This is a genomic window from Dermacoccus sp. Tok2021 (assembly GCF_019895135.1).
GTDB classification, from domain to species: Bacteria; Actinomycetota; Actinomycetes; order Actinomycetales; family Dermatophilaceae; genus Dermacoccus; species Dermacoccus abyssi.
The window spans coordinates 1-56,848 of record NZ_JAGTHU010000004.1; the positions used below are offsets into that span (position 1 = coordinate 1).

Annotated in this window: 49 protein-coding genes, 7 tRNA genes and 4 pseudogenes (1 of these 60 cut by a window edge); 20 read left to right on the top strand and 40 right to left on the bottom strand. The window is 67.6% G+C overall.

Annotated features, from left to right (window positions below; all coding sequences use genetic code 11):
- Window positions 1-35: 35 nt before the first annotated feature.
- From ndk to ileS, 5 genes are read right to left on the bottom strand one after another with little or no spacing between them, the layout of a single operon-like run.
- Complete coding sequence (gene ndk / locus K9D12_RS03630; protein ID WP_047311371.1) at window positions 36-464, bottom strand: nucleoside-diphosphate kinase; 429 nt, start codon at window positions 462-464, stop codon at window positions 36-38.
- A 47-nt stretch (window positions 465-511) separates the two neighbouring features.
- A complete protein-coding gene (locus K9D12_RS03635) occupies window positions 512-1,378 on the bottom strand; it encodes an undecaprenyl-diphosphate phosphatase (protein WP_223059513.1) in 867 nt (288 codons plus the stop codon).
- Complete coding sequence (locus K9D12_RS03640; protein ID WP_223059514.1) at window positions 1,375-1,785, bottom strand: DUF4233 domain-containing protein; 411 nt, start codon at window positions 1,783-1,785, stop codon at window positions 1,375-1,377. Before K9D12_RS03640 ends, K9D12_RS03635 begins: the two co-directional genes overlap by 4 nt.
- Window positions 1,782-3,185, bottom strand: coding sequence for a glutamate ligase domain-containing protein (locus K9D12_RS03645; RefSeq protein WP_223059515.1), 1,404 nt, complete (start codon window positions 3,183-3,185; stop codon window positions 1,782-1,784). Before K9D12_RS03645 ends, K9D12_RS03640 begins: the two co-directional genes overlap by 4 nt.
- The gene (gene ileS, locus K9D12_RS03650) at window positions 3,182-6,562 is read right to left on the bottom strand and encodes an isoleucine--tRNA ligase (protein ID WP_223059516.1); all 3,381 of its coding nucleotides are present in this window, start codon (window positions 6,560-6,562) and stop codon (window positions 3,182-3,184) included. Before ileS ends, K9D12_RS03645 begins: the two co-directional genes overlap by 4 nt.
- 329 nt (window positions 6,563-6,891) lie before the next feature.
- On the opposite strand from ileS, the gene K9D12_RS03655 reads away from it, so the two are divergent.
- Window positions 6,892-8,169 carry an alpha-hydroxy acid oxidase gene (locus tag K9D12_RS03655; protein WP_223059517.1) on the top strand — a complete coding sequence of 426 codons (1,278 nt, stop codon included), beginning with the start codon at window positions 6,892-6,894 and terminating at the stop codon, window positions 8,167-8,169.
- Between the two features lie 125 nt (window positions 8,170-8,294).
- Here the strand turns inward: K9D12_RS03655 and K9D12_RS03660 are convergent, their stop codons facing one another.
- Window positions 8,295-8,675 (bottom strand): hypothetical protein, encoded by a 381-nt coding sequence (locus tag K9D12_RS03660; RefSeq protein ID WP_223059518.1) that lies wholly within the window; start codon window positions 8,673-8,675, stop codon window positions 8,295-8,297.
- Between the two features lie 206 nt (window positions 8,676-8,881).
- Here K9D12_RS03660 and K9D12_RS03665 point away from each other — a divergent pair, with 206 nt between their 5' ends.
- Window positions 8,882-9,592: an SDR family oxidoreductase gene (locus K9D12_RS03665; protein ID WP_223059519.1), complete on the top strand. Its 711-nt coding sequence runs from the start codon at window positions 8,882-8,884 to the stop codon at window positions 9,590-9,592.
- Between the two features lie 439 nt (window positions 9,593-10,031).
- On the opposite strand, the gene K9D12_RS15055 is transcribed toward K9D12_RS03665, so the two are convergent.
- A complete protein-coding gene (locus K9D12_RS15055) occupies window positions 10,032-10,166 on the bottom strand; it encodes a hypothetical protein (RefSeq protein ID WP_255573063.1) in 135 nt (44 codons plus the stop codon).
- A 58-nt stretch (window positions 10,167-10,224) separates the two neighbouring features.
- A pseudogene (locus K9D12_RS14790) lies at window positions 10,225-10,431 on the bottom strand (ATP-binding protein); the annotation flags it as partial.
- Between the two features lie 88 nt (window positions 10,432-10,519).
- Between K9D12_RS14790 and K9D12_RS03670 the strand changes: the two are divergent.
- Window positions 10,520-10,792 carry a hypothetical protein gene (locus K9D12_RS03670; RefSeq protein ID WP_370633447.1) on the top strand — a complete coding sequence of 91 codons (273 nt, stop codon included), beginning with the start codon at window positions 10,520-10,522 and terminating at the stop codon, window positions 10,790-10,792.
- Between the two features lie 165 nt (window positions 10,793-10,957).
- On the opposite strand, the pseudogene K9D12_RS03675 reads toward K9D12_RS03670, so the two are convergent.
- The 3 genes and pseudogenes from K9D12_RS03675 to K9D12_RS03685 form a co-directional block, all read right to left on the bottom strand.
- Window positions 10,958-12,088 (bottom strand): annotated as a pseudogene (locus tag K9D12_RS03675) (NAD(P)/FAD-dependent oxidoreductase).
- A 451-nt stretch (window positions 12,089-12,539) separates the two neighbouring features.
- Complete coding sequence (locus K9D12_RS03680; protein WP_223059520.1) at window positions 12,540-12,806, bottom strand: DUF2500 family protein; 267 nt, start codon at window positions 12,804-12,806, stop codon at window positions 12,540-12,542.
- A 159-nt stretch (window positions 12,807-12,965) separates the two neighbouring features.
- Window positions 12,966-13,553: a T6SS immunity protein Tdi1 domain-containing protein gene (locus tag K9D12_RS03685; RefSeq protein WP_223059521.1), complete on the bottom strand. Its 588-nt coding sequence runs from the start codon at window positions 13,551-13,553 to the stop codon at window positions 12,966-12,968.
- Between the two features lie 164 nt (window positions 13,554-13,717).
- Between K9D12_RS03685 and valS the strand changes: the two genes are divergently transcribed.
- Window positions 13,718-16,399, top strand: a complete 2,682-nt coding sequence (gene valS / locus K9D12_RS03690; RefSeq protein ID WP_223059522.1) for a valine--tRNA ligase — start codon at window positions 13,718-13,720, stop codon at window positions 16,397-16,399.
- A gap of 90 nt (window positions 16,400-16,489) precedes the next feature.
- On the opposite strand, the gene clpX is transcribed toward valS, so the two are convergent.
- The 6 genes from clpX to K9D12_RS03720 all read right to left on the bottom strand — a co-directional run bounded on the left by clpX (window position 16,490) and on the right by K9D12_RS03720 (window position 21,442).
- Entirely contained in the window at window positions 16,490-17,728 is a 1,239-nt protein-coding gene (clpX, locus tag K9D12_RS03695; RefSeq protein ID WP_223059523.1) for an ATP-dependent Clp protease ATP-binding subunit ClpX, read from the bottom strand.
- 233 nt (window positions 17,729-17,961) lie between these two features.
- Entirely contained in the window at window positions 17,962-18,624 is a 663-nt protein-coding gene (locus K9D12_RS03700) for an ATP-dependent Clp protease proteolytic subunit (RefSeq protein ID WP_118914032.1), read from the bottom strand.
- A gap of 32 nt (window positions 18,625-18,656) precedes the next feature.
- Entirely contained in the window at window positions 18,657-19,244 is a 588-nt protein-coding gene (locus K9D12_RS03705; RefSeq protein ID WP_129663224.1) for an ATP-dependent Clp protease proteolytic subunit, read from the bottom strand.
- Window positions 19,245-19,528: 284 nt separating this feature from the next.
- Complete coding sequence (tig, locus tag K9D12_RS03710) at window positions 19,529-21,052, bottom strand: trigger factor (RefSeq protein WP_223059524.1); 1,524 nt, start codon at window positions 21,050-21,052, stop codon at window positions 19,529-19,531.
- Between the two features lie 128 nt (window positions 21,053-21,180).
- Window positions 21,181-21,254 (bottom strand) — tRNA-Pro (locus K9D12_RS03715).
- A gap of 114 nt (window positions 21,255-21,368) precedes the next feature.
- A tRNA-Gly gene (locus K9D12_RS03720) sits at window positions 21,369-21,442 on the bottom strand.
- 187 nt (window positions 21,443-21,629) lie between these two features.
- Here K9D12_RS03720 and K9D12_RS03725 point away from each other — a divergent pair.
- Window positions 21,630-21,821, top strand: a complete 192-nt coding sequence (locus K9D12_RS03725; protein ID WP_047311360.1) for an antitoxin — start codon at window positions 21,630-21,632, stop codon at window positions 21,819-21,821.
- Window positions 21,822-21,945: 124 nt separating this feature from the next.
- On the opposite strand, the gene K9D12_RS15220 is transcribed toward K9D12_RS03725, so the two are convergent.
- On the bottom strand, window positions 21,946-23,076 hold the full coding sequence (locus K9D12_RS15220; protein WP_223059525.1) for a PP2C family protein-serine/threonine phosphatase: 1,131 nt from the start codon (window positions 23,074-23,076) through the stop codon (window positions 21,946-21,948).
- A gap of 108 nt (window positions 23,077-23,184) precedes the next feature.
- Window positions 23,185-23,649, bottom strand: a complete 465-nt coding sequence (locus K9D12_RS03735) for a ribose-5-phosphate isomerase (protein ID WP_223059572.1) — start codon at window positions 23,647-23,649, stop codon at window positions 23,185-23,187.
- A 215-nt stretch (window positions 23,650-23,864) separates the two neighbouring features.
- Between K9D12_RS03735 and pepN the strand changes: the two genes are divergently transcribed.
- The gene (gene pepN / locus K9D12_RS03740) at window positions 23,865-26,435 is read left to right on the top strand and encodes an aminopeptidase N (RefSeq protein ID WP_223059526.1); all 2,571 of its coding nucleotides are present in this window, start codon (window positions 23,865-23,867) and stop codon (window positions 26,433-26,435) included.
- A gap of 75 nt (window positions 26,436-26,510) precedes the next feature.
- On the opposite strand, the gene malQ is transcribed toward pepN, so the two are convergent.
- On the bottom strand, window positions 26,511-28,694 hold the full coding sequence (gene malQ / locus K9D12_RS03745; RefSeq protein ID WP_223059527.1) for a 4-alpha-glucanotransferase: 2,184 nt from the start codon (window positions 28,692-28,694) through the stop codon (window positions 26,511-26,513).
- Window positions 28,695-28,758: 64 nt separating this feature from the next.
- Here malQ and K9D12_RS03750 point away from each other — a divergent pair, with 64 nt between their 5' ends.
- From K9D12_RS03750 to K9D12_RS03760, 3 genes are all read left to right on the top strand, one after another.
- Window positions 28,759-29,712 carry a mechanosensitive ion channel family protein gene (locus K9D12_RS03750; RefSeq protein ID WP_223059528.1) on the top strand — a complete coding sequence of 318 codons (954 nt, stop codon included), beginning with the start codon at window positions 28,759-28,761 and terminating at the stop codon, window positions 29,710-29,712.
- A 26-nt stretch (window positions 29,713-29,738) separates the two neighbouring features.
- Complete coding sequence (locus tag K9D12_RS03755) at window positions 29,739-30,143, top strand: globin (protein WP_223059529.1); 405 nt, start codon at window positions 29,739-29,741, stop codon at window positions 30,141-30,143.
- Between the two features lie 68 nt (window positions 30,144-30,211).
- A complete protein-coding gene (locus K9D12_RS03760) occupies window positions 30,212-31,945 on the top strand; it encodes a glycoside hydrolase family 13 protein (protein ID WP_223059530.1) in 1,734 nt (577 codons plus the stop codon).
- 100 nt (window positions 31,946-32,045) lie between these two features.
- On the opposite strand, the gene K9D12_RS03765 is transcribed toward K9D12_RS03760, so the two are convergent.
- The 3 genes from K9D12_RS03765 to K9D12_RS03775 are packed head-to-tail and all read right to left on the bottom strand — an operon-like array spanning window position 32,046 to window position 34,234.
- Window positions 32,046-33,092 (bottom strand): Gfo/Idh/MocA family protein, encoded by a 1,047-nt coding sequence (locus K9D12_RS03765; protein WP_223059531.1) that lies wholly within the window; start codon window positions 33,090-33,092, stop codon window positions 32,046-32,048.
- Window positions 33,093-33,113: 21 nt separating this feature from the next.
- Window positions 33,114-33,767: a hypothetical protein gene (locus tag K9D12_RS03770; protein WP_129662860.1), complete on the bottom strand. Its 654-nt coding sequence runs from the start codon at window positions 33,765-33,767 to the stop codon at window positions 33,114-33,116.
- Window positions 33,764-34,234, bottom strand: coding sequence for a thioesterase family protein (locus K9D12_RS03775; protein ID WP_047311653.1), 471 nt, complete (start codon window positions 34,232-34,234; stop codon window positions 33,764-33,766). The genes K9D12_RS03770 and K9D12_RS03775 overlap by 4 nt, the downstream gene beginning before the upstream one ends.
- Window positions 34,235-34,325: 91 nt before the next feature.
- Between K9D12_RS03775 and K9D12_RS03780 the strand changes: the two genes are divergently transcribed.
- Both K9D12_RS03780 and K9D12_RS03785 read left to right on the top strand, forming a co-directional pair.
- Window positions 34,326-35,300 carry an acyl-CoA thioesterase gene (locus K9D12_RS03780; protein WP_370448505.1) on the top strand — a complete coding sequence of 325 codons (975 nt, stop codon included), beginning with the start codon at window positions 34,326-34,328 and terminating at the stop codon, window positions 35,298-35,300.
- 76 nt (window positions 35,301-35,376) lie between these two features.
- Window positions 35,377-35,976, top strand: coding sequence for a GNAT family N-acetyltransferase (locus K9D12_RS03785; RefSeq protein ID WP_129662855.1), 600 nt, complete (start codon window positions 35,377-35,379; stop codon window positions 35,974-35,976).
- Between the two features lies 1 nt (window position 35,977).
- On the opposite strand, the gene K9D12_RS03790 is transcribed toward K9D12_RS03785, so the two are convergent.
- The 12 genes from K9D12_RS03790 to K9D12_RS03845 all read right to left on the bottom strand — a co-directional run bounded on the left by K9D12_RS03790 (window position 35,978) and on the right by K9D12_RS03845 (window position 49,252).
- A complete protein-coding gene (locus K9D12_RS03790; protein ID WP_047311351.1) occupies window positions 35,978-36,700 on the bottom strand; it encodes a siderophore-interacting protein in 723 nt (240 codons plus the stop codon).
- Between the two features lie 376 nt (window positions 36,701-37,076).
- A complete protein-coding gene (ettA, locus tag K9D12_RS03795; protein ID WP_187035570.1) occupies window positions 37,077-38,759 on the bottom strand; it encodes an energy-dependent translational throttle protein EttA in 1,683 nt (560 codons plus the stop codon).
- A gap of 122 nt (window positions 38,760-38,881) precedes the next feature.
- Complete coding sequence (ssb, locus tag K9D12_RS03800; protein ID WP_223059532.1) at window positions 38,882-39,454, bottom strand: single-stranded DNA-binding protein; 573 nt, start codon at window positions 39,452-39,454, stop codon at window positions 38,882-38,884.
- Between the two features lie 163 nt (window positions 39,455-39,617).
- On the bottom strand, window positions 39,618-41,291 hold the full coding sequence (locus K9D12_RS03805; RefSeq protein ID WP_223059533.1) for a GTPase family protein: 1,674 nt from the start codon (window positions 41,289-41,291) through the stop codon (window positions 39,618-39,620).
- On the bottom strand, window positions 41,288-43,003 hold the full coding sequence (locus K9D12_RS03810; RefSeq protein ID WP_047311349.1) for a dynamin family protein: 1,716 nt from the start codon (window positions 43,001-43,003) through the stop codon (window positions 41,288-41,290). Before K9D12_RS03810 ends, K9D12_RS03805 begins: the two co-directional genes overlap by 4 nt.
- 46 nt (window positions 43,004-43,049) lie before the next feature.
- Entirely contained in the window at window positions 43,050-44,312 is a 1,263-nt protein-coding gene (gene efeB / locus K9D12_RS03815; RefSeq protein ID WP_223059534.1) for an iron uptake transporter deferrochelatase/peroxidase subunit, read from the bottom strand.
- 79 nt (window positions 44,313-44,391) lie between these two features.
- Entirely contained in the window at window positions 44,392-45,579 is a 1,188-nt protein-coding gene (gene efeO / locus K9D12_RS03820; RefSeq protein ID WP_047311347.1) for an iron uptake system protein EfeO, read from the bottom strand.
- Window positions 45,576-46,445, bottom strand: coding sequence for an iron uptake transporter permease EfeU (gene efeU, locus K9D12_RS03825; protein WP_223059535.1), 870 nt, complete (start codon window positions 46,443-46,445; stop codon window positions 45,576-45,578). Before efeU ends, efeO begins: the two co-directional genes overlap by 4 nt.
- Window positions 46,446-46,626: 181 nt before the next feature.
- Window positions 46,627-46,700 (bottom strand) — tRNA-Arg (locus K9D12_RS03830).
- A 79-nt stretch (window positions 46,701-46,779) separates the two neighbouring features.
- Window positions 46,780-46,855 (bottom strand) — tRNA-His (locus tag K9D12_RS03835).
- A gap of 90 nt (window positions 46,856-46,945) precedes the next feature.
- Window positions 46,946-47,575, bottom strand: a complete 630-nt coding sequence (gene orn / locus K9D12_RS03840) for an oligoribonuclease (RefSeq protein ID WP_223059536.1) — start codon at window positions 47,573-47,575, stop codon at window positions 46,946-46,948.
- Window positions 47,576-47,656: 81 nt separating this feature from the next.
- Complete coding sequence (locus K9D12_RS03845; RefSeq protein ID WP_129662837.1) at window positions 47,657-49,252, bottom strand: YihY/virulence factor BrkB family protein; 1,596 nt, start codon at window positions 49,250-49,252, stop codon at window positions 47,657-47,659.
- Between the two features lie 211 nt (window positions 49,253-49,463).
- On the opposite strand from K9D12_RS03845, the gene K9D12_RS03850 reads away from it, so the two are divergent.
- The 4 genes and pseudogenes from K9D12_RS03850 to K9D12_RS03860 all read left to right on the top strand — a co-directional run bounded on the left by K9D12_RS03850 (window position 49,464) and on the right by K9D12_RS03860 (window position 51,477).
- A tRNA-Lys gene (locus K9D12_RS03850) sits at window positions 49,464-49,536 on the top strand.
- Between the two features lie 616 nt (window positions 49,537-50,152).
- Window positions 50,153-50,560, top strand: a pseudogene (locus tag K9D12_RS15060) (tyrosine-type recombinase/integrase); the annotation flags it as partial.
- Window positions 50,561-50,744: 184 nt separating this feature from the next.
- Window positions 50,745-50,903, top strand: a pseudogene (locus K9D12_RS15065) (hypothetical protein); the annotation flags it as partial.
- A gap of 82 nt (window positions 50,904-50,985) precedes the next feature.
- Window positions 50,986-51,477, top strand: a complete 492-nt coding sequence (locus K9D12_RS03860; protein WP_223059537.1) for a hypothetical protein — start codon at window positions 50,986-50,988, stop codon at window positions 51,475-51,477.
- Here the strand turns inward: K9D12_RS03860 and K9D12_RS03865 are convergent, their stop codons facing one another.
- From K9D12_RS03865 to K9D12_RS03880, 4 genes are read right to left on the bottom strand one after another with little or no spacing between them, the layout of a single operon-like run.
- Complete coding sequence (locus K9D12_RS03865) at window positions 51,478-51,897, bottom strand: ImmA/IrrE family metallo-endopeptidase (RefSeq protein ID WP_223059538.1); 420 nt, start codon at window positions 51,895-51,897, stop codon at window positions 51,478-51,480.
- 35 nt (window positions 51,898-51,932) lie between these two features.
- Window positions 51,933-52,883 (bottom strand): hypothetical protein, encoded by a 951-nt coding sequence (locus tag K9D12_RS03870; protein WP_223059539.1) that lies wholly within the window; start codon window positions 52,881-52,883, stop codon window positions 51,933-51,935.
- On the bottom strand, window positions 52,884-53,366 hold the full coding sequence (locus K9D12_RS03875) for a hypothetical protein (protein WP_223059540.1): 483 nt from the start codon (window positions 53,364-53,366) through the stop codon (window positions 52,884-52,886).
- 18 nt (window positions 53,367-53,384) lie between these two features.
- Window positions 53,385-53,930: a hypothetical protein gene (locus K9D12_RS03880; protein WP_223059541.1), complete on the bottom strand. Its 546-nt coding sequence runs from the start codon at window positions 53,928-53,930 to the stop codon at window positions 53,385-53,387.
- Window positions 53,931-54,146: 216 nt separating this feature from the next.
- Between K9D12_RS03880 and K9D12_RS15225 the strand changes: the two genes are divergently transcribed.
- Together K9D12_RS15225 and K9D12_RS03890 are read left to right on the top strand one after the other, a co-directional pair.
- Complete coding sequence (locus K9D12_RS15225) at window positions 54,147-54,320, top strand: helix-turn-helix transcriptional regulator (RefSeq protein ID WP_223059542.1); 174 nt, start codon at window positions 54,147-54,149, stop codon at window positions 54,318-54,320.
- Between the two features lie 453 nt (window positions 54,321-54,773).
- Window positions 54,774-54,846: transfer RNA gene (locus K9D12_RS03890), tRNA-Lys, on the top strand.
- Between the two features lie 122 nt (window positions 54,847-54,968).
- Here the strand turns inward: K9D12_RS03890 and K9D12_RS03895 are convergent.
- A complete protein-coding gene (locus tag K9D12_RS03895; RefSeq protein WP_047311345.1) occupies window positions 54,969-55,229 on the bottom strand; it encodes a DUF3618 domain-containing protein in 261 nt (86 codons plus the stop codon).
- A gap of 87 nt (window positions 55,230-55,316) precedes the next feature.
- On the opposite strand from K9D12_RS03895, the gene bcp reads away from it, so the two are divergent.
- The 3 genes from bcp to K9D12_RS03910 all read left to right on the top strand — a co-directional run.
- Window positions 55,317-55,787, top strand: coding sequence for a thioredoxin-dependent thiol peroxidase (bcp, locus tag K9D12_RS03900; protein WP_223059543.1), 471 nt, complete (start codon window positions 55,317-55,319; stop codon window positions 55,785-55,787).
- A gap of 64 nt (window positions 55,788-55,851) precedes the next feature.
- A tRNA-Leu gene (locus K9D12_RS03905) sits at window positions 55,852-55,933 on the top strand.
- 174 nt (window positions 55,934-56,107) lie between these two features.
- Window positions 56,108-56,848 carry the 5' portion of a hypothetical protein gene (locus K9D12_RS03910; RefSeq protein ID WP_223059544.1) on the top strand. The gene runs 201 nt beyond the window's last position, so only the first 741 of its 942 coding nucleotides appear in the window; its start codon is at window positions 56,108-56,110; its stop codon lies off the right edge, out of view.

Sequence of the window (56,848 nt, forward strand, 5' to 3'; positions counted from 1 at the left end):
GCCCGGGTCGGCGATGAGTGAGTCGCGCACCTCGATCAGAGGTTGGGGAACCAGATGCCGATCTCGCGCTCGGCCGACTCCGTGGAGTCGGAGCCGTGGACGATGTTCTGCTGCACCTTGAGGCCCCAGTCGCGGCCGAGGTCGCCGCGGATCGAACCGGGGGCGGCCTCCGTCGGGTTGGTGGCGCCGGCGAGCGAACGGAAGCCCTTGATGCAGTCGTTGCCCTCGATGACGGCGACGACGACGGGGCCGGAGCTCATGAACTCCACGAGCGGCTCGTAGAACGGCTTGCCCTCGTGCTCGGCGTAGTGCTCGGCGAGCTGCTCACGCGTGGCCTCGGTGACCTGCAGCGCGGCGAGGCTGTAACCCTTCGCCTCGATGCGGCGCAGGACCTCGCCGGTGAGGCCGCGACGGTAGCCGTCGGGCTTGACGATGACGAGCGAACGCTCGGTCTGTGCGGTCATGACGGGTTCCTCCAGAGGAAGTTTTCGAGTGCTTGCTTCGGATGATGTCAGGCGTGCACGGCGGTGTCGACGACGCCGGTGGCGAGCAGCACGTAGATGACGAGCGCGAGCCCGATGCGGTAGATGACGAACGGTCGGAAGTTGTGGGTCGAGATGTACTTCATCAGCCACGAGATGACGGCGTAGCCGACACCGAAGGCGATGACGGTGGCGATACCGATCATGCCCCAACTGCCCGAGTCGGCGTCCTTACCGGCCGAGGCGACCTCGACGACCTGCAACGCGCCCGAGGCGAGCACGGCCGGGATGGCGAGGAGGAATGCGTAGCGCGTTGCCGCCGGACGCGAGTAGCCCATGAACAGACCACCGGCGATCGTGCCGCCCGAACGCGAGACACCCGGGATGAGCGCGAGCGCCTGGAAGAGACCGAACTTGAGGCCGTCGGCCCACGACAGGTGCTCGAGGTCCTTCTCCGTCTGCTTGTTCTCGAGGCGCTTGTCGGACTGGATGTCGGCCACCATGATGACGAGCGCGAAGACGAGCAGCATCGTCGCGGTGATCCACAGGTTGCGCAGCGTGCCCTCGATCGCATCCTTGAACAGGATGCCGAGCAGGGCGATCGGGATGGTGCCGGTGATGACGAGCCAACCCATGCGAGCGTCCGGGTCGTTCTTCTCGACCTTGCCGGTCAGCGACCCGAACCACTGCTTGACGATGTGGACGATGTCCTTCCAGAAGTACACGAGGACGGCTGCCTCGGTGCCCAGCTGGTTGATCGCCGTGAAGGCCGCGCCACCACCGTCGTTGCCGAAGAAGATGCGCCCGACGAGGAGCTGGTGCGCCGATGACGAGATCGGCAGGAACTCGGTGAGCCCCTGCACCACGCCGAGGACGATCGCCTCGAGCCAGTTCATGTACTACTCCCAACGAAGTTGCGCGTCAGTTCGTCCATCTTGTCGCCCTGCACGAGCGCGGTGATCCACAGCGCGAGGAAGAGCAACCCGGCGATGAGCATCAGTGGTGCGATGAACGCGGTGAGCAACGTAGCCACCTGAAGCACCCACCCTAGGGGGATGCCGATCGACTTCCGCATCGACGCGGAGGCGTACAGACAAAGCACAGCCAGACCGAGGCCACCCCAGAGGTAGAGGCTCTGGTTGCCGCCGCCGTCGGGGTGCTCGGCGTTCTCCAGACCCCACGCCGTGAGGGCGAAGAAGAACAGGATGAACGCCTGGCAGCCGATCGTCGCGCCGGCGAGCTGTCGCGTCTTGCGCTCACCGATGCCGGTGAAACGCAGGCGCCGGATCCATTCGGCGGTCACGAGTTCGTCACCCCCAGGAGCATGCGCACCTCGGCGGCCGTGATGACCGACCCGGTGGCGAGCACACCACCGCCGACGCCCTCTTCGTCGGCCAGCTGTGCGGCGTGGTCGAGCGCGTCCGGCAGGTTCTCGATGACGGTGACACGGTCGTCGCCGTACAGCTCGGCCGCCAGCGTGCCCAGCTCCCGCGGCGCCATCGAGCGCGGCGAGGTGTTGCGCGTGACGACGACGTGGTCGAGCGTCGGCTCGAGGGCCGTGAGGATGGCCTCGGCGTCCTTGTCCGCGAGCACGGCGACGAGACCCACGAGGCGGTTGAACTGGAACGAGTCGGCGAGCGCCTCACGCAACGCGGCCGCACCGGCCGGGTTGTGCGCGGCGTCCACGACGACCGTGGGTGAACGGCGAACGATCTCGAGACGACCGGGCGACGTCACGCCTTCGAGCGCTGCGCGCAGGACGTCGTCGTCGATCTTCTGCTCGCCCCCGCCGAGGAACGCCTCGACAGCCGCGATCGCGAGCGCCGTGTTGTGCGCCTGGTGCTCGCCGAAGAGCGGCAGGAACAGATCGGCGTACTCGGCGGCGAGGCCACGCACGGAGATCATCTGTCCGCCGACGGCAGGTTCGCGGGCTGTCACGCCGAAGGCGTCGTCCTCGCGCAGCATCGTGGCGTTGACCTCGAGGCAGTACTCGCGCACGATCTCGTCGACCTCGGGGGCCTGTTCGGCGACGACGGCGATGCCGCCCGGTTTGATGATGCCCTTCTTCTCCCCCGCGATGTCCTCGAGGGTGTCGCCGAGCAGGCGCGTGTGGTCGATGGCCACGGGTGCGATGACGGAGACGACGCCGTCAGCCACGTTCGTGGCGTCCCACACGCCGCCGAGGCCGACCTCGACGACGGCGACGTCGACGGGCGCGTCCGCGAACACGGCGTAGGCGAGGACGACGAGGACCTCGAAGTAGGTCATCGTCGGCTCGTCGGCGGCGAGGCATTCGGCGTCGACCATCGCGATGAACGGCTCCACGTCCGCCCAGACCGCGACGAAGCGCTCCGGGTCGACCGGCTCCCCGTTGAGCGCGATGCGCTCACGGAAGTCGTGCAGGTGCGGCGAGGTGAACCGGCCTGTCTTGAGGCCGTGCTCGCGCAGCACCCGCTCGACGATGCGCGTCGTCGTCGTCTTCCCGTTCGTGCCCGTGAGGTGGATCATCGGGAACGTCTTCTGCGGGTCGCCGAGCAGTTCCATCGCCCGGCGCACGCGCTCGAGCGACGGCTCCGGGTTGTTCTCCGGGGTGCGCGCGAGGATCGAGTCCTCGATCTCGCGCACCCGCAGGCGCAGCGCGGCCTGGTGCTCGGCCTCGCGGGCCTCGGCGTCAGGAGCGCCGCTTCGCTTCGTGGGCGTCACTTGCCCTCCACCTTCTTCACGACGATGCGAACCTTCTGCTTGTCGCCGACCTCGGCCTCGGTGCCGACGCCCTCGGGCAGCTGGTGCGCGGCACCGGCCGAACCGAACTGGACGGCGAGCGTCTCGCGCATGATGAGGTCCTGGTGCGCGACGGTGGCGCCCCAGACCTCGTCGTCACCGGTGACGGTGAGCGAGATGCGGTCGGAGATGTCGAGTCCGGCGTCGCGGCGGGCCTGCTGGACGGCGCGCACGACGTCACGGGCGAGCCCCTCGGCGGCGAGCTCCGGGCTCACTTCGGTGTCGAGGACGACGAAACCGCCGCTCGGCAGCATCGCTGCCGCCGTGTTGGCGCCGGCCTTGTCGGCGTCGACAGCCATGTCGAGCGTGTACTCGCCCTCGACGAGTTCGAGCCCGCCGGCGGTGACGACGCCGTTCGCGTCGACCGACCAGTCACCCGACTTGCTGCCCTTGATGGCCTGCTGGACGTTCTTGCCCAGGCGCGGGCCGGCAGCGCGAGCGTTGACCGACAGGCGCTGGCTCACACCGAAGCGGTCGGCGTCGGCGCTCGCCGAGTCGGCCAGGACGAGGTGACGCACGTTGACCTCGTCGGAGACGAGGCTCGCGAACTCCTCGAGCTGGTGCGGGTTCTCACCGACCACCGTGACGCTCGCGAGCGGCAGACGCACACGCAGGCGCTCCGCCTTGCGCAGGCCGAGCGTCACCGAGCAGACCTCACGGGCACGATCCATGGCGGCGACGAGCTCGTCGTTCGCCGGCAGGTCGTCGGCGACCGGCCAGTCGCTGAGGTGCACGGAGCGGCCACCCGTGAGACCGCGCCAGATCTGCTCCGTCTCGAAGGGCAGCAGCGGTGCGGCGACGCGCGTCACGACCTCGAGGGCCGTGTAGAGCGTGTCGAAGGCCTCGGCCGACAGGGACTCGTGCGACTCACCGGTCTGCGCCGAGGCGCCCGTGCCCCAGAAGCGCTCGCGGCTGCGGCGGATGTACCAGTTCGTCAGGACGTCGAGGAAGCCGCGCACGCTCTCGCAGGCACCGGCGATGTCGTAGGCGTCCAGCTGCGCCTGCATCGTCTCGACGAGGTCACGCAGCTTGGCGAGCAGGTACCGGTCGAGAACGTCGGTCGAGCTCGTCGTCCACTTGGCCTCGTATCCCTCGCCGCCGTTGGCCGCGTTGGCGTACAGCGCGAAGAACGACCAGGCGTTCCACAGCGGCATCATGACCTGACGCACGCCGTCGCGGATGCCCTGCTCGGTGACAGAGAGGTTGCCGCCGCGCAGGATCGGGCTCGACATGAGGAACCAGCGCATCGCGTCGGCGCCGTCACGGTCGAACACCTCGGACACGTCCGGGTAGTTGCGCAGCGACTTGCTCATCTTCTGCCCGTCGCTGCCGAGCACGATGCCGTGGCAGATGACGGAGGAGAACGCGGGCTTGTCGAACAGCGCCGTCGCGAGGATGTGGAGCGTGTAGAACCAACCGCGCGTCTGACCGATGTACTCGACGATGAAGTCGGCCGGGAAGTGGTTCTCGAACCAGGCCTCGTTCTCCATCGGGTAGTGCACCTGCGCGTAGCTCATCGAGCCGGAGTCGAACCAGACGTCGAGCACGTCGCTGACACGGCGCATCGTGGACTGGCCGCTCGGGTCGTCCGGGTTGGGGCGCGTGAGTTCGTCGATGAACGGACGGTGCAGGTCGGGTTCGCCGGCGGCGTTCACCGGCAGCGTGCCGAAGTCGCGCTCGAGGTCGGCGAAGGAGCCGTACACATCGACACGCGGGTAGGCGGGGTTGTCCGACTTCCACACCGGAACGGGGCTGCCCCAGAAGCGGTTACGGGTGATCGACCAGTCGCGTGCGTTCTCCAGCCACTTACCGAACTGGCCGTGCTTGACGTTGCCGGGCACCCAGGTGATCTCGTCGTTGTGCGCGAGCATGCGCTCCTTGATCTTCGTCACCTCGACGAACCAGGAGCTCACCGCCATGTAGATGAGCGGCTGACGGCAGCGCCAGCAGTGCGGGTAGGAGTGGTCGTAGCTCTCGCGGCGCACGAGAAGCGTGCCGTCGCTGACGTGGCCCTTCTCCCCCGCACCCTTCGTCGCCGCCTTGAGGTGGTCGATGATGTGCGGGCTCGCGTCGAAGACCTGCATGCCTTCGTAGTCGCTCACCGGGTAGGTGAAGCGGCCGTCGGGGCCCACGGGAACGACCGGTGGGATGCCCGCGGCGTCCGTGGCGGCCTTGTCCTCCTCACCGAAGGCGGGGGCCATGTGGACGAGGCCCGTACCGTCGTCGGTCGTGACGTAGTCGGCCGAGAGGATGCTCCACGCCGCGCTGCCCGCGAGCTTCTCCTCGTCCGCGAAGTAGGTGAAGGGTGCGGTGTAGCGGCGTCCGACGAGGTCGCGGCCCTTCAACCGCTCGACGACTTTCCCGGCGAGCGCGTCGGCGTCCAGCTTCTCGCCGAACAGGTCCTTGGCGTAGGCCGCGAGGCGCGCTTCGGCGATGACGTAGCGCTCGCTCGAGCCGGTGGGGGCGTCAGCCTCGACGACGACGTAGTCGATGTCGGGGCCGACGGAAACGGCGAGGTTGCTCGGCAGCGTCCAGGGCGTCGTCGTCCAGATGAGGGCCTTCTCGCCCGTCTCCAGGGTGAAGCCGACCGTCACGGCCGGGTCCTGACGGTTCTGGTAGACGTCCTCGTCCATGCGCAGTTCGTGGTTGGACAGCGGCGTCTCGTCGTTCCAGCAGTACGGCAGCACGCGCAGGCCTTCGTAGATGAGGCCCTTCTCGTACAGCGACTTGAACGCCCAGATGACCGACTCCATGTAGCCGGCGTTGTACGTGCGGTAGCCGCGCTCGAAGTCGACCCAGCGGCCCATGCGGCCCACGTAGTCGACCCATTCGTCGGCGTACTTCATGACGCTCGCCTTGGCGGCGTCGTTGAACGCCTCGATGCCCATCTCGACGATCTCGTCCTTGGTCTTCAGACCGAGCTGACGCATCGCCTCGAGTTCGGCGGGCAGGCCGTGGGTGTCCCACCCGAAGACACGGTCGACCTTCTTGCCGCGCATCGTCATGTAGCGCGGCACGAGGTCCTTGACGTAGCTCGTGAGGAGGTGGCCGTAGTGCGGCAGACCGTTGGCGAAGGGCGGGCCGTCGTAGAAGACGAACTCGTTCTCCCCGTTCTCACCGGCGTCACGCTGTTCGATCGAGGCGCGGAAGGTGTCGTCGGCCGCCCAGTAGTCGAGGACGGCGCGTTCGATGTCGGGGAACGCGGGCGAGGAGGGCACGCCCTTGATCCCGAATGCCTCACCGGCGTGCTGATCTGCGGCAGTGGCATTCTGGGTGAGGTCGTCCTTTGGGTAGGTCATGGCGGCATCCTTTGCGCGGTCAGGTCGGGTGCAAGGACGACGGCACCGACATGTGTCGGAACCTCGCGGTACCACCTTGCTTGCCATCTCGAACCCGCGTGCGCAGGGAGCGATCTGACCGCTTCATGCCGGCTGTGACGGGCCACTCCCGCCCGGTTCTACTGAGTGTCTCCATGTGGTGGCACTGTTCTTCCGGGGACTCGCCGCTGATGACGGCTCGAACGTCGTTACGACCATGGTAGCGAGCGGCGACGGTGTGAGGAAAACGCGCCCCGGAGGATCAGGGGCGAGGCCCGATGTCTGTTCGGCCGCGGTCGTAGTGTTGAGCGATGACGTCCTCGCACCACTCCCGCCCCATCCCCGCCGCGCTGGAACGCCGCATGCCGGATGTTCGTGAACTGGCATCGCTCGTGCGGTTCGCCAAACCGTCGACCGATCGCGTCGGGCGTCGGCTGGAGAAAGCCACGAGCGTCTGGGAACTGCGCGAGATCGCGAAGCGACGCACACCGAAGGCTCCGTTCGACTACGTCGACGGCGCCGCCGAGGCGGAGATCTCCCTGCGGCGCTCGCGGCTGAGCTACCGGAACGTGGAATTCGTGCCCCACGTCCTGCACGACGTCTCGGATGCCGACACCTCGACCGAGATCTTCGGGCGACGTGTCGCGATGCCGCTCGGCATCGCCCCCACCGGCTTCACCCGGATGATGCACAGCGAGGGTGAATACGCCGGTTCCGCAGCCGCCGCCGACGCCGATATCCCCTTCTGCCTCTCGACGATGGGCACCGCCTCGATCGAGGACGTCGCGACCCATGCGCCGGACGGTGACAACTGGTTCCAGCTCTACCTGTGGAACGACCGCGAGGCTTCGGCAGCACTCGTCGAGCGGGCTTGGCAGGCAGGCTTTCGCACGCTCGTCGTCACGGTGGACACGGCCATCGCGGGCGCACGCCTGCGCGACACGCGCAACGGCTTCTCCATCCCGCCGCAGCTGACCGCCCGGACGGTCCTCGACGCAGCGGCGCACCCGCACTGGTGGTTCGATTTCCTCACCCACGAGCCGCTGTCATTCGCGTCGCTCTCCCGTAGTTCGGGCACCGTGGCCGATCTCGTCAACCGCATGTTCGACCCGTCACTCGACCACGACGACATCGCGTGGCTCGCCCAGCTGTGGCCGGGGCGCCTCGTCGTCAAGGGCGTGCAGAGCGTGCCTGACGCGGCCCGCATCGCCGAGGGCGGTGTCGACGGGATCATCCTGTCCAACCACGGGGGCCGTCAGCTCGACCGCGCACCGATCCCGTTGCACCTGTTGCCCGAGGTGCGTGCCGAACTCGGCGATGCCTTCTCGATCGGCATCGACACGGGGATCATGGACGGTGCCGACGTCGTCGCCGCCGTCGCGCTGGGCGCCGACTACGCGCTCGTGGGGCGCGCCTACATGTATGGCCTCATGGCCGGTGGTCAGCGCGGCGTCACACGCATACTCGACCTCATGCATACCTCGATGCGACGCACGATGCGTCTGGTCGGCGTCAACGCGATCGACGACCTGACGCCGGAGCATGTCAACCTCATGACGCCTCAACCGGCTCGCGGCCACTGGGTCTGACGCTCCGCGACCCCGGCGATCCGGTCGACGTTCCGCGTCGCATGACATGCGCAAGGTTGATGGATTGCCCCACGCAAACGGGCCTCCTGGTCCTCGCGGCGCACTGGAGGACCACGAGGAGCGCGTCAGACGCGCAGGTATCCGGTGGACTTGGCGCCGAGGCTGTTCGAGAGCGTGAACTTCACGCGGTCGTTCTCGTAGAGACGGGAAGAGTTCTTCTTGAATTGCGAACACGCTTGTTTGCCTACCTTGGCGTTCAGCGTCAGGGAGTGCAGCCCCCTGCCACCCTTGGAGAACGCCACGCTGAGTCGCGCGGGCGACGATGAACCTCGCCCGATGCAGAAGGTGTCAGTCGCGGCGTAGTAGGCGTAGTACAGCGTGGTTCCGGCATTCCAGGTCTTGCCGATCGACGGTCCCGCTGACGCGGACGATGCAACGCCGGTGCCCTTGACGGCAATCCCTCCGGCCAACAGAGTTGCTGAAACTGCGCGCTTGATGTTCATCACGTCCCCTCCTGCGTGGTTGTGACACGGCTCGGGAGCAGGTGTCCCTGCGCAGGTTCCGGACAGGGAGGCGCCCACCGTTGCGCACGGCCGCGCCGCGATGCGGTGCGCTCGGTGGCTCGCCCGGAGCGCGCATGACGCCCCGGCCGCGCGAGGTCGTGAACCGGGCGGGGACGCGGTCTGTCTGGGGACGCCGATAGCGTGGGGTCATGAGCGAACGTCCCGTCATCCTGGTCACCGGTGGAACGCGCGGCATCGGCCGAGCGATCTGTGACGATCTGGCCTCCGACCACGAGTTGATCGTCGGCGGAACCGACCCCGCTGCGGTCGCTGCGGCCTGTGAGCGCTACGCATCGGCCCGCCCGTTCGCGGCCGACCTCACGGACGCCGACGCCGTCGAGCGGGCCGTTGACGAGCTCGGCCTCGAGCGGCTCGACGGTCTCGTGCATTCCGCTGGCCTACTCGGCAGCGGCGCCTTCCGCGACCTCTCGCGTGACGACTGGCGTCGCACCTTCGAGGTCAACGTGTTCGCCGTCGCGGATCTGACTCGGCTCGTCCTGCCCGCTCTCGAGGAGGCGTCCGGAACGGTCGTCGTCATCAACTCGGGTTCGGGGCTCACGGCCAACGGGCCCGGCGGCGTCTACTCGGCGTCCAAGTTCGCGGCTCGCGCACTCACCGACGCGATGCGCGAGGAGCTTCGACCGGCAGGGATCCGTGTCTCCTCCGTTCACCCGGGCCGCGTGGCCACGGACATGCAGATCGAACTCAACGACTTCGAGGGGCGCGAGTACGACGCGGAGAACTACCTGCGCCCGGAGTCGGTGGCCGGCGCCGTCCGCGCTGCGTTGACGGCCTCGCCGGACGCCAACCTCGACATGGTCTCGGTCCGCCCCGGCCCCGCAGCCACGAACCGCGCCTGAGCGCACGATGTTGTGTTGTTTGGGCACCGTATGAGGCGCACAAACAACACAACATCCTCGCAATGTGGCGTGCTTCGACTCCGTGACCTGACGTCGTCAGCCGATCTCCCGTAGCGAGCGGGTCGGGGTCTACCCACCCCCAGCCGCCCTGATCGTCGCGGACACGAACCGGCGGCGCGGCCTCACCCGTCCGACACGCCAGATCGTGAGCCGTGAGGTACGCGTCGCGAGCTTCGAGAATGCCCGAGACCATGTCCGGGACGAGGCGGTTGGGAATGATGCCCTGCTCACCGACGCCGGTGCTCGTACTCGTGTTTCCGTCGGCCCAGGCGAACATGACGCCGTGTCGGCCCGCGCTGATCGCAACGATCTCCTCGATCGGGACGGCACGAGCGAACACCGGCTTACGGAGAACAACGGCTTCCTCGTAGAGCATGAGCTATGTCCTTGCCATGCCGGTGAACGGCAACCCACCGAAGATGAGGGCCCATCCGGCAAGCTCCGCCTCGCCGAAGGGGCTCACGACGATGATGCCCGCGACCACGATGAGGGAACCGAGCAGAGGCATCGTCACGACTTGCCTGTGAGCAGCTTCGCTTTATGTCGTCGTTTTCGCCGCGATCGGTGTCGGGTTAGGTGGTGGCGATGACGAGGGTGCTGCGGGCGGCTTCGACGACGTCGATGGTGATGACGTCGAGCTCGTTGATCTTCAGGACACGTTGGATCTGAGTAAGGAGGCGCTCAAGGAGCCGGAGGTTGCCGCGGGTGATGCGTTCGACGGCGGCGACGGCTTGCGCGTCGGTGAAGTCGTCGGGGTCGAGTGTCTTGCCGAGCTTGCGTCAAAGAGGTTCGAGGACGAGGGAAAAGCTCCAGGAAGTCTGGGGCACGTCGCGGAACCGTTCCTAGCGTCGCACCGACTATTGAAGTGTGGGTGGTCGTTGTTCGACCGCCGCTGCGAGGGACCCTAGCCAGGACGAACCGCTGCTCGATGCGGGCAACACGCTCGTCGCCGCGGAGCTGGACATGCGCGTTGTCGCGGTGGCCGATCGCGTGATCGATCTTGGACTCGGCGCGGGCGACGCCGGCGGGGCCGTGGTTGCAGCTGGTACGCCCGCCTACGTCGCGGACAAGGGCGTCGGTGCTTCCGCGGGCGACCTTGCCGCCGCACTGCAGGCAGCCACCAACGCGACCCCAATGTGACGAGTGTGTCGCTGTGCGATCTGAACATCGCACAGCGACACACTCGACGAGGTCGTAGTCTCACGCGGGAAGCTTAGAGGCCAGGACGTCCAACTTCTCGATCGTGGGTTCGCTGAACAGTTTGCCGGCCAGGATCTCGGGTCACCCGGGATTGGGAGACACGCCCTAGCTCTGGGCCTCGCCGAGGCGCGCTTCGGGCGTGAGCTCGGCGCGGAGACCACCGCCGGTCGCAGCCCGGGCAAGAGCGCGACCCAGCGCAGGTGCCTGCTTGAACAGATTGTGACCGGCCACAAAAAGGACAGAGTCTGCCTCCCACACGGCCACGCCGTCCTCGCTCCATGGGAGGTCGGTCACCCAGCAGTGAAGAAAGTCGCGCGGCTCTGGGTGGAGACCGGGCAGCGCCCGTGTCACGTATTCGCGTGCGCGTTCGTCCAGTGATCGAATCGCCGCCGGGTCGATGAAAGTTCCGTCGTCGCGGACGCCGACGGTGTCGCTGAGTCAGACCGAATAACTGCTGTTGCCCGGTAGCGGCGTCGCGTACACGCCGACTTCGCCGAAGACGCCGCTGCTGTCCTGCAGGCACGCGACTCGTGCCGGGGCGGCGGCTTTCACGTCGAAGGTCAGCCTGACGTGTGCGGCAAGGCGAACCGGCAGCGACAGGCCGACGCTGCGGGCCAGGCGGGCGGTTTCGCGGCCGGCGCACACGACCACCTTGGAGTAGACAGCTCGGTCGGTGACGCTGCGCACCTCGACCGTCCCGTCGGCGCGGGGATCGATGGAGATGACCTCACCGGTGGTGACCGCATCTCCGAGGGCACCCGTGAGTGCCGTGATCGCGGCTCGGGTGCGGATCGCGCCGCCCGACTCGTCGAGCATCGCTGGCCCCGAGTACCCAGCGAGCAGCGGCATCCGCTGGGCGACCTCGGCCGCGTCGATCTCGTGCGCTTCCACGCCGCCGACCTCGTCGAGCACCCGCAGCCGCGCCAGGGCGCTGTCTCCGATCGCCAGGACACCGTCCGATGAGACCAGCTCGACGTCGAAGTGTTCGGCCCACTCATCCCATATGCCGCGGCTTTCGCGCGCGAAAGCGACGAGTCGCGGGTCGTCGTGGGCATGCCGGAAGATCCGCGACTCGCCTGCGGACTGACCCGATCCGGGCAAACCAGCCTCGTACAAGCGGACCGGCACGCCCTGCTCCCGCAGCGCGTACGCCGTCGACAGACCGACGATCCCGCCCCCGATCACCGCTACCTCGGGTGAACGCGTCGTGGCAACGCCGTCGTCAGTTCCTGTCATCACGGTTCCCCGATCTGTTGGTGATTAGCGATAGGCCGCAAGAGAAGGGGTCGCTGCCACGACGTCAGCGGGCTGCGTGAGCCCGAAGTCCGTGCGCAGCGAGCCCTCCTTTCTGGGCCCAGTATTCCCGGTCTGTGGTGTCAGGCGGGGAGTTTGGAGCCCAGGACGTCCAATTTCTCGATCGTAGGCTCGCTGAACAGTTTGCCGGTCTGCTCGCCGCCCACACGACCTGGTGCCCCCTCCCGTGCCCCTCGGGTCGCGCTGGTCTTGGCGTCGGTGACGCCCTGCAGACAGACGACACGACGCTAAGGCAAAAGGACGCCACCGAGCGAAGCTGCTCACAGACTTGCCAGACGGGTGGGCGCCACGTCGCCAGCAGGGTGGAACTCACGCGAGGCGTCCGAAACCTCACCTCAAACTCCCGCCCTGGCAGCGTTCACATGCGTGACGATCAATAGTCCGACGACTCCGTCGGGTACGGCAAGGCCTGCGTGCTGGGGTCGAATCCCTTGAAGCGTGTTCCCTGGATGGTGAGCTGGCCCTCGTCACCCTCGGCCAGCTGACCGTCGTAGCGGCCGTTGACCGGCAACTCATGTCGCTCGTTGGTATGGCTGAGCTGGAACGTGACGTAGTACCACGGCGACGTGCTCGAGGAGGACGGAGCACCACCACTGGCCGGGTAACTCGAGGTACTCGTCTCCTGACGTTTCTCGGCCACCCTCGCGGCGCACGGGCGCACGACCAGTCCGCGCGGTGGTCGAACCCTAAAGTCACACCCTGAACATTTCCTGTGGGGTGAATCACGCTCTCAACATTCGTGCGCTGATGACGAAGGACGAGGCCGCCTCGACCTCGTCCTTCGTCCTCAGTGCTTGCCTCAGCGCTGACGCTGCTCGCGCACCATCCGGTGGGTCAGGAGGGCGTGCTGGACGCCGTCGCCCTTCGTCAGCGACTCGGGGCTGACGGAGCCGCCCAGGGGAAGCATCGGCGTGAAGTAGTAGAGCTCGCCGTCGCCCAGCGGGCCGAGCTTCGAGCGCGCACCCTGGTGCGGGCCGCGCAGGTCGGAAAGGTGCGAGCTCTGCGAGAGCAGGTGCTCGGTGAAGAACTCCTCGACAGAACCGGCGACCACCATGTTCGTGAGGAAGTGCGGGTCGAGGCACTCGACCTGGCCCGACGGAGCCACGTGGTACACGTGCCCGAAGCTCGTCACGGCGAACGGAATGCTCGACACGTCGGCGCCGAACCACTCGACGAGCACCGGCATCCACCGGCTCGGGTCGACGAGCAACAGTTCCTGCTGGCCGTACCAGCCGAGGCCGTGGCGGCGGTACAGCTCGACGAGCGACGAGGGCAGCTTGCCCTGCGCGTACTCGAGGAAGCCCTCCCCGAGCGGCATCACCTGGGTGGGGGCGTACCGCGAGACGAACGGCTCCAGCGCGAAGGACCCACGCGAGTCAAAGTTCATCGGACTTACTCCTTCTCGGGTTCACGCACCGACTCGCAGCCACTGCGCGAACGCCTCATCGTCGCGCGCCCGCGCTGTCGCGGGGCACGCCCATTCCTTCTAAGACTAGGCGGACGGCGCGGGCGTTGTCGCATCGAGGTGAAAGGGCATGAAAACATGGCCCCATGACTGCTGACTCCACGCCCACCGCTCGTCCCATGCCGGACAAGCCCACCGTCGACGGACTCGAAGACACGTGGGGCGCGGTATGGAAGCAGAACGGCACGTACACCTTCGACCGTGAGCGTGCGCTCGATCTACCCCGCGAGCAGGTCTTCGCCATCGACACTCCCCCGCCGACAGCGTCGGGGTCACTCCACGTGGGCCACGTCTTCAGCTACACCCACACCGACTGCATGGCGCGCTACCAGCGCATGCAGGGGCGTGAGGTTTTCTACCCGATCGGTTGGGACGACAACGGCCTGCCCACCGAGCGTCGTGTGCAGAACTACTACGGCGTGCGCGGTGACGCCACAAAGGCCTACATCCCCGACTACACCCCGCCGCTGCAGGGTGCCGAGGGCAAGAGCGTCAAGGCCGCCGACCAGGAACCGATCGGTCGTCAGAACTTCATCGAGCTGTGTGACCTGCTCACCGTCAAGGACGAGGAGACGTTCGAGGATCTCTTCCGCCGCCTCGGCATCAGCGTCGACTGGAACGTCTCCTACCGCACGATCGACGAGCGTTCGCGCGCCGTCGCCCAGCAGGCCTTCCTGCGCAATCTGAAGCGCGGCGAGGCCTACCAGCAGGAGGCGCCGGGCCTGTGGGACGTCACGTTCCAGACGGCCGTCGCCCAGGCCGAGCTCGAAGCGCGCGACTACCCGGGCGCCTACCACCGCGTCGCGTTCCACAGCGACGCTGCTGACGACGGCCGCGTCTACATCGAGACGACGCGCCCCGAGTTGCTCCCCGCCGTCGTCGCGCTCATCGCGCACCCGGACGACGAGCGCTACCAGCCGCTGTTCGGCACCACGGTCAGGAGCCCGCTGTTCGGCGTCGAGATCCCGGTCCTCGCTCACCCGATGGCGGAGATGGACAAGGGTGCCGGCATCGCGATGTGCTGCACCTTCGGTGACCTCACCGACGTGCAGTGGTGGCGCGAACTGCAGTTGCCGACCCGCTCGATCATCACGCGCAGCGGCCGCATCACCGCCGAGACCCCCGAGTGGATCGCCGGCGGCCCGGGTGAGGAGCTCTTCGCCGAGAACCTCGCGACGAAGACGACGTTCACGGCCCGCGAGAACGTCGTCAAGGCGCTCATCGCCTCCGGCTACCTCGACGGCGAGCCGAAGAAGACGCAGCGCAAGGCCAACTTCTTCGAGAAGGGCGACAAGCCCCTCGAGATCGTCACGAGCCGCCAGTGGTACATCAAGAACGGTGGACGCGACGCCGACCTGCGCGCTGCCCTCGTGGAACGCGGCAATGAGATGACCTGGCACCCGGGCTTCATGCAGAGCCGCTACACGAACTGGATCGAGGGCCTGCACGGCGACTGGCTCATCTCGCGCCAGCGCTTCTTCGGCGTGCCGTTCCCGATCTGGTACCCGGTCGACGCGCAGGGCGAGACCGACTACGACAACCCGATCGTGCCCGACGAGGCCGACCTGCCGATCGACCCGCAGGGTCAGGCGCCGAAGGGCTACGACGAGTCCCAGCGCGGTCAGGCGGGCGGCTTCGTCGCCGACCCGGACGTCATGGACACGTGGGCCACGTCGTCGCTTTCGCCGCAGATCGCCACCGGCTGGCCGATCGCCGACGGCAGCGCCCACGGCAGCGACGCCGAGCTGTTCGCCAAGATCTTCCCGATGGACATGCGCCCGCAGGGCCACGACATCATCCGTACCTGGCTGTTCGCGACCGCGGTGCGCGCGCACCACGAGAACGGCTCGGTGCCGTGGACGAACACGGCCATCTCCGGCTGGATCCTCGACCCGGACCGCAAGAAGATGTCGAAGTCGAAGGGCAACGCGCAGACGCCCGAGGACGTCGTCAAGGAGTTCGGCGCCGACGCCGTGCGCTACTGGGCCGCCTCCGGGCGCCTCGGCACCGACGCCGCGTACGACACGGGTCAGATGAAGGTCGGCCGTCGCCTCGCGATGAAGATCCTCAACGCCTCGAAGTTCGCGTACATGACGCCGGAGCCGAGCGCCGCCGACGGTGACCTGCTCGCGCTCGTGACGCAGCCGCTCGACACGTCGATGCTTGCCACGCTGCACGACGTCGTCGAACGCGCCACGAAGGGCTTCGAGGCCTGGGATTACACCCGCTCCCTCGAGCTGACCGAGACGTTCTTCTGGACGTTCTGTGACGACTACATCGAGCTCGTCAAGGAGCGCGCCAACAACCGTGACGGCAAGTTCAGCGACGCCGAGGCCGCTTCGGCCCAGGCGGCGGTCCGCATCGCTCTCGACGTGCTGCTGCGCCTCTTCGCGCCGGTGTTGCCGTACGCCACGGAGGAAGTGTGGTCGTGGACGCACGCGGACTCGATCCACCGCGCGCCGTGGCCGTCGGTCACAGGCTCGACCCTCCCGGCCGACGCCGACCCGAAGGTTCTCACGGCGGTCTCGCAGGCTCTCGCGGGTGTGCGCCGCGCCAAGTCGGACGCGAAGCTCGGCATGCGTGCCGAGGTCACGTCGATGACGCTCGCGGGCCCGGCTGACGCTCTCGCAGCCGCCGAGAAGGGTGAGGCCGATCTGCGCGCTGCAGGTCGCATCACCGGTATGACGACGGCGGTCGAGGAGACCGAGGGCGCAACGCTCGTCGTGCGCGACGCAGAGCTCACGCCTCCCCCGCCGAAGCAGAAGTGACGCAGTGACACGACGAAGCGGCCCTGACCTTTGAAAGGTCAGGGCCGCTTCGTTCGTTCTCGCCCCTAGCCGTGGCGGCGAGAGCGTGAATCAGGCGGCGCGGCGACGCACGATCGTCGGGTCGACGCGGTCGAGCACGACCTCGCGGGTGACGACGACCTTGTCGATGTCGTCCTCGCTCGGCACGTCGAACATCACCGGCAGGAGCACCTCTTCGAGGATGGCGCGCAGACCGCGAGCGCCGGTGCCGCGGCTCATCGCCTGCTCGGCGACGGCGTCCAGGGCATCGGGCGTGAACTCGAGCTTCACACCGTCGATCTCGAACATGCGCTTGTACTGCTTGACGAGGGCGTTCTTCGGCTCGGTGAGGATGCTCACCATGCCCTCACGGTCGAGCGGCTCGACGGTCGTGATGACGGGCAGACGACCGATGAACTCGGGGATGAGGCCGAACCTCATGAGGTCCTCGGGCTGCACCTCGGCCATCGAGGCATCGCCACCGGCGGGCGTGTGCAGCTGCGAGCCGAAGCCGAGGCCCTTCTTGCCGTTGCGGTCCTCGATGATCTTCTCGAGGCCCGCGAACGCACCACCGACGATGAACAGCACGTTCGTCGTGTCGATCTGGATGAACTCCTGGTGCGGGTGCTTGCGCCCACCCTGGGGCGGCACCGAGGCGGCCGTGCCCTCGAGGATCTTGAGCAGCGCCTGCTGCACGCCCTCACCGGAGACGTCGCGCGTGATCGACGGGTTCTCGCTCTTGCGGGCCACCTTGTCGATCTCGTCGATGTAGATGATGCCGGTCTCGGCCTTCTTCGTGTCGAAATCGGAGGCCTGCAGTAGCTTGAGCAGGATGTTCTCGACGTCCTCACCGACGTAGCCGGCCTCCGTCAGCGCCGTGGCGTCCGCGATGGCGAACGGGACGTTGAGCATCTTGGCCATCGTCTGGGCGAGGTAGGTCTTGCCACAGCCGGTGGGGCCGATGAGCAGGATGTTGGACTTGGCGATCTCCACCGGGTCCTTCGACGTCGAGTCGGACGCCTGGACGCGCTTGTAGTGGTTGTAGACCGCGACGGCGAGGGCGCGCTTGGCGGCGTCCTGGCCGATGACATACTCGCGCAGGAAGTCGAAGATCTCGCGCGGCTTCGGCAGCTTCTCGAGGCCGAGATCGACCGAGTCGGTCAGCTCTTCCTCGATGATCTCGTTGCACAGGTCGATGCACTCGTCACAGATGTAGACGCCGGGGCCGGCAATCAGCTTCTTGACCGTCTTCTGGCTCTTGCCACAGAACGAACACTTGAGCAGATCGCTGCTCTCGCCCACTCGTGCCACCGGTCGTTCCCTTCGTCGTCCTACCTAGACAACACGGGGATCGCCCCCGTGAAGTGCACCGCACGACGGTAGTTCACCGCGCACGTCTCCCCCATCATTGAACCGCGCGTGGCGGCTCGACGCGAGCCTGTTCGCCACCGGCGGAAAGCCCGCGTCACCTACGCGAACGCGCCGGCACCCCCGAAGGGCACCGGCGCGTTCGTGTCGTCACGTCGCGTTCACAGCGCGAGGCATCACTGCTCGAGCGAGGCCTTGCGGCTCTGCAGCACCTCGTCGACGAGACCGTACTCCTTGGCCATCTCGGCCGTGAGGATCTTGTCGCGGTCGATGTCGGCTCGCACCTGCTCGACGCTGCGACCGGAGTGCTTCGCCAGCGTCTCCTCCAGCCAGTCACGCATACGCATGATCTCGTTGGCCTGGATCTCGACGTCGGAGGCCTGGCCACCCGAGCCCTCCATGGCCGGCTGGTGGATGAGAACGCGAGCGTTCGGCAGCGCGAAACGCTTGCCCGGCGCACCGGCACCCAGCAGCACAGCGGCGGCCGAAGCGGCCTGGCCGAGCACGAACGTCTGCACGTCCGGGCGGATGTACTGCATCGTGTCGTAGATCGCCGTGAGGGCCGTGAACGAGCCACCGGGCGAGTTGATGTACATGAGGATGTCGCGGTCCGGATCCTGCGATTCCAGGACGATGAGCTGCGCAATGATGTCGTCGGCCGACGCGTCGTCGACCTGGACGCCGAGGAAGATAATGCGGTCCTCGAACAGCTTCGTGTACGGGTCGAGGCGCTTCGTGCCGTAGGAGGTGCGCTCCTCGAACTGCGGCAGGATGTAGCGGCTCGTGGGCATCGGCGCCGTCACGCCGCCGTGAGCGCCCGTCGGGTTCGTGTAGTTCATTGAATTACTCCGTCAGTAGTCGCGGGCGGCGATCAGTTGGACGACTTCGTCGCGTCCGAGGAACGCTCGAAGACGTGGTCGACGAAGCCGTACTCCTTGGCCTCGTTCGCCGTGAACCAGCGGTCGCGGTCCGAGTCGGACTCGATCTTCTCGACCGGCTGACCCGTGTGCTCTGCGATGAGCTCGGCCATCTGCTTCTTGATGTGCAGCAGCTGCTCGGCCTGAGTTTTGACGTCGGACGCCGTTCCCTGAATGCCACCGAGGGGCTGGTGCATCATGATGCGCGCGTGCGGCGTCGCGTAGCGCTTGCCCTGAGCGCCGGCGGACAGCAGGAACTGGCCCATCGAGGCAGCGAGGCCCATGGCCACGGTGCACACGTCGTTCGGCACCCACTGCATCGTGTCGAAGATGGCCATACCAGCGGTCACCGAACCACCCGGGGAGTTGATGTAGAGCCAGATGTCCTTCTCCGGGTCCTCGGCAGCGAGCAGGAGAAGCTGCGCGCAGATCGCGTTCGCGTTGTCGTCGCGCACGTCCGATCCGAGGAAGATGATGCGCTCCTTGAGGAGGCGGTTGTAGATCTGGTCGTCGAGACCGGCAGCCATCTGCTGGCTCGCCATGACCACGTCCGAGGACTTGGCTGTCGTCAAGGGATCACTCCATCCGAATCTGCCACCCGGCACGCGGGTGACACCATGCTTGAACTCTTCACTGACCCTAACGCGCGGGCCCGCGACTTTCGTCCCCGTCCCGGCCGGTGTTCGCCCTGAGCGCAAGCGCGGGCGCTGACCGACTCACGCGAGGCACACGCACATCTGCGGCCCGATGACGAGAGCGCGGCTCCGCTCGCACCGGGTGTGCGTGCGGAGCCGCGCTCCTGCTGGCGTTCAGGCCTGCGGCGACGTCACTTGTCGTCGGCAGCCTTCTTCGTCGCGGTCTTCTTGGCCGTGCTCTTCTTGGCAGCTGCCTTCTTGGCCGGCTTCTCGTCGCCGTCCTTGGCAGCGGTCTTCTTGGCCGTGCTCTTCTTCGCGGCAGCCTTCTTGGCCGGCTTCTCGTCGCCGTCCTTGGCAGCGGCCTTCTTGGCCGTGCTCTTCTTCGCAGCTGCCTTCTTGGCCGGCTTCTCCTCGGCGGGCTTCTCGTCCGCGTCGGCCTCGTCGTCACCGGTGTCGACGGCCTCGTTGAGGTCGACGACGTTGCCCGCGGTGTCCTTGACCTTGGCGGACTCGAGGACCGTGGCGAGCGCCTTGCGGCGAGCGACCTCACCCATGATGGCCGGCACCTGGCCCTGGGCGTCGAGCGCCTGGGCGAAGGTGTTCGGGTCCATGCCGTACTGCTGCGCCGACATGATGAGGTACTCGATGAGCTCCTCCTGGCCGACCTGGATCTCCTGGGACTCGACGATCTCGTCGAGCAGGAGCTGCGTGGCGACCTGCTTGCGGGTGCTCTCGGTGACCTCAGCGCGGTGCTCGTCGTCGTCGAGGCGGTTCTCGCCCTCGAGGTGGTTGTGCACCTCTTCGTTGACGACGCCGTCCGGGACGGGGATGTCAATGGCCTCCAGCAGCGCGTCGAGCACCTTGTCACGGGCCTGAACGCCCTGCTCGAAGCGCTTCGTGCGCTCGACCTCGGAGCGCAGGTCGGCCTTCAGCTCGTCGAGCGTGTCGAAGGACGAGGCGAGCTGGGCGAACTCGTCGTCGAGCTCGGGGAGCTCGCGCTCCTTGACCGACTCGATCTTGACGGTGCACTCGGCGTCCTGGCCCTCGTGCTCGCCACCGGCCAGCGGCGACGTGAAGGTGGTCTCCTCGCCGGCCTTGAGGCCGGTGAGCGCCTTGTCGAGGCCTTCGAGCATCGTGCCCGAGCCGATCTCGTAGGAGACGCCGGAGACGGAGTCGATCTCGTTGCCGTCGATCGTGGCGGACAGGTCGATGGAGACGAAGTCGCCCTTCTTGGCCTTGCGCTCGACGCCCTTGAGCGTGCCGAAGCGCTCACGCAGCTCGGTGATGCGCTCTTCGAGGTCGGCGTCGCTGACCTCGATCGGGTCGACCTCGACCTCGAGGGTGTCGAAGGCGGGGAGCTTGATCTCGGGGCGGACGTCGACCTCAGCGGTGAACGTCAGGCCCTGGCCTTCTTCGAGCGGGAAGTCGGTGATGTCGACCTCGGGCTGGCCGAGCGGCTTGACGTCGTTCTCGACGATCGCGTTGGTGTACAGCTCGGGGAGCGCCTCGTTGACGGCCTCCTGCACGACGGCTGCACGGCCGAAGCGCTGCTCGATGAGCTTCGCGGGAACCTTTCCCTTGCGGAAGCCGGGGATCTGAACCTGCTCGCCGATCGTCTTGTACGCCTTGTCCAGGCTCGGCTTGAGCTCCTCGGCAGTCACGTCGACGGTCAGCTTGACCCGCGTCGGGTTGAGGGTCTCGACAGCGCTCTTCACAGCGTGTACTCCAGTAGTCGATGGGATGGGTCACGAGCCGCGACCGGCGAGGCGGGACGCCCGCCGCGTCCTGGCGCCTCATTGCACGGCGCGGCTCGCCGTACATGAACTTCTGTCCATGCTAACGGTCGGGGTAACAGGATTCGAACCTGCGGCCTTCCGCTCCCAAAGCGGACGCGCTACCAAGCTGCGCCATACCCCGCTCACAACCTCGTGTGAACACCGCATTCTCGCACAAGCCGCGGCCTCACCGGCTCTGGCACCTGCCAGGAACGACGAACGGCGGCCCTCGTGGTGAGGGCCGCCGTTCGCGGTGTGGAGCGGGCGACGAGAATCGAACTCGCGTAATCAGTTTGGAAGACTGAGGCTCTACCATTGAGCTACGCCCGCATGTTCGGCCAACATGCTAGCGCACTCGATGCGCGCCTCGCGCGCCGCAGCTGCCCGCGCCGCGTCAGGTCGCAGTTTGCGCCACATGGTGAACGCGAACTCTCGACTCCGACCTGAATTTGTGTTGGGGTGGGAACCAAGTCCGGGAACCCCCGGCACAGTGTTCCGACTACACAGGAGGATCAGCATGGGAATCTTCGACAGCGCCAAGGACAAGGCCAGCGACTTCGCCGAGCAGAACCCCGACAAGCTCGACCAGGGCGTCGAGAAGGCGGGTGACTTCGCCGACGACCGTACGGGCGGCGAGCACGCTGACAAGATCGACAAGGGTCAGGACTTCGCCAACGAGAAGCTCGACGGCCTCGGCGGCGGTCAGTGATCTCGGGCTGACGCCTGAAACTTCAAAAGGGCCCCTCGGACAACGCGTCCGAGGGGCCCTTTTGTTGTGCGCCGGGGCGAGCGCGCCCAACCACGCCCCCTTGCGGCGAACGTTCCTGCGTGGCTCAGAGCATCGGACGTCGGTAGCGGCGGTTGCCGTCGCGCCAGATGACGACGACGGAGCGGTCGTCGTCGCCGCCCAGGGCGGCGGAGGTCGTGCAGATGCGATGAGCGCCGCCCGTGAGACCCTCGCTGATTGCCGACTGCGTCATGGCGAGCAGGCGCTGCGTCCCGGCGGTGATGTCGCCGCCGGGACCCTCGACGACGCCATCGCTGTAGAGCACGACGACATCACCCGGCGCGAGCATCCCTGCCGCACGGGAGAAGTCGTCCCGTCCCTGCTCGAAGAGGCCGAGGAGCAACCCCTCGGCACCGGTGACCATCTCCCAGCGGCGCGAGTCCGCGTGGTAGTGCGCCGCACTGGGGTGGCCCGCGGTCCCGATGCTGTACGAGCCGGTCCGCAGGTCGAGGGCGATGTGGATGGCGGAGGCAAAACCGTCACGCCAGCCCTGACGAATGAGGTAGCGGTTGGCCGCCGGCAGGAAGCCGGCCGGATCCGTTTCCCCGAGCAACCCGCTCAGTGCACCCGAGAGGAGCAGCGCGCGCATCCCTGCGGAGTGGCCACTGCCGGAGACATCGGTGAGAGCCACGTCGAGCTGGTCGCCGTGTCGGGCGCAGACGACGAAGTCGCCGCTGAACGCCCCACCCTTCGCGGGCAGGACGCAGTGCTCCATACGCACGTCGTCGGGAAGTTCGGGGGCGAGTGCCTGACGGTCGAGCCGCTCGCGAAGGTCCTTGAGCATGCCGGAACCCACGCTGAGTGGCACACCGAGTGCCTGCACGTTGCGCGTCACGAAGAACACGAGGCCGACGACGGCGAGGACGACGCACGCCACCGACCACTCGACGGTGCGATCACCCCAGGCGTACGCGACGACCACGAGGTAGCCCGCCACGACGACGGCGATGGCCCGAGCCAGGGTGCGCCCCGACAGGAGGAACCCGGCGCACACGATGAGCGGCACGAAAACCGATTGGGAAACCGTGCCGGGGAAGCTGATACCGGCCAGTGTCGCGACGAGGGTGAGGAACGTGATGACCGCCGCGAGCAGGCGCGAGGAGTTGCGCCGGGGCGTCACGATGCGGCGCACCGACCGCCGGGGGCGCACCCGCTCGCTCGTGACGTCAAGAACCACAGATGCCACTCTATCCGGGGTGACAAACGTCTCACGAGGCGCCTGTGGACAAAGCGCAAGCGCCGGGCCCGCACGGCATGCGGGGCCCGGCGCTCGGGTGTCAGTGACTCACAGCGGCGGCAGCGTGCCGTCCGTCTCGTAGGCCTCGACCATGGCGATGCGGCGCGCGTGACGCTCGACGCCGGTGAACTGCGTCGTGATGAAGGTGCGGGCAATATCCTTCGCCTGCTCGATCGTGACGAAGCGGCCACCGATCGAGGCGATCTGCGCACCGTTGTGCTCGCGCGCCAAGGAGGCGAACTCCGGCGTCAGACACAAGGCCGCACGAATGCCCTCGACCTTGTTCGCCGCCATCTGCTCGCCGTTGCCCGAACCGCCCAGGACGAAGCCGAGCGAGTCGGCGTCGTCACGCACGGCCTCGGCCGCGCGCAGCACGAACACCGGGTAGTCGTCCTCCGCGTCGTACTCGGTGGGCCCGTGGTTGACGACGTCGTGCCCCTCAGCGGTGAGGAAGTCGACGAGGGCCTGCTGGGTTTCAAAGGCGGCGTGGTCGCCACCGACGTGGATGCGCATGTCTCTCTCTCGGTCGAGCGGGTCGTGGAGCTGGTCGAGCACGTTCGAGCGCGGCACGCCTCGGCCCGCGGGTCGTACCGCGAAGAACGCTCGTGCAAACCATCCTGCCACCTTCACCCCCGTGCAAGGATGGTCGACGGCGACCACTCGGGCGCGAGCGCGCCTCAGCGAACTGCGTCGCCTCCCCTCATCGCCTTCAGGAAGGAACCGACGCCGTGACCGGCTCGAACCTCACACGCGAGGAAGCCCTGGAGCGCAGCGCCAACATCGCTGTCGACTCCTACGACATCACGCTCGACCTCACGACGGGAGCCGAGACGTTCACGACGTCGTCGACGGTCCGTTTCAGCGCCACGCCGGGCAGTGAGACCTGGCTCGACTTCCTCGGCGAGAGCGTGGACCGCGTGGTGGTCGGCGGTGAGGACATCGCCGTCGAGTGGAACGGCGCCCGGGTGCGCGTGCCGAACCTCGCGGCCGAGAACGAGGTTCGCGTCGATGCCGTCGGCCGGTACATGAACACGGGTGAGGGCCTCCACCGCTTCGTCGACCCGGCTGACAACGAGGTCTACCTCTACTCCCAGTTCGAGGTTCCCGACGCGCGGCGCATGTACCCCGTGTTCGAACAGCCGGACCTCAAGGCGAGCTTCACCTTCACCGTCACCGCCCCGTCCCGCTGGCAGGTGCTCTCCAACGAGCCGACGCCCGAGCCGCAGCCGGCGGAGACGACCTACACCGGCCCCAACGGTGAGACCGAGCCGGCGGCCACGTGGCGCTTCGGGGCGACGCCGCGCATCTCCTGCTACATCACGGCCCTCGTGGCCGGCCCGTACGAGAAGTACACGGACGAGGTGACCTCCCGCGCGGGCACCGTGCCGCTCGGCGTCTACTGCCGCAAGTCGCTCGCGCCCCACATGGACGCCGACGAGATCTTCGACATCACCAAGCGCGGCTTCGCGTTCTTCGAGAACGAGTTCGACCAGCCTTACCCGTTCACCAAATACGACCAGATCTTCACGCCCGAGTACAACATGGGCGCCATGGAGAACGCGGGCTGCGTCACCTTCACGGAGATGTACGTCTTCCGCGCCAAGGTGAGCGAGGCCATCATCGAGCGCCGCGCCCTCACCGTGCTGCACGAGCTCGCCCACATGTGGTTCGGCAACCTCGTCACGATGAAGTGGTGGAACGACCTGTGGCTCAACGAGTCGTTCGCCGAGTGGGCCTCGACGACGGCGCAGGCCGAAGCCACCCGTTGGGAGAGCGCCTGGACGACGTTCGGCACCTCGGAGAAGGCGTGGGCGTACCGCCAGGACCAGCTCAGCTCCACACACCCGATCGTCGCCCCGATCCGTGACCTCGCCGACGTCGAGGTGAACTTCGACGGCATCACGTACGCCAAGGGCGCCTCGGTGCTCAAGCAACTCGTCGCCTACGTCGGGCGCGAGTCGTTCACCGCCGGCCTGCGCGCGTACTTCGCGAAGTACGCGTGGCAGAACACGACGTTGCCCCAGCTGCTCGGCGAGCTGGAGTCGACGAGTGGCCGCGACCTGTCGTCCTGGTCGAAGCAGTGGCTCGAAACGGCCGGCGTCAACACGCTGCGCCCGGTCGTCGAGGTCGACGGCTCCGGTGTCATGACGCGCGTGCTCATCCAACAGAGCGCGACGAACGAACTGCCGACGCTGCGCCCCCACCGTCTCGCCGTGGGGTGCTACCGCCTCGAGGGCGACACCCTCGTGCGTACGCAGCGGGTGGAGCTCGACGTCACGGGTGAGAGCACCGAGGTCACCGAGCTCGTCGGGGTGGAGCAGCCGGATCTGCTCCTCGTCAACGACGACGACCTCGCCTACGCCAAGATCCGTCTCGACGAGCGCAGCCTCGCCACCGCCATTGCTCACCCGCGCGCCTTCACCAGCTCGCTGCCCCGTGCGCTCGTGCTCGGTGCGGCCTGGGACATGACGCGCGATGCGCAGATGCCGGCGGGCGACTTCGTCCGCATGGCGCTTGCGACCCTGCCGGGCGAGGACGACTCGACGCTGCTGCGCACCCTGCTCGGCCAGATGTCCACCGCCGCACTCACGTACTCGGCGCCCGCCAAGCGCGAGAAGCTCGTCGCCGACGCGACGGGCGGGCTGCGCTCCCTGGCCGAGGAAGCCGAAGCCGGCAGCGACGCCCAGCTGCAGCTCGTGCAGACGTTCGCATCCTTCGCCCAGAGCGAGGAAGATGTTGCGTTCGTTCGTGCGCTGCTCTCGGGTGAGCGCACCCTCGACGGTCTGACCGTCGACACCGAGATGCGCTGGACGCTGCTCACGTCGCTCGCCGCTGCAGGTGCCGCCGACGCCGCGGAGATCGACGCCGAACTGGCCCGCGACAACACGGCCACGGGTGCCGAACGCGCGGCACGAGCTCGCGCGTCGCTGCCGACGTCCGAGGCGAAGGCGGCCGCATGGTCGTCCGTCGTCGACTCCGACGAGCTGGCCAACCAGACGATCGCCGAGACGGCGGCGGGATTCGGACACGTTCACGACGTGAGCCTGCTCGAGCCGTATGTCGAGAAGTACTTCGCGATGGCCGAGGACTACTGGGCAGGGCGCACCCACCACATCGCGGAGCTGGGCATCTCGTCGCTGTTCCCGATGGCGCTGGCCGGACCGCAGCTGCTCGACGCCGCGCAGCAGTGGCTCTCGTCGCACAGCGACTCCCCCGCGGGTCTCGTGCGCACGGTCGCCGAGAACCGTGACGCCGTCGCCCGAGCCGTCACGGCGCAGGAGTTCGACGCTCGCGCCTGATCCGGACTGATTACCGGAAGGAGGCCCCCGACACGATTCGTGTCGGGGGCCCCTTCGTCGAGCCGTGCTCGAGGCTCAGCTGCGCGCCCGCACCACCCGGATGACCCGCTTGGCACGACGCGAGGTCATGAGATCGTCCAAGCTCACCCCCGACTCGTCAGGGCCCGCGACGGGGCGACGCCACAGGGCATGCACGTGGGTGACGCCGTGCTCGCCCACGATGCGCTGATCGCCCACGAGATCGGCGACACGGACCGTGAGCAGCAGGCTCGGGGCCGATGCCAGATAACGGTGCAGGGCCCCCACCTGGTCCTCCACACTCGCGCGCGGCGTCATGAGACCGCGCGCCGCGAGGGCCTCGACGAGAGCCTTGCGACGCTTCCCGGCGCGCTCCTCGTAGGCAGCGTGGTCGTCGCGCAGACCGTATCGACGTGCCTCCTCGAGGTGAGATCCCGTGAGCAGTGCTGCGCTCGGGGGCGCGTCCTTGGCGCCGAGCGAGGTCATGGCGAGCTCGGGCAGCTTCTTCGGGTCTCGCGAGCCGCTCCCCTCGGTGTCGTCGAGGAGCACGGCCGAGGAAACGACACCGCGCTCGGCGAGGTAGTCGCGGATCCACGGCTCGGTTTCGTCCTCGTCACCGGCCACGACGAGCGCGCCCGCCCGATGCGCCTCGAGCAGCAGAATTCCGATGAGTGCCTCGTGGTCGAACTGAACGTAGGTACCCGCGTCCGCAGCGTTCTCGGCCGCCGACGGCTGCGGTATCCACCACTGGCGGAACAGGGTGCCGATGCGCTCCACCCGCAGTGCGCCACTGCGAGCGAGGGTGCGACGCACGACGTCACGCCACTGTGCGTAGCCGTTCTCGGCGAGCGCCGAGGGCTTCATCGCAGCAAGGCCGAGATCGACGACCGTGCCGTCCGCGGCGCGCGCTCCGAGACGCATGTCGGCGGCGAACGCCTCCGGCCAGGCCCACTCCTCGAAGCCACCGTCGATGATGCCAGGAGCGATGTCGTGCATGACACCGATGCGCATGCCGGCCGCTTTCACCTCACGCTGCGCATCAGCGAACTGTGCGCCGGCGACCCACTGCAGCCACGCCTCGAACTCGACGTCGTCGGCGTGCTCCTCGCGGAAGGCGGCTACCTCGGGGCTGCGCGGATTCTGCAGTTCCTCGGGCCATGTGCTCGCCGGAAGACCGTGTTTCAGCGCAATGACGCACCACGTCGCGTAGTCGAACAGCCAACCCGCCTCGGACTCGACGAAGTGCCCGAAGTCGCGACGACGGCGGTGGGAACGCTCGACGTTGAAGATCATCCGCAACGCGGCTCGCTTCGACTCCCAGACCGCGTCGCGGTCGACCTCGTCCGTGAGATTGAGACGGCGGGCGTCGTCGCCGTGCCACTCGACGAGTTGGTGCTCCGCGGCCGAGAGATAACCGATCTCGGGCACCTCCTCGACGCGGATCGCGAGGGGGTCGAGCGCCGTACGGCTCGCGGGGCGATACGGGTTGGGGTCGATCGTGGGCACGGGATCGGCCGCGTTCACCGGGCCGACGTTGACGTAGTCCGCACCGCTTCGGGCGGCCCATGTGCCGAGTTCGGCGAGGTCTGCTGCATCGCCGATGCCCCACGAGCGCTCGGACCGCACGGCGTAGAGCTGGCCGGCCACTCCCCAGCCGCGCTTGGCGGCCAGATCGGGCGGCAGGGTCATCGTCGCGGGCGTGACGACGACCGGACGGACGTGACGACGGCCCCCTGCGCTCACCTGAAGTTCGTGGTAGCCCAGAGGAAGATCGCCGGGCAGGTCGAGGTCGACGACCTGAGGAGATGTGCTGTCGCTCTCGCCGGCTGCGTCGCTCTCGTCCTCCCCATCTTCGCTCTTGTCCTCGTCCTCGCCTTCGGACTCGCTGCCGGTGTCCGATGGAGCGTCGAGTTCATCGTCACGCTCGAGGGGGACGATGCTGCCGTCCTCGAGCACGATGCGCGCCTCGAACTCAGCGGTCGCGGGCACGGTGAGCGTGACACTCGGGGTCCAGGACTCGCGCAGGACGAGTGCGTCAGGAAGGCCCACCACGGAAGGCGTGCCTCCATCATGGCGATCGGCACTCGGCGCCGCGTCTTCGCTGCATTCGACGCCCAGCGAGGTGAGCACCGCCTCGACGACCTCCGGCGCGACCGCTCGGGCGCGTCCCGAGCCGTCCCGGACATGGGTGGCAACGCCGTGGGCGTTCGCGAGTTCGTTGAGGGAAGGAGTGCCGGGCATAGGGCAATTCTGGCAGACGCTCCTGGCCGTTCCAGCCGTTCGGCGGGATGGTTGGATGGCAGGCATGGCTGCACCGTCCTTCGTCCCCCACGCCGCCTCCCTGCCCGAGGGATGGGAGTGGCTGGTCGGCACTCCGCTGCAGATCGTCGTGGTCGTCCTGGGAGCCCTGGCCGTGCGCTGGATCCTGCACCGGGCCATCACCCGCGCGGTCCACGCGATGGAGACGCGAAGCACCACGCCGGAGGTCGTCGGCGAGGAGGGCGCTCTCTCCCCCGCGAGGGCCCGTCTGCGGGCCGCCGCTGGCCTCGACGACGAACGCCGCCGTCAGCGCGCGGCAACGATGGGCTCGCTCCTGCGGTCGGTGACGACGGTCGTCGTCCTCGCCGTCGCCACCCTCACGGTCGCCGCGCAGCTCGGCATCCAGCTCGGCCCGCTCATGGCGAGCGCCGGCGTGGCAGGTGTCGCCGTCGGTTTCGGTGCGCAGTCGCTCGTCAAGGACTATCTGTCGGGCATCTTCATGATCTTCGAGGACCAGTACGGCGTCGGCGATGTCATCGACACCGGAGAAGCCGTCGGCACCGTCGAGGAGGTGACGCTACGCATCACTCGGCTGCGCGACGCCAACGGCGTCGTCTGGTACGTGCGCAACGGCGAGATCATCCGCGTCGCGAACCGCTCCCAGGGGTGGTCGACATCGCTCGTCGACGTCCCGGTGTCGTACGACGCGGACATTCGCAAGGTCACCTCGGTGCTCGACGAGGTCGTCGACGCGCTGTGGCAGGACGAGACGTGGAGCGCCAAGCTCATCGAGCGCCCCGACGTCGCGGGTGTCGAATCGGTCGGAGGAGGCGCGATGACCTTCCGGATCATCGCCAAGACGGCACCGAACGAGAACTTCGGTGTCACACGCGAACTGCGCCGTCGCGCGGTCATCGCGCTGGAGAACGCCGGGGTGAAGGCTCCACCGCTCGTGCCGGGCTACGTCGGCGTCAACCCGAACCTGCCGCCGGTCAAGTAATCGGCGGCGGGTGAAAGACTGGGCACATGAGTGAGGCAACCCTGTACGAGAGGTTCGGAGGCCACGCGACGTTCCACCGTCTCGTCGAAGTCTTCTACGACGGCGTGGCCTCGGACGAGAAACTGCGCGCGCTCTACCCCGAGGAGGACCTCGAGCCGGCCAAGCGCCGATTCGAGATGTTCCTCGAGCAGTACTGGGGCGGGCCGACGACGTACTCCGAGGAGCGCGGACACCCACGTCTGCGCATGCGCCACATGCCGTTCGCGGTCACCCCCGAGCAGCGTGATCGCTGGCTCACGCACATCATGGCTGCCTGCGACGCCGTCGATCTCGAGCCGGAACTCGATGCGCTCCTGCGCGACTACCTCGTGCGTGCTGCGTACAGCCTCGTCAACACCCCCGGCCCTGAACCGGAGAACCCGATCCGCTGAGTCTGGCCCTGCCGCCCAACGGTGAAACGCGTTTCGCGTGGGCAGACCTCGGTTGGCACACTGGGTCGGTGAGCCAAACGACCACCTGGAACAGCCAGTCCGCACCCGCCCACGACCAGACGCCCGAGGCAGAATGGTGGCGCTCGTCGACGATCTATCAGGTCTACCCGCGCTCGTGGGTCGACTCGAATGGTGACGGTATCGGCGACCTGCCGGGCATCACCTCGAAACTGCCCTACCTGCGCGACCTCGGCGTCGACGCGCTGTGGATCTCCCCCTTCTACCGCTCGCCCATGGCTGACGCCGGCTACGACGTCGCCGATTACCGCGACATCGATCCCCTCTTCGGTTCGCTGAGCGACGCCGATGACCTCATCAACCGCGCGCACGAACTCGACCTGCGCGTCATCGTCGACCTCGTGCCCAACCACTCCTCCGACGAGCACGAGTGGTTCAAGGCCGCCCTCGCGGCCGGCCCCGGTTCGCCGGAGCGTGAGCGCTACATGTTCCGCGACGGCAAGGGCGAGAACGGCGAGGAGCCACCGAACGACTGGAAGGCCATCTTCGGTGGCAACGCCTGGACGCGTGTCACGGACGCGGACGGCAACCCGGAGCAGTGGTACCTGCACCTGTTCGACCCCAAGCAGCCCGACTTCAACTGGAACAACGAGGCCGTGCGCGAGGAGTTCCTCAGCATCCTGAGGTTCTGGCTGGATCGGGGTGTCGACGGTTTCCGCGTCGATGTGGCCCACAGCCTCGTCAAGGCCGATGGCCTGCCCGATCACTCGGCGCACGCCAAGATGGCCGGCCTCTCCGACGCCAGCCACGACAACGGCGGCCCCATGTGGGACCAGGACGGCGTCCACGAGATCTACCGCGCGTGGCGTGAGGTGCTCGACTCCTACAACCCCGTCGACGCCGACGGCTACGACTCGGCCGGCGACCGGGCGATGTGCGCGGAGGCCTGGGTCAACCCGCCGGAGCGTCTCGCGCGCTACGTACGCCCGGACGAGTTCCACCAAGCCTTCAACTTCGCGTTCCTCGAGACCCCGTGGCGCGCCGCCGACATGCGCGAGAGCATCACGTCCTCGTACGCCTCGAACGACGCCGTCGGGGCACCGACGACGTGGGTGCTGAGCAACCACGACGTCGTGCGTCACGCCACGCGTTTGGCACTGCCGATCGGTGAGCCGCGCCCCAACGGCATTCGTGCCGAGGACCCGCAGCCGGACGCCGCGCTCGGCCTGCGTCGCGCCAAGGCCGCCACGGCTCTGGAGCTGGCGCTGCCCGGCGGCGCCTACCTCTACCAGGGTGAGGAGCTCGGCCTGCCCGAGCACACGACGATGGCCGACGAAGCCCGTCAGGACCCGACGTGGGAGCGTTCGGAACACACCGAGGCCGGGCGCGACGGCTGCCGCGTCCCGATGCCCTGGGCCAAGGACGCGCCGTCGTTCGGCTTCGGTTCCGGTGACGCCCCGTGGCTTCCGCAGCCCGACGTCTACGGCGAGTTGGCCGTGGACCAGCAGGACGGCGTCGCGGGCTCGACCCTCGAGTTCTACCGCCGCATGTTGCGCGAGCGCCGCGCCCGCCGTCTCGGCGAAGGCGCACTGACGTGGGTCGACGGCCCGAAGGACACCGTCGCTCTCGTCAACTCGCGTGAGGGTCACGAGGATCTGTGGTGCGTGACGAACTTCGGTGCGGACACGACGCTGCCCGATGGTGCTGTCGTGGTCGTGCGCAGCGACGATCGTGACGACCTCACGCTGCCGACCGACGTCACGGTGTGGTTCACCCGCACCTGACCGACCCATCCCTCACGAACGTTGCCCCGGCCGAGACCGTTCTCCACCGGGGCAACGCTCACTCAGTTCCGTCCAGAGGCGAAGCGACGAGTCCGTGAGGTCACTCGCCGGGGTAGACGACGCCCAGCTGACGACGCACCTCGTCCATGAGGTCCATGACACGCAGCGTTTCGGCGTGGGTCATGAGCGGCGACTCGCGATCCCCCGCCGCGATGAGGCGCGCCGCCTCGGCGGCCTCGTAGTGGAGGGCGTGGATCGTGTCGGCGGAGCGGTACTCGTCGAGCAGCTGCCCATCGTTCGCGAGAAGCCGCACTCGCGCCGGGAAGTAGAACCAGCCGTCGATCTCGAGGCGTCCCTTCGTGCCGGCGACGACGGCCGTGTTCGGTGTCTGGGTGGCCATCGTCGTCGCAGCCTGGGCGACGACGCCGTCGGCAGCCGTGAGCACGATGACCTCGGACTCGTCGACGCCTTCATCGGTGAGCGTTCCCCGGGCGCTCACCGTGGTGAACTCGGGTACGAGCATCGCGGCGAACGACAGGGGGTAGATCCCGAGGTCGAGCAGCGCCCCTCCGGCGAGAGCAGGATCGCTCAGCCGCTGCGGGCCATCGGGGTGGAGAGCCTGGCCATGGTCGGCGGCGATCCACTTGAGGTCGCCGATGAGTCCGGTGTCCACCGCACGACGAACGACGTCGTAGTGGGGCAGGAAGCGTGACCACATTGCCTCCATGCAGAAGACGCCCGCGTCGCGGGCCGCGTCGAGAACCTCCCGCGCCTCCCTGACGTTGCGCGTGAAGGCCTTCTCGACGAGCACGTGCTTGCCTGCGCGGATCGCGGCCAGCGCGTGCTCCCGATGCTCGCTGTGCGGGGACGCCACATAGACGACGTCGACCGCGGGGTCAGCAACCAACGCGTCGTACGAGCCGTACGCCGTTGCTGTCGGCGCGAATTCGTCGACGAAACTCTGCGCGCGCTCCAGGCTGCGCGACCCGACGGCGACGATGCGCTGCTGCGTCTCCGCGCCGATCGCGGACGCGAACGTTCGCGCGATACCCCCGGGGGCGACGACACCCCAGGCCAGCGCGGGAGCCTCGCGGGGATCGGGCGTCGTCGGTGCGGGCAGGCGTCGGACATCGGAGAAACGCGTCATACGAGCGAGCCTATCGACGCCTCACCGTACGAGCACGTGGCCGACGGACGTCGACACCCGGTGCCAGCGCGCGGTGCCGAACACGTGGGCCTCCGAACCGATGGCGAAGCCGAGTGCGTAGATGCCGAGCGCCGCGCCCGCCGGAAGCCCGTCGGCACCGCCCAGATCTCCCGCGATGGGCCGGTTCCAGACCTTCTCGCGCAGCTGCTCGACGGCGGGCGCTCCCGCCCCCTGCGGCGTGCCCTCGGCCACCTCGGCGATACCGTCACGGGCGACCTGGACGAGATCCGCGAGCGGCAACCGAGCGAGTGGAGCCCACCCGGCGCGCGGCGGCGTCACCGCGGCCCACGTCGTGCGCACGGTGGTCGGAGGGACGTCGAGGACGCGGGGGTCCGCGTTGTGCCGACGCGCCAGCCGGTCACTGATCGCGCGAAGCGGCACCACGGTGTCGAGGGGGCGGGCGACCGGCTGCGCCAACCGCAGCACGCGCAGCCCGACGACGGTTCCTTCGCCCATGAGCCCGCGTCCCTTGCGCACACCCACCCAGGTGGCGAGGGTCGTGCCGTCTGCCTGGAGGCGGATGGCGCCGTCGTCCTCGAGAGTGCGGGCGCGTGAGACGAAAGTGGCGAGGTCACCCGCCGTCTCACCATCGGCCAGGTGCAGCACCTCCGTCATGATGACGAGCGCTTCGCGCTGCTGTGGCGGAACGTCACCGCCGGGCCGAGGAAGCTGGACAGGCTCTCACGGTCGATCGGATCGAGCCGACGCGGGCGCTCGGCCTCGAAGTCGTAGCCGACGAGGGTCGTCTCCGCGAGGGCGTACGTCGTCGAGCCGGCACCTGCGTCGCGCACCTCGTAGCCGATGTCGTACGACGCGCCGGTCAGCCGGGTCACCCACATGGCGACCTCGATCGGTTCGATGCGGAACACGAGAGGCGCGCGGTACTCGATCTCGTGGCGCGCCACGATGATTCCCTCACCGACGACCGATCGAGCACGCCCGAACCATTCGGCGAAGGCGAGGATGCGGGCGTCCTCGAGGAGCCGCAGGAACTGCACGTTGTTGACGTGCCCGTAGGCATCCATGTCGGACCAGCGCAAGGGCACGGGGACGACGGAGCAGCGTTCGGGAGCGAAACTCATACCTGCATTGTGGCGCGTCGGGTGACGAACCGTGCAGCCGCCGTCCACCAAACGTTCACTAACGCTCGTTTCCGGTGGGTAACCTCTGCGGGTGAGCGAAAACAAGGATGAAACGCAGGAATCGGTCGACCCCATGGCTTCGCTGCTGCACGTACTCGACCTGCAGCCGGTCGGAAATGCAACCGTGAGCGCCACGTTCAGCGCCCAGACGAGCCTCGCCGACCTCGGTCAGAGCCGCGCCGACGTCTTCGTCGGTGAGTCCCAGCCGCAGCCACACGGCCGGATCTTCGGGGGGCAGGTTCTCGCCCAGTGCGTCATCGCAGCAGGACGCACGGTGACACCCGGAGACGGGAAGCCGCCCCGCTTCATCCACTCCCTCCACGGCTACTTCCTGCGCCCCGGCGACTCGATGCAGCCCGTACACTTCGCCGTGGAGCGGCTGCGTGACGGCGGTTCCTTCTCCGCGCGCCGGGTTCACGCCATCCAGAAGGGCGCGCCCATCATGAGCGTCATCATGAGCTTCCAGGAGGAGGCCGAGGGCATCGACCACCAGGTGCCCATGCCCGAGGTCACCGACCCGCTCGACCTCCCGACGACAGCGGACGTCGTCGGCGACATCGACCACCCGATCGCGCAGCACTGGGCGCACGGGCGGGCGGTCGACGTCCGTCACGTCGAGGGCGCGCTCTACCTGCAGCCCGCATCCGAACGCACGCCGCAGCAGCACCTGTGGATGCGCACGTTGAGCGCCATCCCGGACGACCCGCTGCTCGGCGCCGCCGTGCTCGCGTATGCCTCCGACTACACGATGCTCGAGTCGGCGATGCGAGCGAACGGCGTCGCCTGGGTGACGCCGGGCTTCCGGGCCGCGAGCCTCGACCACGCGATGTGGTTCCACCGCCCGGTGCGCCTCGACGACTGGATCCTCTACGCGCAGGATTCGCCGTCGGCCCAGGGCGGACGCGGGCTCGGCACGGGGCGGATGTTCACCCGTGACGGCACGCTCATCGCGACGGTCGCGCAGGAGGGCATGATGCGCATCAAGGATCTCTCGGTCCTGAATTGACCTTCTGGACGCGGTCGTCGCACCCACACGGTGGACCGCGCGTGACTTTCGCCGAGGAACGGTGTGAGGTGGGGCCATGACGGACATCGATCGCGACATCACCCTCTCCGGCTCCCTGGTGCGCCTCGAGCCCCTCTCCCACGATCACCACGACGGGCTCGTCGAGGCGACAAACGACGGGCAGATGTGGACCCGGTGGTACGCGTCCGTGCCGCGCCCGGACGCCGTCGGACAGATGATCGACGACCGTCTGCGCCTCAAGGACGAGGGTTCGATGGTGCCGTTCGCTGCGGTGCGCACGTCCGACGGCGTCGTGCTGGGCAGTACGGCGTTCTACGACATCCGCCCCGAGGTACCGCGCGTGTCGATCGGCTACACGTGGAATCGCGTGTCGGCGCACGGCAGCGGAACGAACGTCGAGAGCAAGCTGCTGCTCATGACCTACGCCTTCGAGACGGCCGGGTGTGCGGCCGTCCGGTACGAGACCAGTTGGTCCAACCAGCAGTCACGCGCCGCCATCGAGCGACTCGGCGCACATCTCGACGGTGTCCTTCGCGCCGATCGCCTCGAGAGCAACGGCGCGCTGCGCGACACCGTCGTCTACTCGATCCTCTCCCACGAGTGGCCGAGCGCGAAGGCCAACCTGGAGTTGCGCCTCGCCCGCCACTGCGGTTGAGTCAGCCGGCGGCGCTCCAGTAGGCCTGGGCGTGGATCCGTTCCTTACCGACACCGTGATCCTTGCGCAGGGCTCGCACGACGGCTCGCGTGGCCGAGGCCTCAGTCGTGACCCAGAAGCGCGTCGTGGCTTCGCCCGCGAAGTCGTGCGTGCGAGTGAGCAGCGCCTCGTCGCCCATGGCGAACCACTCGACGTCTGTAGCGGCCGCTAGGCCGAGTGGAATGTCGCGGTCGTCGTCGTACTCGCTGTGCAGGAGCACCGTTGCCGGAGCCTCGGACCAGTGATCCAGCAATGACCGAATGGCAGGTACGCACGCCGTACCGCCGATGAGGACCGTTCGCTCCCAGGACGTTCCGGGCGCCGGCTTCTCGGACGGCCAGGGGCACTTGGAGCCGAGCAAGGACGCGCGAATGCGGGTGCCGGCGGTGACGTTCTGCGACCAACGAGCGGCCACGCCGTCGTGGAGCGCGAATTCGAGGGTGGCGCGGCCGCTCGCCTCGTCGGCGTCGACGAGGGTGAAGGCACGCTGGTGGTCCTTGCCGTCGTCGTCGAACCACAGGCGAAGCCACATCGACGGGTGCACCCCGTGGCTGCGCAGGAAGTCGCCGCAGTCGACGTGCACGCGGTGGTAGTGAGGCGTGAGGGGTTCGCTTCCGAGCACGACCAGCTCGGTGTTCTTGGCGCCGAAGGCGTTGACGACTAGGCGCTCGAACGAGGGTGACATGGTTCCCTTTCGCACGGGGTAGGACGCAGTCACCCTAACTTAGGTAACCCTCATACAGCCGTCTGCAGGGTCACTGACCCAATTTCGGCGGCTCCCCCTCGCCTGAACCTGTGAGGCCACGAACCCAACACCCTCGGAGCCGCCCCGACAACACAAGCGGAACCACGCTGGAAGCGGACTCGGAGCGCACGAAAGCCCACGGTGTGACCCGAGCTTGCGAGGGTCACACCGTGGGCTTTCGTGAAGCGACGCCCGACGCGCTGTCGCACCGAGCGAACTGAGCGAGCTTGCGAGGTCAGTTCGCCGGAAGACGGCGCAAGGGAGAGGCTGCCTGTCGCACCGAGGAACTCAACCCGGAAGACGGGCCAATGATCGGCTAATCGCGCGTGAGGCGGCGGTGCGTCACGCGGTGGGGGCGTGCGGCTTCGGCACCGAGGCGCTCGATCTTGTTCTTCTCGTAGTCGTCGAAGTTGCCTTCGAACCAGTACCACGCCGAGGGGTTCTCGTCGGTGCCTTCGTAGGCGAGGATGTGCGTCGCGACGCGGTCGAGGAACCAGCGATCGTGGCTGATGACCACGGCGCAGCCCGGGAAGTTGAGCAGCGCGTTCTCGAGGGAGCCGAGGGTTTCGACGTCGAGGTCGTTGGTCGGCTCGTCGAGAAGGAGCAGGTTGCCGCCCTGCTTGAGGGTGAGCGCGAGGTTGAGGCGGTTGCGCTCACCACCGGAGAGGACACCGGCCTTCTTCTGCTGGTCCGGCCCCTTGAAGCCGAACTGCGAAACATACGCACGGGCCGGGATCTCGACCTGACCGACCTGGATGTGGTCGTTTCCTTCGGAGACGACCTCGAACAGGGTGGCTTCGGAGTCGATGCCGCCGCGGTTCTGGTCGACGTAGCTGATCGAGACCGTGTCACCGATCTTGACGGTGCCCCCGTCGGGCTCTTCGAGGCCGACGATGGTCTTGAAGAGTGTCGTCTTGCCGACACCGTTCGGGCCGATGACGCCGACGATGCCGTTACGCGGAAGCGTGAACGACAGACCGTCGATGAGGACGCGGTCGCCGAAGCCCTTCTTGAGGTCGGTGACCTCGATGACCTGGGCGCCGAGGCGCGGGCCCGGCGGGATCTGGATTTCCTCGAAGTCGAGCTTGCGCGTGCGCTCGGCCTCGGCAGCCATCTCCTCGTAGCGGGCGAGGCGGGCCTTGCTCTTCGTCTGGCGAGCCTTGGCGTTGGAGCGGACCCACTCGAGCTCGTCCTTCAGGCGCTTCGCGAGCTTCTGATCCTTCTTGCCCTGGACCGTGAGGCGCTCCTGCTTCTTCTCCAGGTAGGTGGAGTAGTTGCCCTCGTAGGGGTAGAGGCGGCCGCGGTCGACCTCGCAGATCCAGCCGGCGATGTTGTCGAGGAAGTACCGGTCGTGGGTCACGGCGAGCACAGCGCCGGCGTAGGAGGCGAGGTGCTGCTCGAGCCAGAGGACGGACTCCGCGTCGAGGTGGTTGGTGGGCTCGTCGAGCAGGAGAAGGTCGGGCTTCTGCAGCAGGAGCTTGCACAGGGCGACGCGGCGCTTCTCGCCACCGGAGAGCACCCTGACGTCTGCGTCACCGGGCGGGCACCGCAGGGCGTCCATGGCCTGCTCGAGCTGGCTGTCGAGATCCCACGCGTCAGCCGCGTCGATCTTCTCCTGGAGCTTGCCCATCTCCTCCATGAGGGCGTCGAAGTCGGCGTCCGGTTCGGCCATCTCGGCGGAGATCTCGTTGTAGCGGTCGAGATCCTGCTTGATCTGCCCGAGACCCTCTTCGACGTTGCCGCGCACGGTCTTGTCCTCGTTGAGCGGCGGCTCCTGGAGCAGGATGCCCACCGAGTAGCCGGGCGACAGGCGTGCTTCGCCGTTGCTCGGCTGGTCGAGGCCGGCCATGATCTTGAGGATGGTCGACTTGCCGGCGCCGTTCGGGCCGACGACGCCGATCTTCGCGCCCGGGTAGAACGACATCGAGACGTCGTCGAGGATCACCTTGTCGCCAACGGCCTTGCGTGCCTTGGTCATGGTGTAGATGAACTCTGCCATGGCTCAGAGGCTATCGGTTTCGCGCGGCACGGCGCGACTCGTCACTGCGCACCCGCCCTGTTCCGACGCCGGAGACCGGGCTCACGGGTCCGGGCTCCTGACACGCACGCCGTCGCGTTCGCTCACGAAGCGAGCCGCTCTCCCTGTTCTGTCGCGGCGTCGCCGGTGTCCGCCTGGCCGTTCATGTCGGCCGCACCGACCTCCTTGCCCTCGGTCACCGCGTCCTGCCGCGCATCGCTGTCGCCCTCATCCGGCGCGAGGTCACCCTCCAGCTCACGCATGGCGAGGGTGACGGCGTCGTCGGCCAGACGGTCATTGCTCGGGATGACCGGCCGGACGCTCTTGGTGAACGTGCTCTGACCGAACTTCAACGACGGCCCGATGTCGTGGGCGTCGATCTGTGCGCTCGTGCGCAGTTCGCCGTCACGCGCTTCGTACTGCGTGAGCCGCAAGCGCCCGGTGACCATGACGTGCTGGCCCTTGGTGAGCGAGTGGTAGGCGTTGCCCGCGAGCGCCCGAAAGGCCGTGACGCTGAAGAACTGCGCTTCGCCGTCGCTCCACGAACCGTCCTCGGCGTTCCAGCGGCGCGGGTTGACCGCGATGCGGAAACTGACGAAGGGATCACCGGCCCGCGTTTCCCGCAGGACGGGGTCGCTCACCACGGTGCCGCTGACATCGACCTTCACTTCGTTCATGACTCTCTCCTCCTCGTGTGCACCGAACCGGGTTCGGCGACGGGCACTCACCCACGCCGACGACGCTAGGAACGTCGCCCGTCACCTGACCAGGGCAGAGCCTTCGAGGGTGTGGAAAGGCCTCCCCGGAACGTGTCCGGGGAGGCCTTTCCACAGGTGAGAGTTACTCCGAGGCTTGTGCAAGCGCCTTCGCCGTGTCGTCGTGACGCGTCACGACTGCGGCGACCGGCGCCACAATGCGCTCCTGGGCAACCTCCGTGATGGCCGCGTACAGGCGCTCACGAGCGTCGTCGCGAGCACGCGCCGCACCGGCGCGGGCAAGGGATCGCGCCAACAGGGCGAGCAGGAAGCCGAGCAACAGCCCGACCACGAGCATGACGAGCGGAATCGGCAACCAGTCGCCACCGAGCGTCGGCACTCCGACATGGATCTGCATCATGCTGAAGCCGAAGAGCACGAGCAGCCACACGGCCCCCGCGAGCGCCACCGCGGCGAAGATCCACTGGAGTACGGCGGCAACGCCCCACCACGCGGGGAAACGTCCGCGCAAAGGGGTACGCATCACGGCCTGGTCGAGCGCGTCGGCCATCGAGCCGTCCCGCGGCGTGGCGGCGGCGCGCACCTCGTCGGCCCACGGAGCAGGCATCCCGTCGGAGGCCCGCTCGCCGAGGCGCCGCGTCGCGAGATCGACGGCTGCGCGGGCAGCGGGGCTCGCCGGCGGCAGCGACGACTTTCCGAGAGCGATGCGGCGGTCCGCACGGCTGAGGTTCGCTTCGGCCTGGGTATCGAGACCCAGACGGGAGAGCGGCTTGGCCTTGAGGTTCTGCGTCCAGCGCGTGAACGGCCAACCGGTGCGGCGGGCCGCTTCGACCCGGTAGTCGCGTTCCACAGCGTCGAGCGCCACGTTGACACCGGCGGAGTCTGCGAGCGCCGAGACGAGTTCGTCGTTCGATCCGGTGACCCGCTGGGGACGAACGGCTCCGACGTGCGAGTTGAGGCGCTGTGCCTGGTGCCGCAGATCGCCGGCCAGACGTCGGTCGGAGGCGTTCTTCGACTGCACGAGGTCGGCGAGGGCGTCGATGAGCAACTCGCCGCCACCCGTGGCGATCGTCGAGGTCGGCAGAACGACAGCATCGGTCAGCCCGTCCTCCTCGAGCAGACGCGTGAGGTCGGCGAGGCAGCTCTGCGCGGCCTCGGGCGTGAGCCGGTCGACCTGGTTGAGGACGACGACGGACGTCGCCTTCGCGACGGCCAGCTGGCGCACGTACTGCTCGTGCAGGACGGCGTCGGCGTACTTCTGCGGGTCGGTGACCCACACGAACAGGTCACACATCTCGAGCACGCGGTCGGCCTCGGCACGGTGCTCGCGCACGCGGGAATCGAAGTCGGGAAGGTCGAGGAGCACGAGGCCGTCGAGCTCGGCGTAGCGCGGCATGCTCGGGTGCACCTGGTGACGTGCGGAGACGTCGAGCCAGTCGAGCAGTTCTCCCGGCACGCTCTCGCCCCAGATGGCGGCGGAGGCGCGCGAGGTCGTCGGACGTCGCGCACCGATGCGGGAGACGGGCTCCCCGACGAGGAGGTTGAACAAGCTCGACTTGCCGGAGCCCGTAGCGCCGGCCAAGGCGACGACGGTGTGGTCGCCCCCGAGGCGCGAACGTTCGGCGACGCGCGCCAGGAGCTTGCGAGCCACTGCGACGTCGTCGGCGGGCAGAGCCGCCCCGCCGAGCGTCAGCGCGCGCTGGAGAGCGCCGGCGCGGCCGTCGACCTCCTCGCGCGACACCGGGGCCACGACGGGGCGCTCCTCGCGCTTACCGCGGGCGAACGGGTTCCAACTCATCGTGCGTCCTTCACGGCCGCGAGGGCCTTCTCGATGCGCTCGGGGGCGCCTGGAGCGAGCGCGACCTCTGCGAGGGCTGCGTCGTAGCGCTGCTCCTCACGCTCGAACAGCTCGGTGATGCGCTCAAGCAGCATGCCGCGGGCCCGGTTCGCCAGGGTACGAACGGCCTGGTCGCCGAAAATCGCTTCGAGGAGGCGCTGCGCGAGAACGGCCGAGCCTCCCGCGATGCCGACCTCCGCACCGCTCAGACCGTACGTCGAGGCGAACGTGATGAGCATGAGCATGACGGCGATGCCGTTGACGCCGAAGGCGAGGAAGCGCGCTGTCGTGCGCTTGTCGCCTGCCTCTTCCCGCACGAGGTCGAGCACATCGCCCTGCCAGTCGCGGACGAGACGTTCGACCGTGGACGTGAGCTCGGGGCTCGCGGCGTTCAGTTCGGGGTGGCGGGCCATGATCGGCTTGCCCGCAGGGTCGAGTCGCCAGGCGCGGCCCGCGTCGAGGGCAGCCGATTCTCCGTGCGACGTGACGAGCTGTGCGACACCGGACTGGAGGGCCTCCCCCAGATCACGAGCCGGAGCAGCGGTCTCGGTGCGGGCGCGGAAGAAGCCGGTGACACGATCGCGGAGCTTGCTCACGCCGGCCTCGAACTGCTTGAGCAGCTCGCCGGTACCGACGAGTTCCTGCCAGCGCGCGAGCACCTCGCCGCGCAGCAGGGTGCCGTCCTTGAGGCCTTCCTCGACCGCGCGCAGCTGCTCGGAGTAAGCCTCGGACGCGGCGCCGGCCAACGTCGTCGCCGCCTCGTGCTGCGCGCGTCCGGCGGCGACAGCACCGCGGGCGCGCCCGTCGAGGGAGTCGAGTGCCCCGTCGAGCGTTCGACGGATGACGACCTGACGCGACAGGGCGTCGTTGGCCAGCGAGTGCAGCCAGCTGGAGATACGCTCGACCTCGATGTGCGGCAGCATGCCATTCTCTTCGAGCGGCGATTCTGCGACGGCGAACACCGGCGACTGGCCGAGGCCCTGCGCCGCGAGCATGCGCGCGAGGTCGGCGCGCACCTCCTCCATCGCGTCACGAGGCACGCGGTCGAGCACGACGGCCACGGACGTCCCGCGGTCGATGGCCTGCTCGAGCATCTCCCACGGCACGGCGTCGGCGTAGCGGACAGCGGTCGTGACGAAGAGCCACAGATCAGCCGCGGAAAGCAGCTGGCGCGCAAGGTCGCGGTTGGCGGAGACGACCGAGTCGATGTCAGGGGCGTCGAGCAGCGCGAGACCGCGGGGCACGGAGGCGGACGCGACGAGGCGCAGCGACGACGGGTCGTCACCCTGCGTCGCAGCGCCGGTGATGCGCGAGAGACCCGGCAGGACGCGCTCGCCGGTGAACCATTGAGCGTCCGAGGGGTGGTGGATGAGCACCGAGGCTCGCGTCGTCGGGCGCAGGACGCCGGAGCGTGTCACCTGCTCACGCACGATGGAGTTGACCAGCGTCGACTTGCCTGCGCCCGTCGAGCCACCGATGACGGCGAGCAGCGGGGCGTCGAGGGATTCGAGGCGCGGCAGGACGTAGTCGTCGAGCTGCGACACGAGCTCCCCCTGCTCGCGGCGCTGCTTGGCGACGTCAGCCGTCTCGAAAGGGAGGGCGTTGGCGGCGACAGCGGCACGCAACTCGCCCACGGCGCGGTGCAGGCGCGCACCGTCGAAAACTTCGTTCACCCGTACAGTCTCGTATGCCGTTGGCGCGCACTCAACTCGGAACGCGTCAGGATGTGAAGAGTTGCTGACCCACGAAGCCGCCCTTGGGCACTCCCGGCGGCACGGCGAACAAGCCGGAACCTGTGTGCTTGAGGTACTCCATGAGCGCATCCTCACGCGACATCCGCATCTGCATGGGGATGTACTGGCGTGACGGCCGCCGCACGTAGGCGAGGAAGAAGAGCCCCGCGTCGAGTCGTCCCAAGGCATCGTTTCCGTCGGTGAAGTTGTAACCGCGTCGCAGCATCTGCGCGCCGCCGTTGTTCTTCGGGTGGGCGAGGAAGACGTGCGAGTTCTTCGCGATGAGCGGCTCGCCCCCGCGTCCCTTCACATCGAACTTCGGCTCGTCGAACTCCTTGCCACCGGAAAGCGGCGCACCTTCGGGGCGGTCACGCCCGATGATGGCTTCCTGCTCGCGCAGGCTCGATCGGTCCCAGGTCTCGAGGTGCATCGTGATGCGACGTGCCACGAGGTAGGAGCCGCCTGTCATCCAGTCGGCCTTCGGGTCGTCACCGCGGCCGACCCACACGTGGTCGTCGACAACGTCACGGCTCTCGGCCTTGATGTTGGCCGTACCGTCCTTGAAGCCGAAGAGGTTGCGCGGCGTGGCCTGGCTCGTCGACGTCGAACTGGTACGCCCGAAACCGAGCTGCGCCCACCGGATGGCGGCCAGTCCGAAGGCGATGCGAGACAGGTTGCGGATGGCGTGCACGGCCACCTGCGGGTCGTCGGCACAGGCTTGAACGGCGATGTCGCCGCCACTGCGGCGCGGGTCGAGCTTGTCGGCCGGGAAGTGCGGCAGTTCGCGCAGTTCCTTGGGCTGCTTGTCCGCGAGCCCGAACCGGTCCTTGCCCCTCTCGTCGCGGAACAGCGTCGGGCCGAAGCCGAAGGTGATCGTCAGGCCGGACGGCGGAAGGTCTTCGGCCTCACCCGTGTCGGCGGGTGGCGCGTCGTAGGCGGTGGCCTCGTCGGAGGCCGTCTCGCCGCGCATCATGCGTGCGGCGGCGAGGCTCCACGCCCGCAGGAGCGACTCGAGTTCGTCGCGCGTCGTGGCAGTGACGTCGAACGTCGCGAAGTAGAGCCTGTCCTGCGCAGGCGTGACGATGCCCGACTGGTGTTCCCCGAAGAAGTCGTAGGTGCGCTCCCCCGGCGACGGCTTGTCATCGGCTGCAGCGTGAGAGGCACCCCAACCCCCCGCGAAACCGGCAGCACCGAGTGCCGCTCCACCACCGGCGAAGCCGAGCATCCCGCGGCGCGAGACGTTCGCCATGCTCACTCTCCTCCTTCGCGCGCGGCTTCCCGCGCGGTTGCCTTCGCCCCCACGCCGAGCGCGGGGGCGAAGGCACACCTCACAACGTGACGGCTGCGGTCAGCTTCGACAGCGGCTCACTCAGGGCGTTGACTGCATTCGACAGTTCCTTGACCTCGGCGTCACTCAGCTTGTCGTACGTCTTGAAGACGACGTCGTCACCCGAGCCCGAGACCTTGTGTTTGTCGAGCAGCTTCTGCAGCGCGGCGAACTTCGTCGCGATGCTCGAATCGAGCGACGCGTCCTTCTTCTTGAGCAGCGGACGCAGGTTCTCCCAGGCGATGCGGGCGCCGTCGACGTTGCCCTGGAAGTCCCACAGGTCGGTGTGCGACCAGGCTTCTTCCTCGCCGGTGACCTTGCCGGTGGCAACCTCGTCCATGAGCGCCTTCGCGCCGTTGCCGATCTTGTCGGCGGAGAACGTCGTCGTCTTCGTGCGCTTCTCGAGGGTCTTGGTGTCCTTGAGCAGCTGGTCGGCGATCTTCGTGCGATCAGCCTTCGACATGGCCGTGTAGCCGGTCTTCGGCGGCCACAGGTCCTTCTCGATACGGTGCCAGCCGGTCCACTCCTGGCCCTTCTCGAGGTCGGCCTCGCGCAGGTCCATCTTCGGGTCGAGGTCGCCGAAGGATTCGGCCACGGGCTCGATGCGTTCCCAGTGCAGACGCGCCTTGGCGTAGAGGGCGCGGGCTTCGTCGTCCTTACCGGCCTTGTACAGGTTGACGAACTTCGTCGTCTGCGTCGTGAGCGAGCTGGCCTGGTCCTTGACGTACGACTGGTACTGCTTGTCGGCGGTCTCGACGAGCTGCTTGTCGGCTCCGCTGGGCGCGAGGTCCTTGCCGGAGTCGGTGACCTTGAACTTGGCGGCGATGCCCTTGCCGACCATGCCCGGCTTGCACGCCGTGTAGTAGTCGCCCGGCGCCGCCTTGACGACGAGTTCACGCGTGAGACCCGGAGCGATGTTCTCGACCTCGCCGACGATGCGTAGCTTGTCCTCACCGAGGAGGTAGAACTCGGTGACCTTGTCGCCCTCGTTCTTCACGCTGAAGACGACGTTGCCCGACGGCGCCTCGGACTTGGAGACCTTGCACTCGGAGGCGGTCGAGGAGACGGTCAGCTTGCCGTCGCCGGACTTCGAGTCGGACGAGGACGAGTTGCTCGTGCAGCCTGCGAGTGCGAGGCCGGCGACGGCGAGCAGGGCGCCGCTGCGAGCGAGGGTGGGTCGGGTGGTCATGCCGTCACTTTCTGGGGAGTGGTCGAAGCCGGCGTCGCGGCCTTGGGGTTGTGGGAGGCACGCACGCGCTTGACGAAGATCGTCATGACGACGGCGACGTAACTGACCCACACGATGAGCTCCAGCCACGTCGTGGCCGGCGAGAAGTTGAGGGTGCCCTTGAGGAGCGTGCCGAGCCACGAGGTGGGCTCGATGGTGTCGCTCACGTCGAAGGCGAGGTTGTGCAGACCGGGCAGGATGCGCGCTTCCTGCAGGTCGTGGACGCCGTAGGCGAGAACACCCGCGGCGACGAGAATGAGGAAGCCACCCGTCCACGTGAAGAACTTCGACAGGTTGAGCTTGAGCGCGCCCTTGTAGAACGCGAAGGCGAGGACGACGGCCGTCGTGATACCGAGCGCGGCACCCACGAGCGGCGCGGTGGACGACGACGAGCCAGAGCTGGCAGCCTGCGTCGCGGCCCAGAGGAAGAGCGCGGTCTCGAGCCCTTCGCGGCCGACGGCGAGCATCGCGACGACGACCAGGGAGGCACGCGAAGCCTCGGCCGCACGATCGACGTGGCTCTTGAGGTCACCGGAGAGGGTGCGCGCCGAACGCGCCATCCAAAAGATCATCCAGGTGACGAAGCCGACGGCGACGATCGACAGGCCACCACCGATGGCCTCCTGCGCCTCGAACGTCAGGCCGTTGGGGCCGTACGTGAGGAGTGCGCCGAAAGCGAGGGAAACGCCCACAGCCGCGCCCACACCGAGCCAGATCCTCGGCAGGAGGTGTCGTCGATCCGACTTCACGAGATACGCGACGAGGATGACGACGACGAGCGACGCCTCCAGGCCTTCGCGAAGACCGACGAGATAGTTGCCGAACACGAGCACCCCCAGAGCGGGTTAGGTATACCTGAGCGAGGTAAACCTAACCTATCGTCGTGAAATAGCAGCCGCCAGCCCCACAGCACGGGACCAAAGTCACGTTCGAACGACGGCTCCTGGCCAGCCATCTGTTGTTGCGGCGCGGACCACTCGCTTCGCTCGGGTCCACCCGAGTAAACCGCACCCCCGACAGGATTCGAACCTGCGACCTAGAGATTAGAAGGCTCTTGCTCTATCCAACTGAGCTACGGGGGCTCACGCAGCACCCGCGCCTCACGAGGCGAAGGCCCTGCGAAAACACAAAACCCCCTGAAATGTCAGGGGGTTTCGCGTCTGGGGTGAGTAACGGGACTTGAACCCGCGACATCCTGGACCACAACCAGGTGCTCTACCTGCTGAGCTATACCCACCATGTGCGCGACCGGGGAACCCCGGGTCAGGCAGCGCCGACGAATATACCCGACGGCGCCGCCGAACCCCTAATCGCGCGCGGCCGAAGGTCAGCCCTCGACCTGGAACTTCTTCGCGATGACCTGGGCCTCGTTGGACGACGGCCCGGGCTGCTCGACGAAGACCGCTTCACGGTAGTAGCGCAACTCCGCGATCGACTCACGGATGTCGGCGAGAGCGCGGTGACCGCCGTTCTTGGCGGGGGCGTTGAAGTACGCCCGCGGGTACCAGCGGCGCGAGAGCTCCTTGATGGAGGAGACATCGATCGTGCGGTAGTGCAGGTGGCCGGCCAGCTGGGGCATGTCGCGCTCCAGGAAGCCACGGTCGGTGCTCACCGTGTTGCCGCCGAGCGGCGCCTTTCCAGCGTCCGGAGCGTGAGTCATGACGTACTCCAGGACGAGGGCTTGGGCTTCCTCCATGCTCACCCCGTGCTCGAGTTCCTCGAGCAGACCGGACTTGGTGTGCATCTCCCGCACGAAGTCGCCCATCTGCTCCAGAGCCTCCGGCTCGGGGCGAATGACGACGTCAACGCCGTCACCGAGTTGGTTGAGTTCGAAGTCGGTGACGAGCGCGGCGACCTCGATGAGGGCGTCGTTCTCGAGGTCGAGGCCCGTCATCTCGCAGTCGATCCAGACGATGCGGTCGGTGTGGGCGCGGTCGGAGTCAGTCACGCCCCACATCCTAAGCGAGCCTTCAGGCTGGCCAAATGCGTGCACCCCACCCCGTGGCGGGGTGGGGTGCAAGCATATCGAGTCGGGAGATCAGCCCCGCTTGCCCTCGAACCACCGACGACGGCGGTCTTCACGCTCGGCGCTCACGGCACGGAACTCACGCGTGTTCGAGTGGTCGTAGCGAGCACGGTTGCTCTCGACCTCAGCCCACTTCTCCTCCAGCGGACGCTCTGCCTCCGCCTTCTTGGCCTCCTTGAGGCGCTCGGCCTCGACCTTCTTCTGCTCGGCCTTGACCTTCGCCTCCTGCGCGGCGAGACGCTCCCGCACGGCCCGCTTGTGCTGGCCCTCAGCGAGCGCACGGCGACGGCGCTGCTCACGGTCGGCGGCCACCTCGGCACGTTCGCGCTCGGCCTGCGCCGCGGCGTCGCGGCTCGGCTTGGCGTCGGCTCGACGCTGAGCCTTGGTGACGGTGGCGTCGTCGCTGAGGTCCGGCGCCTCGTCCTTCGTCGCGGCAGCGATCTTGGGCGCGCCCTCGAGCGTGCGGGTCGACGGCGTGACCGGCTGCTTCTCCGGGGAGCTGCTCTGCGCAGCGGTGGTGCGCTCGTTCGAACGCTCTGCCGGCACGACAGGCATCATGTTCTCGACCGCTTCATCCGGGACGCCCGAGTCGACGCGCAGTTGGTGCGCCGCCTCCACGAGGTCGTCGTACTTCTCGGCCTTCTTGTCGATGCCACTCTCGTCGCGCACGGGCAGAAGGACGAGTTCCTCGGCCGGGTAGCCCGTCTTGAGCTGACGGGTACGCAACGTCTCGGCGTCGAACTCGGCGCCGAACAGCATCGCGAGGTTCGTGATCCACAGCCACAGCAGCACCATGATCGCCGTGGCGAGCTGGCCGTACTTGCCGTAGTTGCCCATGTTGGACACGTACCAGGCGAACGCCGCGGAGCCGATGACCCACACGAAGAACGCCAGCACGGCGCCAGGGTTGAAGATGCCCTGCTTGAAGGGGCGTCGCACGTTCGGCGTGGCCCAGAACATGAGGCCGATGATGAACATGACGATGAGGACGACGAAGGGCCACTTCGCGATGTCCCAGACCATGACGGCGGTGTCGCCGAGTCCGATCAGCGACCCCACTTCCTTCGCCACCGGGCCGGTCATGACGAGCGCCATCGCGGCGATGACGAGCAGGATGACCTGGATGATCGTCACGAGGTACAGCCACGGGCGCAGCTTGAAGACGGGACGACCTTCCGCGACGTCGTAGATGCGGTTCTGCATGCGGGCGAAGGCCCCTACGTATCCGGAGGCCGACCAGAGCGAGAGCAGGATGCCGAAGAAGAACGCGAAGCCGGCGCCACCACTCGTCTGCAGGCCGTCGATGAAGTTGCGGATGCCGCCGAGTTCGCTCTCGTCCGTGCCGGCGATGGCGGCAATCGACGTGACGACGCTGTTCGTCGTCTCCTTGCCGTCGCCGAACAGCCCGAGCAGCGAGACGCCGGCGATCATCGCGGGCACCATGGCCTGGATGGAGTAGTAGGTGAGCGCGGCGGCGAGGTCGGTGCACTGATCCTGCGAGAACTTCGCCAGGGTGCGCTTGAAGGCCACCTTGTAGTCGGGCTTGGCGTCGAGCACGGGCGGTTCGCCGTACGGACGCTCGACCCCGGTGTCAGGTAGGTCGGTCATGTCGTTCGTCTCCGAGATCTCGATGATCGAAAAGGTTCTCGCCAGAATCTATCGTCCCGACGCCACCTGTGCAGTGCGCCCGTAGAGGTGAAGACCCCCGATGACCCGCGGCGCCCACCCCTCGGGAGGTGGGGTCGAACCGGCCCACGCCCCCTCTGCGGCAACCGATTTGGCCACCAGACGGCCCTGAGGTAAGATTTCTCCTCGTTGCGCGCCAATAGCTCAATTGGCAGAGCAGCTGACTCTTAATCAGCGGGTTCGGGGTTCGAGTCCCTGTTGGCGCACTAGAAATAACCGCGGAATGACGCGGAAAATGACGGCCACCGTCATGCTCGAGGGAGCGGCTAGGGAGCAAGACCCCTAGCCGCTCTTCTCGTACCCGCTGACGGTGGGCGCCTCTAGGGTTCGAACAAACTTCGGACGAGAGGCCCCTGGCATGGCATACATCGAGACCCGCACCGGCTCCACCGGCACCCGTTCGCGCGTGCGCTGGCGCGTGCGCTGGCGCGACGAGCTCAACCAGCAGCGCGTCGTGCCCTTCACCGACGAGGACAGCGCCAACAAGTGGCTCGCGCTGTTCAACGCCGTCGGCCCCGCCCGCGCCCTCGCCTACCTCGACGACGAGGCCCCGAAGCAGACCACGGACACGTCGCCTGGGTCGTGCACCACATCGACCGCCTCACCGGCATCACCACCGGCACCCGCGCCACCTACCGTCGCTACGTCGAGCTCGACATCCGTCCCCACTTCATGGACACGACGCTCGACATGCTCGACGAGGACGAGATCGCCCGATGGGTTATCTGGATGCACGAGACCCGCGGCCACGCCGGCAAGACCATCCGCAACCGCCACTCCCTGCTCTCCGACGCCCTGCACAAGGCCTCCCGCGCCGGGAAGATGGTCTCCAACCCGTGCGAAGGCACACGCCTGCCCCGCACGCCCGAGGTCGACCACGTCTACCTCACCGCCGACGAGTTCCAACGCTTCATCGCCCGCGTCCAGCCCTTCTATCAGCCGTTCGTCGTGTCCCTCGCCGGCACAGGCATGCGCTTCGGCGAACTCACGGCCCTGCAGATCAGGAACGTCAACTTCGCCGACTCCACGATCAACGTCAGCCAGGCATGGAAGACCACCGACCGCGGCGCCCAACACGAACTCGGCGTCCCGAAGACGCGCCGGGCCCGACGAACCATCACCGCTCCCCCGCACGTCATGACCGCAATCGCCGCCGTCACCGCCGGCCGCCGCCCCGAAGAACTCGTCTTCCTCAACGCCGCCGGCGACCACATCAAGGCCCCCACGTTCTACCGCAACGTCTGGCACCCCGCCCGCGCAGCCTTCGCCGGCGACCAGGTCGAACGCGTCAAGGACCCCAAGACCGGACGATGGAAGCTCAAAACCCTCGAGGTGGGCCCCGGCAAACGCCCCCGTCCACGACCTCCGCCACACCAACGCCGCATGGTCACTCCAAGCCGGCGTCAGCCTCCCCGCCCTCCAACGCCACCTCGGACACGAATCCATCCAGACCACCGTCGACGTCTACGGACACCTCGCCCGAGAAAACGCCGACCAAGTCGCCGCAGCCACCGCCCGCAGCCTCCCCGACCTCACGGCGCTCGCGGGCAAGCATTTGCGCGAAGCGTCATGACGTAGTTCGAGCCACCACCGAGGCCCCATCCCTTGTCGGGGATGGGGCCTCGTTTCGCGTGTCAGGCGCTACGCTCCGAGACATGAAGCCCACTGTCGCCATCGTTGCGTTGTCCGCTCTCGCTCTCACTGCTTGCAGCGGTGGAGACTCGAAGGAAGCGTCATCGCCTTCCAAGAGCACCACGGCGTCGAGTTCGACCGCCCCGGCATGCAAGGCGCTCTCACCCTCGACGCCGGACGCTCGAGCTGCAGCTGGCGCGAAGTTAGACGGCGGCCTCAAGGTCACGGCCGTTCAGGAGATCGCCTCAAGCGCCGACGCGGCGAAGCGGGACGTGATCGTCCGCGTCTGTGGCGCCTCGACGACGGGAGACGACCTTAAGGTCCAGGCGCAGAAGATCGGCCTCGCATTGAAGAGCGCTTCGGACGCGAGCAGCATCGCGAGCCTCCGGGTGACGAACCTGGACAAGCCGGACGACGGGAAGGCCCGCCTTCGGAGTGAAGACTTCCAGGTCGAGACATATGAGGGCGCGGAAGGAACCGAGCGCGCCACGTGGAAGACGGCCGACGAGTCGTAACTAGGCACAGCGGTGGTGCTGCGCGCCTTCGAGCAGCACGAATCGCTCGGCGGGGTGCAGGTGGCGTAGGCGGCACATGAGGACGTCAAGCGTCACCCAGCAGTGATCAGCGATCTGTCGGAGGTCGGTTGACCACCGCGCAGCGTCGACGAGGTCGTCGAGGGTGACGAGCTCGCGCGCGGTGGCCATCTCTACGGCGCGCTCCTCGTCGTCGCCCTGACCGGCCGGGCCGCGCAGAATGTGCTGTCGCTCGTGCTCGAGGACGCAGCGGCGCTGGACCTGCGTGAGGTCATGTGCGAGCCAGATCGTCCGATCGCCCCAGCGCGTAATACCGAGGGCCTCTCCCAGCAGGGCAGGCACGAAGTGGACGTGCCACTCAGAGTGCTGTTCGCGCAAGGTGCGCCACGGGTTGTGCCTCACCCGATGGAGAGTAGAGGCGAGCACCGACAGGTGCGCTAGCCCTGATCGAGTGTTGCCGCGTCTGGGGCCAGCTTGACCCTGAGCAGCCGGTACGTGGGCTTGAGCGTGCGCTGTCCCCGCGTCGTTCGTGTCACCTTCTGCATGATGGCGTGCACCCGCTGGTCGATGAGTCGCTTCGCGTCTTCGAGCGCGTCTTCGTCGATGACGCCCGAGACGGAGGTTCCGTTGTCGAGCTCGAGATAGAAGGCCCGTCGCCTCATCCGCATGCCATCGAGAGTGCCCGTGAACGCCGCAGGCTCGACCTGCTCGCTCGAGTCACTGAGCAAGTCTTCGATGTCACGGGCTTGGGCCTGCGTCATGACCGCGTCCACCGGCTCCTTGGTCTTGTCCGAACGGTACGACATGCTCAAACCCTGCACCCGCTTCGCGGCTTCGGCCACCTCTAGTACAGCTCTCGCCGTGCGCGCCTCGAGCCCGTTCAGACGGTCGCGAACCCCTGAGTCGTCCTCGGCCTCGGGCAGGACGTTTGCCAAGCGGTCCAGGGCGGTCTCCGCGTAGGAACGGGCGCGCCCGTCTCCAACAGGTGAGCCGGCGCCGGGGGTGAAGATAAGAACACCCTGCGGCGTAGACGTCATGTAGATCGGTGCTCGCGCGTAGTCCGCCTGCGTGAGCTGCTCGCCAGTGGTGGCCAGGCTTCGCACCTCTGCACCAATCGCTGCGACCGCGCGTGAGAACTTTTCGGAGACGTAGGCGATGTCCTTCGACGTCAGTCGGCCGAGTTCGGCGTGGACCTCAAGGGCGACGCGGTTGTCGTCAAGATGCATGTGCTCGGGCGCGTAATCGTTCCACGCAATGCGCAGATGCTCCCGCGTCACGCGGTCAAATAGGTCCTTGGGCTCACGGCGGAGACGCTCGACGAGCCACTCCCGGCGCTCGGACCACTCGGCCAGCGCCGTGGCTTCGACTTCCGCGTCGATTTCACTCATCTAGATCACCACCTCTACGAAGCCCTTGCGGACGTGCTTCACGCCCTTCACCTGTGAGAACAGCCAGGTCATGTTCTCGACGTCCATGTCGTCGTCAGCATCGACCAGGAAAGCATCCACCAGACCACCGACAGGCTGAAGACGCGCCACTGATCCAATGTCGCACATCAGATTCTGCATCGTGAGCAATCCCAGCCCGTGGGCCGACGCCATGGCGGTCGTAGCGCGCTCCCGATCGTCGGGCAAGAAGGCGACGTCGACGTCGTCGGGCGCGTCCGCCTTGTGTGTGACGAAGCCACCGTCGATCCATACGCGGCCGGAGCCATACAGGTCACGCGCCTGCTCGATCCAGATCTCGAGACCCCGGAACACCCGCTCCCGCTGCACAACGTTCGGTGCGTGCGTCACGAAGCGGTCGCGCACCTCGTCGAGCGTTGCGAAGTGGGGGCCGGGTGCGACAGGCAGGAAGCCGTCGCCGCTCATCGGCGGGAGAGGCAACGTTCAGCCCTCGTTCTGGTCGTCGAAGGCGCGCTCGCGGGGGGCGCGGTTGGCCGCCAACCCGACCTCGTCTGCGGTTGGCGGCGCCGGCATGACGTCGTTGTGTTCGTTGTGGGCCGCGCTCCCCGCGGCCTGCGTATTGGGGGTTCCTTCTTGCGGCGTGCCATGACGCTGCTCCTGTCGCTCGAGTTGTGCCAGGGCCCGGTTGGCCTTGGCGAACTGACGAACGACCGAGAGCACGGTGTCGCGTTGCTCAGGGGTGAGCGTGTCGGCATCGGGCGGCAAGTCCTCGGCGAGCGGCTTGAGGGGCACCGGAGCACCCGCGGCCGCGTAGACCTGCTCCACCGAGTAGCGGGACATCATGGCTAACGCGGTCAACGTCTTGTCGCTGGGATGCGATGTGTAGTCGCCGGCGGCAAGACGGTTGATCGTCGTGTAGCTGAGCGTCAGCCCCCTCTTGCGTGCGAGTTCGCTCAACTGACGCCCGCTGACCTGGTTCTCGTCAAGGATCGACTGGGCGACCTCTCGGAGTGTCAGGTCGTTCGTCATGCCGCAAGCCTCCGTTGCGTTGTCCCGCTAGTACCAGCGGCCAAACCAATTTCAGCGACAAGTGAAACATGCCAGATGCCGCACGGCACGCGGGAAAAGGCCATGCCGTCTAGACAAGCGAGTGGGGCGCGTGTCACGATTCACTTGTCACACGTCGAAACGGAGGGCTTTATGAACCGCAAGCGACCCCGAGGTCGGTACAGCCGGGAGGTATGGATGAGGGTCAAGGATCCGGAAAGCCTGATCCACGCTCGCAAGCGCAAGGGCTACAGCCAGCGCAACCTGGCGGCCTTGTGCGGTTGCACGCAGGCGGCGATCAGCGCCCTCGAGACGGGCACGATGCGTGGGTGCTCCGAGCCCGAAAGACAAGGCGGTCTTCACCGTCGATGAGGGCGACGTCGCCCGGCCGGAGTTCTTCGGCGGCGACGGTGCGTGGGTAGTCCGTCATGGTGCTCATCATGCCCGCGTCATCGTGGCTCTCGCAGGCGCTTGCTCCCTCGAGGGAGCAAGCGTTTTAGCGCCCGATTTGGGCCGCACCCCAGGGAGCGAACAAGCGCCCCGGAGTGCCCGAAAGGGTCGCGGAACAAACACGACCAGCCCGGAACAGCGCGGTAGAGTGCGGAGCACCTGACCTGTATCAGTTTTCGAGTCCCTGTTGGCGCACCGAAGGAAGGCCCACCGGCAACGGTGGGCCTTTCGCTTTGCCCGGCGAACCTCCACGTCGAATCGCCCGCCGGGAGGGCACGGCGTGCGTCGAGACCCGGCGTCAGCACGCCGTGGATCGCCGCCATTGCGGGGATTTCACGTTTCATCGTGCGTTCAGGTAATGTTTCACCTCGTTGCGCGCCAATAGCTCAATTGGCAGAGCAGCTGACTCTTAATCAGCGGGTTCGGGGTTCGAGTCCCTGTTGGCGCACCGAAGAAAGGCCCACCGGCAACGGTGGGCCTTTGCTTTGCCCTCAGGCGGCCCCTGAGCGCGCATGACGAAGGCCCGGTCTTCCCACGTGGGAAGACCGGGCCTTCGTCATGCGATACGAATCAGGAACGCAGACGCTTCGCGAGGCCGACGAGAAGCATGAACGCGCCGACGCCACCGAGACCCATCGCGACGCGGTCCTGACGCAGGTCGCCGTCGGCGGTGCGCGTAGCGTCCGTCAGAGCGAGACGAGCGCTCTCCGTCTGACGCTTCGCGATCTCCTTGGGCTGGGCGCGGAAGGCCAGCTCGTCGATCGTGCCGGCGAGACGCGAACGCGACGCGGCCAGCTCGGCCTCGATCTGCTTGGCGGTCTTGGGTGCCATGGTGTGGATCTCCTTGCCACGTGCGGAAAACTAGGCTCTTGACCCACAGGTTAACGCACCGCGGCATCTTCACCGGAAGGACTTCCCATGACCCGCCTCGAGACCGGCACCCCTGCACCGTCGTTCACGCTCACGAGTGACAAGGGTGCAACCGTCAGCCTCGGCGACTTCTCCGGTCGCAAGCTCATCATCTTCTTCTACCCGGCCGCCATGACGCCGGGGTGCACGAGGGAAGCCTGCGACTTCCGTGACTCTCTCGAGCCGCTGCGCGCTGCTGGCTACGACATCGTCGGGATCAGCCCCGACTCCCCCGCCAAGCTGGCCCAGTTCGTGACGAAGGAATCGCTCACGTACCCGCTGCTCTCCGACGAGTCGAAGGAGACACTCGAGGCGTACGGCGCCTACGGCGAGAAGAAGCTGTACGGCAAGACCGTCGTCGGCGTCATCCGCTCGACGTTCGTCGTCGACGAGGAGGGCAACATCGAGGTGGCTCGGTACAACGTCAAAGCAACGGGTCACGTCGCCTCGTTGAAGAAGGCTCTCGGCCTCTCCGAGTGAGATGACCACGAGCGGTGGCGGCCCCGGCGACGGTCACCACCGCTCGCGTACACTCGTGCGCGCTGCGCCTGTGGCGGAATTGGCAGACGCGCCAGATTTAGGTTCTGGTGTCTTAGGACGTGGGAGTTCAAGTCTCCCCAGGCGCACTCCCCAGCCCGTGCGAGGGCAGCGTTGCCGCGCCCACACGTGGCTCGGCAGAATCGAGATCGCACCGAGACCGAACATCCATGGAACCTCCGCGATGTCGGCCCTAAGGTGAATCACCGGCCCGTGCTCGAGTCCGGCACGCGCGGGCGTCACCCGCAGTCGAGGGAGACGACGTGCGCCGTTCGCTCACCGCCTTCGCCACCACGTTCGCCTGTGTGGTCCTCGTGACCGGGTGCTCGGACGCCCAGGTCTTCAGTGCCTCGTCGACGAGCCGCATGGTCAAGCCGACCGCTACCGAAGACGTCGCCGTCGACGGCATGGATCCCACCGGCGAAGAGCCGAGTGTGGAGGACACCGACCACTCGATCGAGTGGACCGACATCCCTGGCGAAATCTGGGTGCGCGAGGCCGACTACTCCGGAGGGGAGTATTCCTTGACCGCCCTGTCGATGCCGGGCACTGAATTCGCCATCGCCGACACCTGGTCCGACGACGGCAATACCGTGGTGACGTATCCGTGCGCGGTGCAACGTCGAGTTCCCCTCTCGGCGAAGGTGCCCGGTGCAATTGCAGGGGTGAACACCCGATACAGCGTCACCTGTCACACCGGCGCCGCACTTCGAGCCCCCTCCCTCGCAGGGTCGTGGACGCGGAGCGAAACGTCGGGCGGCGGCAGCGAAGCAGTGTTCACGCTGGGTGGCCCCTCCGCGCAAGGGCGACCCCCGACCACGGAAACCGCAGAAGCCATCACCGACGTGACGATGCCGCCCACCGTCGTCTCCACCTCGCGGACCGCGAAGGCACTCGTCGTTCGTGCCTGGGCTCCTGCCGGTGCAACCCTGAGCGTCGACCCGGCGCAGCCCGAGGCGAGCGCGCCTCAGGAGGGAACCTGCACGTCGAAACGCCTCGGACCT

Excerpts from the sequence above, each read along its gene's own strand:
- K9D12_RS03895 (WP_047311345.1), bottom strand. The coding sequence starts at position 55,229 with ATGGCACCCAAGACCGCCAAGCAGATCGAGGCCGAGCTGGCCGCGTCG.
- K9D12_RS03765 (WP_223059531.1), bottom strand. The coding sequence starts at position 33,092 with ATGACGCGTTTCTCCGATGTCCGACGCCTGCCCGCACCGACGACGCCC.
- K9D12_RS15225 (WP_223059542.1), top strand. The coding sequence starts at position 54,147 with ATGAGGGTCAAGGATCCGGAAAGCCTGATCCACGCTCGCAAGCGCAAG.
- malQ (WP_223059527.1), bottom strand. The coding sequence starts at position 28,694 with ATGCCCGGCACTCCTTCCCTCAACGAACTCGCGAACGCCCACGGCGTT.
- K9D12_RS03705 (WP_129663224.1), bottom strand. The coding sequence starts at position 19,244 with ATGGCGAGCCAGCAGATGGCTGCCGGTCTCGACGACCAGATCTACAAC.
- K9D12_RS03750 (WP_223059528.1), top strand. The coding sequence starts at position 28,759 with ATGGCTGCACCGTCCTTCGTCCCCCACGCCGCCTCCCTGCCCGAGGGA.
- K9D12_RS03770 (WP_129662860.1), bottom strand. The coding sequence starts at position 33,767 with ATGACGGAGGTGCTGCACCTGGCCGATGGTGAGACGGCGGGTGACCTC.
- K9D12_RS03880 (WP_223059541.1), bottom strand. The coding sequence starts at position 53,930 with ATGACGAACGACCTGACACTCCGAGAGGTCGCCCAGTCGATCCTTGAC.
- orn (WP_223059536.1), bottom strand. The coding sequence starts at position 47,575 with ATGTGGGGCGTGACTGACTCCGACCGCGCCCACACCGACCGCATCGTC.
- efeB (WP_223059534.1), bottom strand. The coding sequence starts at position 44,312 with ATGGCGAACGTCTCGCGCCGCGGGATGCTCGGCTTCGCCGGTGGTGGA.
- ndk (WP_047311371.1), bottom strand. The coding sequence starts at position 464 with ATGACCGCACAGACCGAGCGTTCGCTCGTCATCGTCAAGCCCGACGGC.
- K9D12_RS03635 (WP_223059513.1), bottom strand. The coding sequence starts at position 1,378 with ATGAACTGGCTCGAGGCGATCGTCCTCGGCGTGGTGCAGGGGCTCACC.
- ettA (WP_187035570.1), bottom strand. The coding sequence starts at position 38,759 with ATGGCAGAGTTCATCTACACCATGACCAAGGCACGCAAGGCCGTTGGC.
- K9D12_RS03875 (WP_223059540.1), bottom strand. The coding sequence starts at position 53,366 with ATGAGCGGCGACGGCTTCCTGCCTGTCGCACCCGGCCCCCACTTCGCA.
- valS (WP_223059522.1), top strand. The coding sequence starts at position 13,718 with ATGACTGCTGACTCCACGCCCACCGCTCGTCCCATGCCGGACAAGCCC.
- K9D12_RS03775 (WP_047311653.1), bottom strand. The coding sequence starts at position 34,234 with ATGAGTTTCGCTCCCGAACGCTGCTCCGTCGTCCCCGTGCCCTTGCGC.
- K9D12_RS03755 (WP_223059529.1), top strand. The coding sequence starts at position 29,739 with ATGAGTGAGGCAACCCTGTACGAGAGGTTCGGAGGCCACGCGACGTTC.
- ileS (WP_223059516.1), bottom strand. The coding sequence starts at position 6,562 with ATGACCTACCCAAAGGACGACCTCACCCAGAATGCCACTGCCGCAGAT.
- K9D12_RS03790 (WP_047311351.1), bottom strand. The coding sequence starts at position 36,700 with ATGTCACCCTCGTTCGAGCGCCTAGTCGTCAACGCCTTCGGCGCCAAG.
- K9D12_RS03845 (WP_129662837.1), bottom strand. The coding sequence starts at position 49,252 with ATGACCGACCTACCTGACACCGGGGTCGAGCGTCCGTACGGCGAACCG.
- K9D12_RS03665 (WP_223059519.1), top strand. The coding sequence starts at position 8,882 with ATGAGCGAACGTCCCGTCATCCTGGTCACCGGTGGAACGCGCGGCATC.
- K9D12_RS03655 (WP_223059517.1), top strand. The coding sequence starts at position 6,892 with ATGACGTCCTCGCACCACTCCCGCCCCATCCCCGCCGCGCTGGAACGC.
- K9D12_RS03870 (WP_223059539.1), bottom strand. The coding sequence starts at position 52,883 with ATGAGTGAAATCGACGCGGAAGTCGAAGCCACGGCGCTGGCCGAGTGG.
- K9D12_RS03735 (WP_223059572.1), bottom strand. The coding sequence starts at position 23,649 with ATGCGCATCCACGTCGGTGGCGACCACGCCGCCTTTGAAACCCAGCAG.
- K9D12_RS03785 (WP_129662855.1), top strand. The coding sequence starts at position 35,377 with ATGACGGACATCGATCGCGACATCACCCTCTCCGGCTCCCTGGTGCGC.
- bcp (WP_223059543.1), top strand. The coding sequence starts at position 55,317 with ATGACCCGCCTCGAGACCGGCACCCCTGCACCGTCGTTCACGCTCACG.
- ssb (WP_223059532.1), bottom strand. The coding sequence starts at position 39,454 with ATGAACGAAGTGAAGGTCGATGTCAGCGGCACCGTGGTGAGCGACCCC.
- K9D12_RS03860 (WP_223059537.1), top strand. The coding sequence starts at position 50,986 with ATGAAGCCCACTGTCGCCATCGTTGCGTTGTCCGCTCTCGCTCTCACT.
- K9D12_RS03805 (WP_223059533.1), bottom strand. The coding sequence starts at position 41,291 with ATGAGTTGGAACCCGTTCGCCCGCGGTAAGCGCGAGGAGCGCCCCGTC.
- K9D12_RS03725 (WP_047311360.1), top strand. The coding sequence starts at position 21,630 with ATGGGAATCTTCGACAGCGCCAAGGACAAGGCCAGCGACTTCGCCGAG.
- K9D12_RS03700 (WP_118914032.1), bottom strand. The coding sequence starts at position 18,624 with ATGAACTACACGAACCCGACGGGCGCTCACGGCGGCGTGACGGCGCCG.
- K9D12_RS03685 (WP_223059521.1), bottom strand. The coding sequence starts at position 13,553 with ATGAACTTTGACTCGCGTGGGTCCTTCGCGCTGGAGCCGTTCGTCTCG.
- efeO (WP_047311347.1), bottom strand. The coding sequence starts at position 45,579 with ATGACCACCCGACCCACCCTCGCTCGCAGCGGCGCCCTGCTCGCCGTC.